Source organism: Virgibacillus subterraneus (assembly GCF_900110695.1).
GTDB classification, from domain to species: Bacteria; Bacillota; Bacilli; order Bacillales; family Amphibacillaceae; genus Lentibacillus; species Lentibacillus subterraneus.
This window is the reverse complement of the sequence record NZ_FOEH01000001.1, coordinates 113675-171345: the sequence shown is the minus strand read 5'-3', so window position 1 is coordinate 171345 and position 57671 is coordinate 113675. Positions and strand designations below refer to the sequence as shown.

Here is a 57671-nt window from a genome sequence, read left to right as displayed (position 1 = left end):
AATAATTTCTTTCTGGCTTTTCACATGTGCTGATAGCTCTTCGAAAGAACTAGTTTTTGTTAGAGAATAAATTTTGTTTTCAATACTTTCCATGTGTTTATCCGAATAATTCTCACATTCACTTTTAATTCTCTTTATTAACTCTAAGTTGATATTTAAATCATTGAGCTCTTGTAATGCAACATCAGGTTCAAACTCACCTTTTTTAGTTAGTTGTTTAAACATAACCGCTTCACGTGACAATTTATCTGTTTTTTGAGTGATTTTAGGTAATTCCCTAAACCATTTTAATAACATTCTGCTTATGCGAACTGTAGGATGATAGGATTCATCACTCTCCTCACTAAATTCTGCAAAACAATTGTCTATTATATCTATGATCACTTTGTAATTTTCATCTACAACTTGATAAGAGAATGTATAATTTTCCGGCCTGTCCAGCATCCTATCATATAAAATATCACCATTTATATCATAAATATATGAGCCGTCTTTATGATAGAACATTATATATTTCCAATCATTTTTTAAAATAGAAGTTAGTAAAATGGGTATATTTGGCTCTCTTATCCCGAAAGGCTCTTGCTTAAATACATTAATAAGATTTACAAAGTCACCTTGTCCCATTTTTATAACTTGATTAAGTTTCTTTCTTAACTCCTTTATTTCTTTACTTTCCTTACGTTCATTTATCCTATTATTTTTTACAACAGAAGCAAATATTAGTTTAGCAGGTCCTTTAAATTTGGCATTATAATCACTTTTATTAATTATAGAATCCACTACTTCTTTAGCTGCATTTAATTGTTGTTTAGAAATATTTCTGCGGTTAAATGCTTCGTTATTAATCAATGGGGTCTTACTATAGATTTTTTTTATAATATCTGATAACTTTTTACTTAAAGAAATTTTGCTTTTAACCTTTAAATCAATTCCAGTGTGAATCCAGTATGAATTTTTGAACTCAATTATTGGTTCCATCAGTTCTCTAATGACAAATGTAAAGTTCTCTTTGATCTTTAGTAATTCTTCTTCAATTATATTGTCTTCATTTAAGAAATACTTATCTTCTAACAACTGGTCTATAGCAGCAACTTTCGATAAATAACCATCTATATCTCCTAGACTTTTCTTAGGCAGGGCAAAAATAAGTCTATTATTTTCTATACTAATTTTGTTAACCTTCTCATTAATTCCTTCCACTTCTAAATCTGGAATAATATATAAAATTGCCATATCTCCATCTAAATAATCCGAGGCTTTTTCTAACGTTAAATCGCTTGCGTAGACAGGATGAATAGTCGCGAATCTAATCATATTTTTCTCGTCATTATATCGCTTAGGATATGCAAATTTACTCTCTAAGACCTCACTTAATATCTCTACTCTTCTTTGCTGGCTAATGCCTAATTTTAATATTTCTTCAATTTTCTTATTTATATCTATACTACTACCTTCAAATATTTCCCAATTGTTATCGAATAATCTATACCTTATAATTTTTTTACTCTCTAAGATACTTACTATTTCCTTAACTCGCTGTATATCCCATCCTAAAGAAAAGGAAATAAAGTCTTTCGAAAGTTTTTGTTTATTACTAAGGTTTGCAATGTCCCATATTGTAAACAACCTTAGTAGTTGTAACTCCAACTCGGAAGTTTTTGATTTATTAATTTTCTTTTGCACTCTTAAATATTTTAAGTATGATTTACCTATTAATGAATCATTCGTGAATTCTTGTAAAGCTGGTTCAAAATATTTAAATAGAATGTCAACATAGTACCATGTATTTTTATTTTCAAAGTACCTTTTTAATCCACCTTCTTCATTGCTTTCCAAGAAAGTGAACAATGTTCTTTCGTTTTGGGCAACAGCATTTGCTAAATGAGGTAATGTAAACATTGTTACAGGATGTATAGGGAAAGAGTTATCAACTATAATAGATTTCTTCTCCCGACCATTTAACTCAGGGAACAAATCATACTTTATTATTTCATTTTCAAAATTATATTTCTCAGAATGATTAACTCTATATTCTGACGTAACTTCACTCGCAAGTCGAATGAATGTCGCTGGATCACTGTAGGTATTGTACATCCTAAAACGACCTTGTATTCTATTAAACTCATTTTGCAATTCCTCACCATAACTAAGAAAATATTGCTTTAAATTTCTATGTGTAATTAGCAGTACATTAAAGTTTTCGCACTCATGATGATCAGCTAATTCAGCAATATCTTGTATATCCTGCATGGCCTCTACTGTTTCATATTTATCTATGCTTTGTAAAAACCTTCCAAATTCATCATACACTAAAAAGATTCCTAGGCCATTTTTGTCAAGTTCATTTAATATATAAGACAAATCATCAGTAATATCATGGTCATATGATAATGATAATTCTGCACCAGCAGTTAGCACGGGGTAAATATTTTGGAACCATTTAATAGCACTGACATCGTAAGCTTCTATGTCTTTAATAAAACTTTTAACATTCCAATTTTCTTTTTCTAAAATGCGATTAAATTGATTATATGTTTCTAAATATTGAGTATTCCACAAGTTAATTATTGATTTTATTTCCTCGACAAAAGAAGGGATAGTAAAATCAAGATTAAACCTTTTTAATGAATTGTGTATTGAAGAAATCACTACTTCACGCAGTTTATCCTGTTTGCCATTAATTACTACCGGGATATAAACCTTATTTGTTTGTTTCATTGTATTAATTAATTCAATTATTGTCTTTTCATCAGTGTTAACCTTATCAAACTTATCTATTAATTGGTCTAAAACACCTGAATCCACATTTTTAGAAGCGATGTTAGCAATTAAAGCTCCTATCATTGACTTACCAGAACCGTAAGACCCTACTAATATGTGTGATTTATTTCCACCAGGAAGAAACCCCTGCAACACACCTGTTAAACTTTCTAAGTGTGTTGGAGTGGGTATATACCTTTCTTGTATCCAATCACTTCCTAAATCAAGTTTGATGTTTACACTTGCTTTGAATTTACTCTTTGAAGTAATCATCTTAGTACCCTTTCTTTTCTAATGTATTCTTCTTCTAAAAACTCAATAGGTTCGACCAAGGTTATTCTTACTAAATCCAATCTGTTAGTTCTGTCAAATTCAAGAGGGTATCTAAATACCGAAACAAGTTCTTCAATTGCTTTCACAATTTCACTTCTATGTAAATTAAACACTTTTCCCCATAAACCCTTGTTATTTTCTATTTCATCTATAGAGACTTCAGACTGTCCGTATTTCATTAAAACATACATAAGTGCAGTTAACCCTATTTCTTCATATTTAGGAGAAGTTTTAAAAACCCTTCCTTCCTTTTCTTTAAGCAATTTTAAAAAAGCAAGTGGACTCTGAATAACCTCTTCAGGATCTTCTGATTTATTCTTTGACACATATTGCTTTGTTAGACATTCGATATCCCGTCCCAATGTATTGGTAGAGTTTTTAGTTTCATAGTTTTTATTAATCCAAGTTATAAGATCATTTAAAGCCTCTCCTTTTTCAAAGGATTTTTTACTATATTCATTAAAAAGCCAATACCAAGTTGTACAGGGTTCCTGTTTGCTCACTAAGTTATAATGAATAATGCTAGCAGTATCATCTAACTCAATATAAGGATCATATTTATCAAATATCTCCCCAAACTTTGATCTCGTGTGAATTACCTTATTATCGTCAGATCGTTTATCCGTTTCACAAATACCTGTCGCAACTACCCAATGTTTAAGGGAACTTACCATATTATTTCCTAAACCTATTAACTCAGAAGCATTCTTTTTATAAAAAAATCTATTATCTCTTTCTAATTGCTGCAAAGCCTTTCTTAACCAATATATTCTTAAATAAAAACTTTGATGTTGTCCAAAACCCACTAAAAATCTCTCCTTATTTTTCTGGAGATGGATCTCCAGAAAAAGTATCTTCTGTTAGTTTACCATACAATTGTCATTATATCAGGGTGAACATTCTAATTTTATCCATTTTCGTGTTTGTAAATAGAGCACTACATATTCTTTCTTACAATAAACGGAAAAAAAACCAATAGAGTGTACTCTATCGGGAACTAAGGCTTAATAAAATACCCTTCTTTCGTAACTTGGTATATAGAAATCTGATTTTTTTATACTTATTAACCAATTATAGTAGTATACTTAGTAATTAAAGGTTATATTCGAGATAATAAGTGGCTACCCCGTTTACAACAGGATAGCCACTTGCGTCAGATTACGAAACACTGCATATCATGATAAGCAGCCTGATGTTAATCGTATCTGAAGTCGCTGTAGTTATTAGTATTATTATCCAACAAGTTTTTTTATATTCTAATTTCTGCTTTAAAATTGTACCTTACAAGTATTTATCAGCATTCCAGCAAGCACCTAGTAAAAGAATTAATTACTCCTTTTCAGCTAAACGATTAAGGTCTTCTAAATCAAAAAGATATATTACATCCTTAATGCGGCGATCCTTTGTTTTTTTTCCTTTAGTTACATGAACTTTTTTAATTACAGAATGAAAAAACAATTTCTTTTCATCATCGGAGAGTGTATGATAGAAATCTTCAAAGTTCTTAATTGAAAATTTGATAATGTCTATTAGAGATTTGTTTTTCTTCAAGTCTATTTGCATCGTAATATTTTCAAGAACAGATTTATTTTTGTAAATTTCCTCTTGTTTTACGGATATTCGAGATTTCATCATCTCTTCGTCTAAGTTGAGAGTTTCATCCTCTGTCAAATCCATTAAATTAAAGATTTGATCTTCCAGTTTTTTAATCTGTTTTTTGAGTTTTCCAGCTTCATTCTCCAATGGGTTTAGGTCATAATTTAATATCGACTTTGTAGTTGAATAAATTACCTCAGGAGAAACTTTTTCCTTAAGACAATTTAAAAAATCCTTTAGTACATATTCTTCAGCGTGCTCTTTTTTAACGAGATTAGATGAACAAACACTACTACCGCTGTTCTTATTATTATTACATTGATAGTACTTGTATTTGGGATCACTATTACCTTGCACCATTGGCCCACCGCATTGTGAACACTTAAGTAAGCCGCTAAGTGGATACGATCCGGGATGTATTTTTTCTGGAATGTAACTTCTAAAATTCATTACCTTTTCTTTTCCTTTCCACAATAATTCATCTATGATTCGGTCGTGTTTTCCTTTGTTTATCTTACCCCGCCATGTAGTATTTCCTATATACATCTCATTCTCTAAAATTGTTTTAACAGCATTAGATGTCCAATATTTTCCTCGTTTTGTCTTAATTCCTTGGATGTTTAGGCTAGAAGCAATCCTTTTATAACCCCACTTTTCTAGAGCATACTTTTCAAAAATATATTTTACTATTTTTACCTCTTCAGGAATCAATACTAGTTCTTTATCTATACTTTTATAACCAGTTACTTTCCCGCCCAAATAATGACCATCTTTTGCCTTTCTTTCCATTCCCTCGTTTGTTCTAAATGAAATAAACTCTCTTTCAATTTCAGCAAATAATGCCATAACATGAACAAAAATGTCAGACTTTGGATCCTCTGTGTTTATATGATCTGCAACTGCAATCATATGTTTACCATGGGATTCAAGCCTTTCCTTTATATACAGAGTATCTAAAGTATTACGGGAAAGGCGGTCTTGTTTATGGACAATTATATAATCTATTTCCTCTTCTTTTTTTAGTACTCTACTAAACATTGCTTTGAACCCATCTCTACCTTTGAACGATCTACCTGATTTCCTGTCATCAGTATAGGTATCCACTAGTTCAATATTATTTCGTTCGCAATACTCAGTAATTTCTTCAATCTGTCTTTCAATCGAAGTACTGTTTGAATCTTTTTCCGGACGATCGCTCAACCTACCATAAACTAGTGCTCTTTTAGTCCCTTTTTTAGGTCCTTTAATAGAACTTCTTTTGGCCCCCATGACATGACTCCTCACGTTTGCTTTTCATTTTATTTTCCATTTGGTTTGAATATTTAATTATTAATTCTCCAAAATAGTTTAAGAAATCGATTGCTTTAATCTCCTTCAACTCATCCTCTGTTGCTAAAGCTTTTGCGTAGTGTTGCTTGTAATCAAGTTGTATGTTTTTCTTCATTTCTAACACCTCTATATGAATTTGTTTTATTTAACTTCTGGGAATGCATGTCCAATAGGAACAAAATAAAGTTACATATCATCATTTGATGAGACAAAAAAAGCACTACTAACAATATCTGAAGAAAACTTCTCCAAATAATTGCTAGCAGTGCTTCTGCTTTAACATTATTTATTCTGTTTTTGATTACATCTGTACTTTAATTATAATTGAACACCAACTGAATGGCGAGTATAAGTACAAATAATAATTCTTGTTCTAATCCATCTCTATCCATTTATTTTAGATGCATTATTGTCTCTTTAAGATCCATATGAATATTAAACCGGCTTTTATACTCATATATAGGTTTCATAAGTTCTTTTGGCATTAAATACGACTTATCACCTACCGTAATCGTTGGATTAACTTTTTTCTTTTGGGTAGTTGATTTATTGGATACAAGTTGCTCTTTAGTTGCTACCCTACCGTGTGGTAAAACTCTATGTTTTTTAGATTTTAACACAGTATTATACACTTTAATTCCTCCTCACTTCTTAATGGTAAACTGGTCTAGTTTGAATGGCGAACATAAGCGAAAATTATTCTTATCAATTTACTTACTAATTAATTCACTTTTATCAATAACAATTAGCTTTGCACCGTGCTTTGCAAAGAGTGATTGGATATCGTACAACTCTGTTACACTACGACTAATTCTTGTGAGATTTGAAACAATAACATTTTTAACTAGCCCAACTTCAACCAAATGTATAAGCCAGCTCATGCCAGGTCGATCATTGACCGGTGTAACACCAGATGATTGCGTTTCTTCTATTACACTCAATGATATGGAATTTTCTTGTGCATAAGTTGTTCCGTTTGATCTTTGTAATTCTAATGCATGCTTGGAATTAGTAGCAGAACGAATATATAAAACACTATCAATCTTGTTACTCATTTCAACTTCATCCTTTCGAAAATAATGAAATTATTTTTGTGGCACATCTTAAAAATTTTATTATGTTAAGATTTTTTAGTGTTCTAAACTTAACGATAATTGACTAAAAATAAAATGGCGAGCGTAAGTACAAATAAATATTTTTTGTTTGCGCTATTATCCCCTCCTAACAAAAAAGCACCGTTAACCAATCCTTTGAAGAGAGAGTTTCTCCTTAAAAGATTAGCTAACGGTGCTTCCGTTTTGATATACTGTTTGTATCCCTAAAGTAATGTTAACTCGCTGAATTCTGTCTGGCAACAATAAGTACATTTATAATAAAAAATTTTTTTAATTATTTATGTCTGTGATCAAAATTCGGTTTCTTGCACATGTTATGTTTTCAACTTTCGGTAACTCACACCCCTATGGGATGGTCGTTTAAATAAATTACCTCATCAGGATGAAAATCTTTAGTAAATGGTTTTGCCGCTTCTAGCTGCATTTCTAAATTTTGTTGATCACTACTAACCCTCGTATAGACTACAACCTTTCCTTTTATTATCAAATATCAAAACCTCCTTAAATTGTAGTTATCCTGTAATGCAGAAGATATCTAATTCAAAATAGCTAACTAATTCATCAAATATCCCCTGCATTGTGTGTTTTTAAGATTCTTTTGCTTTCAAAGCATCTTTGATACGATTTGACATGTGATTTCTTTCCTTCTCTAAAAGCAATGCATAATGAAATTCCTTTAACACTCCATCTTCTTGATCATGCTGGAAGGGTATGTCATCACTTGCTGTGAAAATCACTTTGACTTTATGTGTATTCATTAAATCAACTATTTCTAAGTATTTATAACAACTGCGTGTTAAACGATCTCGTTGATATACTACTAGTGTATCAACTTGATTTTTTTTGACTAATTCAAGTACCTCTCGCAGCCCCTTTGGTGAGATGCTTTAGAAGGGGCTCATTCAGTAATGATAACAACATCTTCTTCCCGAACTCCTTTTAAGAAAGGTTTAGCTGCTTCTAGTTGTAAATCGAAACTTTGTTTATCAGAGGCAGTTCTTGCATAAACGACAGTTTTTTTATTATTATCCATATTTCCCTCCTAATGTTTTGTTGAGTGACTTATTAACTTTGCTTCAACCGATGGATCTAAATCGAGCTCTTTTAAGATGATGCGCTCCACCAATCGTTCAAGCCAAAGTTTGGATTCTTCCGGCATTTCTTCACTAAATGACACTTTTCCAATAGAAAACTCTTTTTCCATAGTTTTTAGTTTCCTCCCGTCTAAACTTATTACTTAAAAGATTGACGAGAGGAAGCATATTTATACTTTTTTTCTAGTTTCAACGGTCAAAGGTAAATTAAGTTGAATGTGGGCATTGCCATCCACTCTGTCAGGAATCGGTTTAATAACTTCCCTTACCTGCATACCAGGTATATCCTTTTTATAAAGATTCTTCATTTTTACCCTCCGTCTTTTTTGGTGTAAGATAATACTTTTTGAAATGTAATAATACATCTTCTGAAACTTCCTGGTTTTTTAGTAATCTATTAAACCATGTTGGTGTTTTTTGGTTTACAGTCAGCGAAAAGGCCTCCTTCCTAGTAACGAAAAAAAGCACGCAAGGAACATGACCACCAATTTTAAAAACTGGTAGTGCATGTAACCTGCGTGCTTCGCATTTAGTTACTATTTGAATATTTAATTGTGTCTATAATAAACTAGATTTTTTGTAAATGCAAATAGAAGTTATAAAATTTTTAAAAATAGTGATTTTTAAAATTTTGTGTGCTAATGGTTTCATTAAAATTATGTTAGGTGTAGACTTGTAAAATTATTACTTTCCAGTAACCCTCTCCCCAACAAAACATTTCATAGTAAATCTTTACTATATTTGCGACCTTCCAAAAATTAATCACTTAATTTTCTAATCTGCTATAATATTTCACATTATTTACTCTCTAAATTTGATCTATTGTAATAATCCGTTCTTTCTTATTGACCGTTGACCTACTCAAATGTACCATTCTGTCATCTTCAGTGTTTAACCTAACGATATTGATTTTCTTACAGCGATTTAAGAGTTCTTTAAATTGATTAATTCGTTTATTACGGTTTTTATTGCTCCCCCATCCTATATAAAGCTTTTCACTCTCATTAACTGCATGACGTATCCAATTATCCGTGTTTACATCTCGGCGCTTACTGTAAGCTATGCGTATAAGCTCTTTTTCTGATTGAGTTCTATAAGACCAGAGATTAACGATGAACATACCTCCATACTTAGCCCCAATACAAAAGTTCATAAATAACATTACGGATTTATCCAAATAAAGAGCATCGGTTTCTCCTCTCGGATTAAGCATCACAATTGTTGCCATTGGCTTTTTATTATCCCAAACCTTCTTAAGCAAGTACCGATGAGTTTTAGCTCTATCTTTAGAAAACTCGGCTTCGCTATGTATAATACTTTTTATCTTCATGTAATTACCACCCTTTTTTTGTTATAAAATAAATTCACTCCAATATTTTACCTGGGCTGAAAGTCTATGCTTGGTGTTTAATGAATAACCACACTCACCTACTACTGAAACAAAGAGAAGAATCGCTTTCGACCACGATGAAACGAATTGTAGTCAGCTACGTGAACTATTATCACTGGAAGTATCGAACGAACGGACACCTATTCCAAGACCTGCTCAAAAGAGAAAATGTCGAAACGACTCAATGTCTATTGACCGTGATTCGATACATCCACCAAAATCCCATCAAGGCAAGAATGACCTATAAAATAGATGAATGGAAGTGGAGTAGTTGCCGCATACTATGGTCACACTGTTTATCCGCATGGATTATTAGATGTTGATCATATTATTAACATGTTTTCACCGGATATCAAGGTCGCACGGAAGCGGTTCAAAACATTCAATAAAACCATCAACAATAACCGTTTCTTAAAAGTCGATGATGGTCCATGAACACGAAAAACAGACGAAGATGCGAGAGAGAAAATACATGAAATGAAATTCTAGAAAACATCGAGATTGCCCACGTCAAAAGCATACTTCGAGAAAGAAGAAACGAAATCTTATAAGAAGTCAACAAAAATCGAAGGAGTATCTCAACGTCAAGCCGCTAGCATACTAGGAATCTCCCCTAATATAATATTTAAGGCATGAAAGGCAGGAAGCATGAAAACCGTCCCTGCACTTTCTAGTAGCTTTCTAGGGAAGTTTAGATCCGAACATAGAAATAGAGAGATTATTATTTGTATTATGAGTTAAGGGCTCAGTAGGCTTTTTAAATTTGACAGGATAAATCCATTCTACTCCTTCTAAATCGACGTGATATAGTACATTATTGTTTTTTTTAGATTTTTTTTCAGACTCATTGATTAAAGTGTGAGTCTCTGTCATTTCCTCTACATTATATGTATATTTTATGGTTTCTCCTTTAATAGTTTGATAAGTTAAAATTATTTTTTTAGGGTAAGTAAACTTATTGGCTATAGGTATAAATATTTCTGTGTTTTTTTCAAAAACACTTAGGTGTGACTCAACAAAATATGGATCATTATCTATTTGACCATTTGCCTCACCTATAAAAATCATTTTTATATGGCAATCTAGTATAATATCTGGTTGTCCACTGTGGTGGATTTTGTAAAATGGAATGCTAGCTCCTTTACTTAAAGGGTCCTTTTTAACTTCTTCGTAAAAGGGATTACTTAAAATTTTGCTATTTGGATGTGTCTTAATGTTTTCTAGATTAACTGGAGCTATAAACTCCTCAAGGATAATATAGGAACGGTTACTTTCTATTTCACTTTGTTTATTCTCATCAATTTGGGCTTTAATTTGTCCAGAAGCTATAAGGTATAACCACCAATTATCCCACCTGAGTAATTACCAAAGAATCCTAACCATCGAGCGTTATCAAGTACTGCTAATCCAAAGGAAGGTATAGCCATTAAGATGTTAATAACTACTGGGGTCAAAAAGGAAAAAAACTACTATCAACCACTTTGTTTTTTTATTTAATCTCATTTAAATTCACCTTTCTTAGTAATTGTTCGACATATTTTGCTAATGCCCTCTACACCAATCCTAAATTTACAGACTATGGGTAACTTTACAGCTTCAATTTCATAGAAAAATACTAATACTATAATTTGTGATTAATTTAAATATTCATATAATTAATGGCGAACATATATCTGCAAAAGATGGGATAAATGAACAGGAAATCATATCTGTTTATAGCTGTCCCTGCCACTTTACTTTTTGAAAGCGTAGGGACGGTTCTTACGTTTATTCCAATATAGTTAATCTAAAGCCCTTGATTATCTATATTGTAGAATGATGAAATTTGGAAGTAGCATATCAATCCGTCCCACCGCTTCTTTCAAAGAAATTTATTTGACTTCAATAAAAAAAGTAGAAGCCGGCTTCTGCTCACTGTTTTAGAAACCTTGCTCTTTTAAGGCTGGCTTAATAATATCTACATATATATTGTAACCATATCGACCATTAAGCTTTAAATTAACAGCTTGCTCAAATGGGGCATCCGGTGCTGAAACTGAAGTGGGAATATAATGTAATGAGCTATAACTATATACAGTACTAACAGCAGGAAAAATGCTATTAAACGCTTTAAATTGTGGAAGTGTATGATTAATAACGTCTTTTATACCCTCTCGTTGTAAGTCATATATAATTTTAGGGTTTATCAAGTCTTTAGCAACAGGAGTATAGGGCTTAACATCTTCGCTTAATAATATATCTGGTAAATACTGATTTTGTCCCTCCGAATATGGTTGTAATTTTATTGTTAAATCAACGATCTGATACGGAGGTACAACTAGCCAAGCGTGTGCGGCTGTGGCTCCCTTTGTATAATCAACACACCAAAAGTGTCCTCCCTTTAATTGACTTTCTGGAGGATAATCAATACTCAAACTTCCGAAGACCATATGATTCCAAATGCCCTCTTCTTCTAAAATACGAGAAAGTATAGCTGACATATCTACACATGCACCTAAACGACCATCTTTTTTTAATTCTTTAAATAACAGATTCGCGATAAAAGGCACTTTTTCTCTTACCATAGATAAATAGGTTGAATCATATTTTTTTAAGTGGATATATTTTGCATAGTTGTTTAGATACGATGGATTACTATGTTCCTCACGCATAAAAGCTACAGAATCATAAAAACCAACTTTTGAAATATCAATATGTTTCTTTGAGAAGTCTCTTTCAATCTCTTTTAACTTTCTTAAACTTGCCATTCAATATCCTCCTATCCAGCTATTATTTCCCTTTATGTATGGTAGTTAAATTATAATTATCCATATGAGTAATTCCTTAGATAATTGAACATTCTATACTTTAATTATCTACAGTTATGGAAAAAGCCGAAACAAATAGCTCGTACCGGCTTGTGAAAAAGCAGCTTTTTTATATTTATCTGGTTATCGTCTTATTCTTTATATATAATAAAATTAGAAATTTGTCTTTTGGATTCGATATTTTATCGAATCCATTTTTTATATTATAGACCAACCTTTTTGATACAAATGATTTAATGAAAGAGCTGGTTCTTCCCGGTCATCGATAACTGTTATAGAATTTCTTCCTTCATCTTTGGATTGGCTGTAGTGAACATAGAAATTGATCATTCCAGAAGGAACAGCCACTTTTTGAGACAACCACTTATTAAATTGCTCTTGGTTAACGAACATCCCCTCAATATTATCTTCAAATTCTGTAATATACTTTGTATTTTTATCAACTTTCACCAACAATGCATAATAATCACATGAAGAAAACATTTCCTGCGATCCTTTGTTCCACGCAGATACGCGATATGGTTCATAGTCGAGACCTTTTCTAAAAGATTCATAATCCCTTGAAGAGCTAATATACACCTTGAAGGTACGGCCTTCATACTCACAAGTTAATACATTATGCTTCAAGCTAACAAAACTAATACCTCTATTCGCTTCAAGTAATTTCTTTTTAGCATAATCCACCATTTCTTCTCGTGTAAAAGTACGTTCCTTCTTCTTTTTTCCCTTTGCTACAACTGCCATATGTTCGATTCCACCCTTATCTCCATCTTCTTTTTCAATCGAAATAAGCCCGTCAATTAGTTTTTTTTCACTTAGCCATTCATAGACTCTAAAAATATCCTGCTTGGACGCACCTGTGACGAATTCCACTTCCTCCAGATTTCCCTTTGTTAAGATGAAGCTTCTTGCGATAATTCCATTCATTGAATCATTAAGAGCCGGTATTTCTTTTAACCACTTCTGCCATCTTTGATATCGCTGAAAACTAATCATTAAATTCCTTCCTCCTTCCATAAGTTTTAACTACAATTTTATTTTATAATATGCTATAAAAATACACAAGGGTTTTTTCTTAGCAATTTTTGAGCAACTTTTGAGCAACTTTTTAATTTTTAATATCAGAGATAACATTAACCTTGATTTATTGTACTGAATATATACCAAGTATTTGTATTTATTCCTGTCAAACCCATTCTTTTATTTCGCAGTATAGGTCAAATACGACAAAACGATCACCCTAAAAAGTGATCGTCTTTAATGAATTGTATTTAGTTACTAGTATCGTTGTACTACTCAGCTAATGATTTTGTTTTGTTGGTTGTTCTTCTTCAAAATAGTCCTCAGATAGTTGCCACCTCATGTTCGTTTACTTTCACCCGGCTCATCCCCTATCGTTTATTCTTGTTTCTTTATTAATGAATTTCCAATAGTAAACTTCAATTGGATTATCTACCATTTTCTTAGCAAAATAATTGTCTATAGAAGAGTCACCACTCTTTTCACTTTCATTTACTTCATATCTAATTTTAAAATAGTCTCGATCCGCATCTAACATATTGTCGTATTCTTCCTTAAAAGGATGAGAATCGCTTACAGTCGGACGATGCTTCCACTCTGTCAACGCTTTCACCTACTTATATCTATTTGTAAATAAACTCGTGTCGGTTCACTCTTTCATGTGCAGATTAGTACGACTCTTTATATTAACATAAAATACGTTAGGTAATAGTTAACCCTATTGAACCTTTAAGTATTCATTGCTTTGATAATTAATTCTTTTCTTCATCCAACACCGACCGTTTACAGGTCTTAGTTTTACATCCCGACACCTTTAGATAAGCTGGTGCGTATTCATGTCGTTCAACTGATAAATAACTTCCTAAACAAAGCAATGTATTTTTTACCTCCTTTAATACCAATACTGTTATAAAAGTTAAAGGAGGATCAAAATGAATGAAATAAAAAGCGTTGCATTGTACTGTCGTGTCAGCACAGAAGAACAAGCAAGTGAAGGCTACAGTATTTCTGCACAATTACAAACTTTACGTCAATATACGTCCCTTTATGGTTGGCACATTGCTGAAGAATATGTTGATGAAGGCATTAGTGGTAAAGATATAAAAGGCCGGCCTGCAATGCAAAGGCTGATAGCTGATATTGATAAGGAGAAATTTCAAGCTGTACTTGTATGGAAGATATCACGCCTTTCACGTAATATGTTGGATACTCTAGTTCTTCTAGATAATTTCGAAGAGTATGATGTAAAGTTTATTTCCTACTCAGAGAATTTTGACACATCTAGTCCTATTGGCAAACTTGTCGTTCAACTGATGGCATCCATTGCAGAAATGGAGAGAAATACTCTATCTGAAAATGTGAAGCTTGGTATGACACAGAGGGCTAAAGAAGGTAGCTGGAATGGTGGCGTGGTTTTCGGATATGATTCTATAGAAAAAGAGCTAATCTTTAATTCACAAGAAGCAGATATTGTTCAACTTATCTTTAACTTATATGCAGAAGGTAAGGGGCTTAAGGCTATAGCTAATTATTTAAACAAAGCAGGATATCGGACTAAACGTAGAAAGCACTTCTCAATCAATGGCATTGCTACAATATTAGATAATCCTATTTATAATGGTAAAATTCGATGGTTACAAGTTGAGAACTGGGATAAAAAGAGAAGGCGTGGCAAAAATGCTAATCCCATTGTAGTCGATGGAAAACATGATGCTATTATCTCCGATGAGCTTTGGAATATTGTCCAAGCCAGAAGACAAAGTAAGTCTTTTAAGCAGCGTCAATCCCAAGAGCCTTTCCTATTAAGCAGCATCCTTCGATGTCCTACCTGTGGACAAGGAATGGTTCCATCTATCACTACCCATATTTTAAAAGATGGAAGCAAACGAAAACATCGCTATTATATATGTAGTGTGTTCCACAACAAAGGATCATCTGCCTGTAAAGCCAATTCAATTAAAGCTTACGATGCAGAAGATGCTGTCATTAATCGTATAACAGAATTCTTGAACGATTCAGCTGGCTTTAGTCAAACCATACAAAGCATTAATAAAGACACGGTTCAATTAAATGTGAATCTAAAAGAGCAATTAAAGAAGATTAAAACAGAGCTTAAAGAAGCTAATACCATGCAAGAAAAATATATGGAAGCATTTGAGCAAAATCTCTTCCCTGTATCCATATTACAGGAACGGTTACAGAAGTTAGCTAAGTCGAAGAATGACTTAGAACAGAAGAAAAATGAACTTAGCATTCAACTAAGTTCATCAGACACTAAAATTATACCACCAGACGTGGTTAGGCATTTATTAGAAAAATATGTTGATGAATTTCAACAATCTTCTAGAGAAAAGAAAAAGCAGCTTCTTCAGCTTTTGCTAAATAAGATATCCATCAAACATTTGGACGGTCGTTTTCGAACTATGGATAAAATAGAACTCGATTTTGATTTTTCCGAAGTAAATCTGTCCAAGACATTTACACTTATTCACATCCTGTATCTTGAATCAGATTATTCAAAGGAAAATTCTGATTCAAAAGACAAAATGCCGCCTTATCTTCAAATTTTTTTGCCTCTATTTATGGTACGGTTCCTCCCGATTAATCCTAAACCCCCTATAAATCTGCTCCAACAATATAAGTCTCATCACCTGGTGCGGAAATGTCATTTTGGAAAATGATAATGCGAGGTTACTTCGCTTTTGGACTTCATCACTGATACCTAATGACCCGCCAATTACAAATGCAAGCTTACTTTTCCCGTAGGTGGCAAGCTCGTCCATTTTGACTGCGAGCTGTTCGGAGCTTAGCATTTTGCCATTGATTTCGAGTGTTATCACATGGGTATCCTGCTTGATGTTAGCGAGAATGCGTTCGCCTTCCTTTTTTTTTACTTCGATCATTTCGGCGTCGCTCATATTTTCTGGGGCTTTTTCATCGGCGACTTCGATGATTTGAACTTTTGCATATGTACTTAATCTTTTTAAGTATTCTTCAATGCCCTGCTTGAGGTATTTTTCCTTTAATTTTCCTACTGCGATAATTTTAATGTTCATTGAAATTCATTCCTTTATGGACTTCTTTTGTTTACATTGTATCAAAGAATGACGATACCGTATTACAGTATCGCCATTTCATTCAGTTAATCAGACTTCCACTTTTCTTCTCGTTGCTTTTTCATAAATAGGGAAAGTGGTTGTTCTGATCCAGTCATCAGTTTATAGACATATGTGGAGGTAAGATTATAACTGTTTTCAATACTTTCTGCTATATAGTTGGTTCGTTCAAAAAGGATGGATCGAAACTGATCAATTTGCCTTAATGTTTTCTCCATTAGGGCTTCTTGGTTTTCCAGTCGGTTTATTACTTGATCCTGGTTATCATCTTGTGTGGAAATCCGCTCTGACATCTGCTTGTTGAGATCATATAATTCACTCATATGTGATGCGAGTGACTGGCTTGAGCTTTCATATTTTCCTAACTGATCTACAATAGCTTGGTTCGATTCGCCTAAGCGATTGACTTGCTCTGCAATCTCCTTATTTAAAAGACCACCGTTCTCCAAAATAGCTTGTAACTTTGCATTGTTTCTATCTAATGTTGTCAGCCATTGCACGGCCTGCTTTTCGAAATTTTGATGCTGAAGGTTACTTTCTTTTAATACTTCCAGCTGTTTGCCAACCTCCTGCCACCTGCCTGCTTGCGTATTAGTTTGTTGGTGGTATAACGATTTTAAGTCACGGAACGAATTCGATAATGATTTATTTAGCTCTTTCTGTTCTTTTATCATCTCGGAGAAATAATCTACGCGAAAGTATCCCTGGTTCGGCTCCAGAATATCGCTGCCATTCATAAAGACATCTGGATGATCATCATTATTAATATATAATCCCATCGCTTGCTCACTTCCTTATTCATATTATTGTATTATCCTATGCGTTTTATTAAAAGACGGGACAATAATCCAGGTGAAGCAAGTTTAAATTCAATATCTATTCATGATTTTTGCGTTAATTCAGTATATATAGTATATTGTGAATAATATCTTTTATAGAATAAACTGTGTTAGTACCATCACATCATGTACGAAAATGGCAAAATCATTGAAAAATGATGACGCAAAGCTACAGGGACTAAGTTGGATTTTCCAATAAGTCAGCCAGCTTTCGAATACACTCCTTATTCCTGGAAGGGGGATGTGATTTGGATATAGAAGATGTTCTTAAGATTATTAACGATGATATTAAAATGCTCAAATCTTTGATGTATCAAGTTAAAGCGAATGGAAGTGAGTTTACAGATCCTTCATTAATACAAGTTAGTCAATTATTAGATGTGAAACTCAACCAACGAAATGATCTAATGTCTTTTTGTGCAAATGAACTAGATTAATTCTAAATTCATGTTTTTGTGGTACTAACACTGCCTCTCTATACTCCGTAAACTCATGGGGTATAGCTTTTTTTGTATTTAAGTATGGTAAAATAATAGCGTAATTATTTCATAAATTTTATCGTTGGATGTGAAACTATGAGTATCGAAAATAAACCGAATATGTGGATAATAAATATGCTGTTAATTCCTATCCGTTTCTTTACCAGAAGACGTTCAAATATAGTGATTGAACGTAATGACACACTTCACATGAGACCACCTTATATTATTTTATCTAACCATGTAAACAACTGGGATCCGCTGATTCTGAATAGTTATGTAAAAGAACCGATTTCTTTCATTGCTGCTGACCCTCTTTTTCGAAATCCTTTCTTAAAAAGAATATTAAATTATGTTGGCGCCATTCCTAAAATGAAATTTAAAAATGATACTAGCACGATAAGAGGTGTGCTGAAAGCTAAAAAACATAATCGGGTTATTGGTATTTTTCCAGAGGGGAACCGTAATTGGGATGGTGACACCGAGCCGCTTATTTATTCAACAGCTAAACTAGTCAAGCTGTTAGACATTCCTGTTGTAGTTGCAACTATTCGTGGTGGCCATCTTACTCATCCAAGGTGGGCAGATAAACATCGCAAAGGCTTAATCTCTATTTCCTATAAAAAAGAATGGGATCAGGGAGCTTTTTCAAACGATTCACCTGACGTCATAAACCAAAAGCTAACCGAAGCGCTTTACCATAATGAAATGGAATGGCAGTCCGAGATTGCGAGTGAATATCAGGGGAAAAATCTAGCAAACTACTTGGAACGCCTGTTGTTTGTTTGTCCACATTGTAGAATACCTGGACAGCTGCATTCGCACGATGACCTGTTTGAATGTCAGAGCTGTGATTATACCGTTCGTTACACACTTTTAGGAAATTTTGAAGAAGTAACACACCCCATCTATTATTCTACTCCTCGTGATTGGAATAAATGGCAGCTTGAATTTCTGAAAGCCACCTTACTTGACCCGGATTGGCAGCAGAACTGGAATAATGCAATGCAGGACCATGTAAAGCTGTTTATATCTTGGGACAATAAACCATTCCGGCTTATTTCTAAAGGGGATTTGAAGTGGAACAATAAAACAATCACTTTCGATGGAGATGATAGAGAGCAATATGCGTTTGCATTTGAGGATCTGGAAGGGATTAATATTCAGTTTCATCATAAGCTGGACTTTTTTTATGAAGATCAATTTTACCGAATTGTATTTTATCAGCCCCAAACCTCGGCATACAAATGGTTAATGGCAATCAAAACCGCACAGGCATTGGAATCTAAACAGACCAAGGAGGTTATCTCATGAGTAACTCCTGGTCATTAGTGCTCGATTTTGCTCTTTTATCTTTTTTAATTGTTATTGCCGCTGTATTAAAAGCTAGAATTCCAGCCTTGCGAAAATTAATTGTACCAACGTCCATGATTGCTGGTTTCCTTGGGCTAATCGTCGGACCTGAACTGCTAGGATGGATCAACTTTGATAAGGATTTACTTGGGAATCTGGTTTACCATTTAATGGCTATTGGCTTTATTGCTTTATCGTTAAAAGAACGGGAAGTTGAAAACAGCCCGGCAATCCTTAACTCAGGCCTCATGATCGTTTCAACATACCTCATCCAAGGATTGGTCGGTTTTGGTTTATTCATGATCCTTGTCGAAACATTTTATCCCGACTTTTTCCCAGGTGTTGGACTATTGCTGCCACTCGGATTCGGTCAGGGTCCCGGGCAAGCATATTCAATAGGTACACAGTGGGAAGAACTGGGACTAGTTGGGGGCGGGAACCTTGGTTTAACGATTGCCGGGATAGGCTTTATCTGGGCGACGGTCGTCGGGATTATCCTGATGAACCTGTTAGCCCGCAGCAAAAAGTTCCAGAAAACCGAATCTGGCCCAGTCAAAACACATAAACAAGTGATAGAAAGGTCAGAGCCAGATGAAATTCCGTTAAGTGATGCAATCGATAAGCTAACCTATCAAATAGCATTAATCGGCTTCATTTATCTGGTTACATATTTGACCATATACGGGTTAGACAAAGTATTGACGCCACTTGGAACATTTGGAGCAACTTTTGCCCAGCTAATCATTGGATTCCACTTTTTAATCGGAAGCTTGTACGCGATGTTTTTCCGAACTGTTTTAAATCGATTAAAAAATGCTGGACTTCAGCTTGAACATTCACCGAACAACTTTTTACTGCAGCGAATTTCCGGCTTTTCGTTCGATTACATGATAACTGCATCTATAGCTGCTATTTCGATTTATGCATTACAGGAGTATGCTTTCCCAATTCTGATATTAACTACCTTAGGCGGCTTTGTGACCATCGCATTTTTACTTTGGATTGGACCGCGCGTGTTCCCTGAAAATAAACTGCCAAACGTATTAGGATTTTACGGAATGCAAACCGGTACAATATCAACTGGAATGGCACTATTAAAGGCAGTTGATCCAAAATTCCAATCCAATACAGCAGATAATATGGTGATGGGAAGTGCGACAGCAATAATGTTTGGATTTCCTTTATTACTGCTCTTAAATGTGCCAATCGTTGGGTATGTTCAAAATCAGCCAATCATGTATGTCTATACATTTATTGGATTGCTTGTTTATTTCCTGGCGCTGGTTGGAGCCTTGCTTTACAGGACACGAAAAACAGTATAGTTAGTTGGATGGAACGGGTTCCGTTACCTATCACAGAGAATAAAAATGTAAGATAATCTATGAGGAGGTAAAAAATGAACTTGGATTACGTTGAAGGTTTCAATATAAAAATTGCTACGAATGAGGATAGTAGTGAAATTATTAAAATGTTAAAACAGATAGCTCTATGGATGAAAGATAATGAAATAAATCAATGGGGGTTTCTATTAGATGGTGGTGATGATGAAGAAATTGAACAAGCCATATCTAATCAAGAAACGTATATTGTTTTGAAAGATAACGATATTGTGGCTACATTTACACTTTTATCTGAACAAAGTGAATGGGACAGGCATATTTGGGGAGACGATATTTCCTCAGAATCGCTTTACTTACATAGACTTGCAATTATTCCTACATATATGAAGAACGGAATGGGTAGAAGTGTTCTAGATTGGATACAGAACAATGAAAGTGATAAAGAATATCTTAAATTAGATTGTGTTGCGGATAATATAAAATTAAATAACTTTTATAAGAATAATAAATTTGAACTTGTCGGTTTAACAGATGGACACAGTAAATATCAAAGGCGTATATAAAAAAGGATTAATAATTCTTAAACTATCGGGTGCTTTCCTTGAATAGGAAATTGAATCTGCTTGTTCCTCTAAAGCAGCAGAAGAGTTGAAGAGAACAGATTTTTAACTTAAATAAATTATAGAAGTTATGAGAGGAGAACGTATAATGAATGAGAAACAGTTGGAAGAGCTTATTAAGATTGAAAATACTAAACGAAAATTAATAGCTTCATTGGTAGTTGGAGTTTATTTAATAGTAATTTTTTTACTGTTTTTTGGTGTTATTATGTTAGCTGAGATCTAAACTCTTCAACAAACGGGTAGCTTTCCTTGAATAAGTAATTGCACTTCTTGTTCAACTATAGTAGCAGGATTATTTAATAAGGTTTATAAAATTGGAGGGAGAATAATGTTTGTAAAAGTTTATCAATATCATATTGAAAATGATAAAGTGGACGAGTATTTAAGTATTCAAGAAAAAGCGTCAGAAATTTATAACAAATATTTGGATTTTACTACTATTTATCTCCAATGCAATGAGGATAGTACGAAATGGATGGAGATTTCAAAATATAAGAATGAGGAAGAGTATCAAAAAAGTATTAACTTAATTAACAAAGAGAAAGATATACAAGAACTGTTTGCAGCGTTCCAATCACTCTTAGTTAGTGAGAAAGAGATAAGTGAAGAAAACTATATAGAAAAGAAAGTAATAAATAATTATTAGCAACTTCATCGCCTTCAAGTAAAGTGCGCGTTAGTTGAATGAGCATTTGAAAATAAATTCAAGGAAAAATCTCAGTTCACTGAACTGAGATTTGTTATTTTTAATTACAAGTATCACTACAAATACGATGCAATTTGTTATACACATTCAGTTACATTTTAAAGTGTAATTCTGAATTATGTGATAGGAAACGGAAACAGTTATTATTTATCCCGCTCCTCTAGTTTGCCAACACACTATACACATTCGCCCGTTTGTTACGTATTATATAAGCAGATTTCATAACTTTAGGAGGTGATATGTTTGAGTATTGCAACAGGCACATACTTTATTTATCAAGTACAGCCAGGCGACACATTGTATGCCATTGCTGACCGGTTCGGCAGTACGCCACAGGCAATTGCAGATGCTAATTATCTGTATCCTCCCGTAACCACACCTGATCTGATTTTTCCCGGACAGTTCTTAGTCGTCCCATCAAATTCAACAAACGACATCTCCACATTTTACGTAGTAGCGCCTGGTGACACACTTAATCGAATTGCTCTACGGTTCTCAACAGCTATCGAACTGATTGCTGGAATCAACACAGATATTCAGGATCCTGGCTTGATTTACCCCGGGCAGCCATTAATTGTTCCTGCATTTATTTACTCAGTAGAACAAGGTGACACTATCTATCAAATGGAACAACGATTTGGGGTTCCAAGAGCCAACATTATTCGCGCTAATTTGGATCGACCAGGTTTTTCACCAACAACCATCTGGCCAGGATATGCGTTGATTATTCCGCTTGAAACTTCAGAAAATATTGCTGTGATGGACCCTTTACCCGGAACCGTCATTCAAAGCGGACAAATGGTTACAGGATGGGCGCGAGCTTTTGAAGCGAATGTCCTGCATCAGGTACGCGATAGTAACGGGGTAATCGTCTCTGAAGAGCGATCTGTAATGGCGGATCAAGGAGCACCGGCATATGGAAGGTTTGAAAGCACTTTACCTTTTGACAGGCAGCCAATCGCAAGCACCGGGGAGGTTTGGGTATATACACGCAGCCCAAGAAATAATGAAATACAGGATTTGGTACAGGTGAAGGTGAATTTCAATTCTGTATAAGGTAGCAGACGCATGGGGTGATCATGCGTCTTTTCTAATTCAAAACGCGACTATACGGGAACTTTTTAATTGTTAATTCGTATAGAATAAAGGAATTCGAATAGACGTTATCGAAATTTATCGTTGGCAGTTTTAAAAAGGAGAATCGTTATGTACCCGGGGCAAGAACCTATATTTGGGAAGTTAATCGTGCTAATAGTCGTACTATCTCTAATAATATTTATCTTTAATACGATAATGCGAAAAATACTTAAGGTTAAACGTACCAAATTCTTTTCGCAAACTCATGTGAATGATTTACATAAAAAAGGTGATCGGATTATTGTAACACTAACTGTTATTGCGACTATTGTTGCAGCTATTATATTTTATGACCTTCCAAGTTTACCTATTAATAATTCATTGGCAGTCTTTATGGTATCAATGGTATTTTTATTTTTGCAAGAGGTATTTCGAGCAATCATCGAATGGAAGTATAAAAAGGGACAAAATGATTATCTGTATACTATCTTCCAATTAATATTTGTGCTTCTTATTGGTTACTTCGCATTTCAGTCAGGAGGATTTGGGTTGTTTCCTGATTTGTTATGACAGTAAAGCCCTAGCTATTTGGATTTACTGCTTTCACACATGCAAGCCATCTTCATCTTCGCCAACTTTTCCCCGCCTAATCGATTGTTCACACGCATGTCTACGCCTCCATTTGTTTTCTGGCTGGGCCAACGGAAAGTATATTATTGCGTTTAAATGTACGCACTTGTTTTCGATAGTAACAGTAGGCAAGAATTTTATCATCATTATAATTGATTACACGGATATAGCGCTCCGTTACGTTGTTCTTATGATCCATATAAAAGATAACGATCTTTTCTTTAGTATCAACTGAATGCTGAATTAATCCATTCATGCTCAAACCACCTTTTAAGAACGTTTGTTCGTATTATAACACAATTTGTGAAATGAATTCGATGATTTAACAAGTTTTTCTGATTATTTTTGCTGAAATAAGTACGAGATTGTGAAGGAAAGGAGAAATTATAATGAAGAAGCTTGAAAAATTAATTGATTGGGTTGAGGATATAAAAGAAAAAAACAAGAGTAGTGCTTCTTCATTATATATACTGAAAGATAACAAAGTAATATTGGAACATTATAGTGGTTATCATTCTAATTCTACTGAAGCAGATCCAATCAATTCATCCTCGCTATTTAACGTAGCATCTGCAAGAAAAAGCTATCTTGGATTAGCAGTGGCCTATGCTCTTTATGAAGGGAAAATCAAAAGCCTTGATGATTATGCAATTGAATATTTTGAAGAAATAGATGAACAACTACTTGGAAAAACCACATTACGGCATTTAGTAACTCATTCACACGGTTTACACGAAAAAGAAGATGGCACTATTTTTAGAGAGTTTGAACCAGGCAATGGATGGGCTTATAGAGGAATAAATGTGTTAATAATTACTTGGTTGGTAAATAGACTTTTTAATAAGAGTTTTCCAGAACTTTTAAATGAGCGAGTCTTTTTACCTTTGGGTTTAAAGAAAACAGTCTGGCAAACTACGGAGAACGAAGCGTTAGTAAAAGAAATTGTTAATCCAGATGAAAATGGTTCATATAAGTTGAGCAGTTACAATAATGGTACTCAATCAAACCTACATACGACTGCATCAGAGTTTGCACAATGGGGAAATCTTCATTTAAACAAAGGCATTGCGAATGGGAAACAAATTATTCCAAAAGAAGTGATAGAAACCGCAACTCAAATTCAAAGCCCTATCTTTAAAAATATTAACCTCCCACAAAATGGACTGTTTTGGTATGTACAAGGTAATCCTGCCGATAACAGTGAGATTGGGGAAAGAGTCCCTAAGGGTTCTTATCAAATATTAGGAATAACAGGACCAACTCTTTTAGTGATTCCAGAATACAATGTTGTTGTAGCTAAAATGTATAACAAGCGATACAACTATGGTGATGACAATTACCTTTACTACCTAAGAGAATTTAGTAATTTAGTAGCTGATACCTTTCGACAATAAATTGAAGTAAATGTACTTAACTAGCACTGGCAGTTGAACAAGAATGAGGTGGATTATTATGTCTGAAAAGAGATATCATAGGTCTTTTGGTGTATATGGAATATATGTAAAGGATGGCAAACTACTAGTAATAAATAAGAATGGCGGTCCGTACATAAACCGATATGACCTTCCTGGAGGGAGCTTGTTTCTTTAGATTTTAACAAAAAGAATAATTCATTCGCTACACCAGTAGAGGCTTTAAATAATACAGAAGAACCAAACTTTGAGATTTTGGAAATTATTGATACTAAATTCTCTGAAGACAAGAATGTATCATATGTCTTTTTCTATTCTGAAGTCGATAAACCAGAGAACTATTTAGCGGCAGCAATAATAACTAAAAATAAATATGGTTGGAAGTTTGATGAAATGGTCGGTGTTGGAGATATTGCTGAAGGAAATGCTGGAAATTCAACAGGTCATGATGGTTACCGAATTGAATTTGCTGCGTCCGAAGTTGCTAAAGTACAACTGGGTATTCATAATGCTGATATTATCCCTTTGGAAGGTAAAGAATTGAAAGCATGGTTGTTCCATGGATTAAGTTCGGATGAATTTGAAAAGAGTGAATTACAATTTCTTAATGAAGAAGGAAAGATATTGGAAAGTTATTTTTAAAAAACATCGACGGTAATGTCATAAATAATTCATTAAAAGGACCAATAGGAAGTCAGGAAAAATAATTATTGTTAAGCTAACTGGTGCCGCTCGACAAGTTAATACTATATTGAAATCAGCAAATCACCATTGTTTATTATTTTTTCAGAAGCAGGGTTAACTGACATTTTTCCATCACAAATTACCCCAATGAGCAGATCATCCTTATCTAAAAATTTATTCTGACATTCTCTAAACTGTTTTCCGATCAAGTTATTAGGAACAGGCAAAGTTTTATACTGTTGGGAGATTATTTGTTCAATAGATGACCTATTTAAACAATCAGTATACGTTTCATGGAAAAATATTCCTCCCATAAACTCATTAGCTCGAATGATAGTTGTAGCCCCTGCTCTTTTAGCATTTTCAACATGTTTTTTTGTATGAAGTTCTGTTATGATTTTCACATTCGGATTAGCTACCCTTATGGAGATTGTAACTAGAATACTATACTGATCTGCCTCCTCTTCACCCCCAGTGAAATCCGAAGTCACAACAACTGTTTTAGCATGTTCGATATTTGCTTGTTCCAACGTATCCCTTTTAGAGGCATCTCCTTTTATAAACGTAAAATTAAGTTCAGGCGGATTATCTAGAGTAGCATCAATTAATACGACTTTTTCATCCTCTTTTTTTTCATTAATTTCCTTAATTAATTGCTTGGATCGTTCATTCCAACCAATAATTATTTGGTGATTTTCCATTTTTACACCACATTTCTGATTATTATATTACTTGTAATGTAAGAAGTAATAACTACTATAAATAATTACTCCATCAGCCAGTTAATATTTCTTCTCTTGCATATCGAACATTAACTTTTTTATGATTTGCTATAGAAAAGGCTAGTGTCAATGGTCCAACTTTACCGATGACCATAATAGTAATAATAATCACTTTACCAACCGAAGTTAAATCCCCTGTTAATCCCATGGACAAACCAACAGTACCAAATGCGGATACAGCTTCAAAAACAATCATAATAAACGAGGCATCTTCAGTTATATCCAGAATGAAAATGCCTATAAAAACAAAAGTGACACCAATGACAGTAATGGCTAATGAACGGACGACTGTTGAATCAGTAATTGCTCGTTGAAAAATACTTATTTCACTCTCCTTTTTAATAAATGAACTAACAGAGAGCATAAGTGCGAGAAATGTGGTCAATTTTATCCCGCCACCTGTTGAGGCACTACCCGCACCAATGAACATTAATAAAATTATAAAGAACAGGGTTGGGTCATTTAAACTAGCTATCTCAAGCGTGTTAAATCCTGCAGTCCTAGGTGTTAATGCTTGAAAATAGGATGCTTGTATTTTATCACCTAATGAGAGGTTACCAATTGTTTTTGGGTTATCAAATTCTAGTGATAACACAAATATTATTGAAATGATATTTATTATAATCGTACCAATGACCATTAGTTTTGTATGTAAGCTGAACTTTCCAAACGTTTTCTTCTTCCAAATATCGAAGATCACTGTAAAGCCTATACCACCTAGTATGAATGAGAATGTAATAATTATATTAATAATTGGATCTCCAATAAAACGTGATAAGCTATCTGACCAAGTGGAAAAACCCGCATTATTAAAAGCAGAGATAGAATGAAATAAGCTAGCAAACAAACCACCCTTCCAGCCTAGAATGGGTACCCAACGGATTGACAGCAAGGTAAATACAATAGTTTCAACTATTAAAGAAAATGCTAAGAGTTTTTTTGCAAGAATAATAACGCCACCAATTGAATTTTGGTTTAATGATTGGGTAATTAATACATGTTCCTTAAAACCAATCTTTCTACCTGCCATTAAAAAAATAAAAACTGCAAAAGTCATAATTCCTAATCCTCCAAGTTGAATCAAAAGAAGAATTATAATCTGCCCAAATAAAGTAAACGCTGTTCCTGTATCTACTACTATAAGACCAGTAACTGTCATTGCCGATGTTGCTGTGAAAAAAGCATTAAGAACAGTAATATGGTCAGTAGTAGCAAGGGGTAACTTTAATAATAAAGTTCCTATAAATATAAATGTCAAAAAAATCAATAATAAGAATTGGGGAGGATCTAATCTTTTTATTATGTTTTTCTCATTCAACTAGCTACACTCCCTCATTCTCAAAATGTTCAAGATTGTTATTACTCCCTATTGCAATTAATACATCGGTCACAATAATTTTTGTATCAGCCGGAGGAGAGATTAAAATATTGTTGGAGCTTCTTTTAATTGCAATCACACTACAATTGTACTTAGCTCGTATATCAAGTTCCGATAATGTCTTTCCAGCAATTTTTTTACTAGCTATAATTTCCACAATGCTATACTTATCAGATAACTCTATGTAATCAGTTACTTTATCTGATACTATATGGTTCGCAATACGAATCGCCATGTCACGTTCAGGGTGAATTATCTTATCAGCACCAATCTTTCTTAACACTTTCTCGTGATATTCATCCTGTGCTTTTACCCACACTTGTTCTATTCCCATTTCTTTCAGGATAAGCGTTGCTAAAATACTTGACTGTATACCCTCGCCAAGGCTGATAATTACACAATTAAAATTACTAATTCCCACTGTTTTTAATGATTCTTCGTCTATAGCATCTAGTTCCGCAGCATGGCTAACTAAAGATGAAAATTCTTGAACACGTTCTAGACTTTTATCTAAAGCCAGGACATCAACACCTTGGCTTACCAATTCCTTACACAAGTTTCCACCGAAACGCCCTAACCCAATTACTGCAAATTCTTTACGCACTGGTTTTTGCTTCAAGTTGGTACTTCCTTTCCTTGTTAGGGTGTTATTTACAGTATCTACATAATTTTAAATTAATATAAGTTAAGTGTTCTCCATACAAATATATTTTGCATTGGATTGGATTCTTTCAATCAAGTCGGTAGAACAAAGTTGAAGTGATTATTAGAATCAATTATGGAAACAATAATCATTTAACTCTATCTAACTTTATATTGTGCTTTCTCATGTTAAGTCTTATGATATAGTTATGATTTTTGATAAGGGATAGCTTAAATGCGTGTTAAGGGGTTTTTCAGTGATGTCAGCATTCAAATTATTTATAAATCGTTTATCTACTATTCATCTCATTGTTCTTTTTTACTTATTTGCAGTTTTGTTTTCAACAATTTTAATAAGCATACCTTATTTTCATCAAACAGGTGTAGGCTTGTCCTTTATAGATACATTATTTACTGCTGTAAGCGCAATAAGTGTTACCGGATTAACTGTTGTTTCAACTGCGGAAACATTTAATGCAGTTGGTAAAGTAGTTCTTGCTATAATTCTGCAGTTTGGTGGAATTGGAATTATGACTTTAGGAACGTTTATTTGGATAATACTTGGAAAGAAAGTTGGACTTCGGGGAAGACAGTTAATTAAGATTGATCAAAATAGAACCACGTTTTCTGGATTAGTAAAATTAATGATAAGTATTTTTAAAATAATACTTATCATTGAATTGTTTGGAACAATCGTTTTGAGCACATATTTTTTGAGTTATTTTGACACATGGCAGGAAGCTTTGTTACAGGGATTTTTTGGAGCTGTGAGCGCAACAACTAATGCAGGATTTGATATAACCGGATCTTCACTAATCCCTTTTGCGCATGATTACTTTGTGCAATTTATAAACATGGTTCTGTTAATTTTAGGAGCAATTGGATTTCCTGTACTAATAGAGGTGCAGGATTTACTTAGTGGAAATTACCGGGATATTAATAATAAATATCATTTCTCCCTTTTTACAAAAATAACTAGTTTCACTTTCTTTAGTCTCCTACTTGCTGGCTGGCTAGCAATTTATGTATTAGAACGTAACGCTTTTTTAGCAGACAAGCTATGGCATGAGAAAATATTTTATAGCCTGTTTCAATCCGTTACCACAAGAAATGGTGGACTAGCTACCATGGATGTTAGTGACTTTACAATTCCTACATTGTTAGTTATTTGTATTTTAATGTTTATCGGTGCCTCTCCAAGTAGTGTTGGTGGGGGAATTAGAACCACAACGTTCGCTATTATGTTATTAGCGATTCTTAATCATGCTAAAGGTAAATCCAGTATTAAGGTGTATGGAAGAGAAATTGATCCAGATGATATTAATCGATCTTTTATTGTAATTACAACGGCAATTATGCTTTGTGCAACCGCAATTATTTTCTTAGCTAGCATTGAGCCTTTTCCAATCATAGAAATAATTTTTGAGGTTTGTTCAGCTTTTGGGACAACTGGACTTTCCATGGGAATTACTTCAGAGTTAAGCACAATCGGTAAATGTGTCATTATTTTTATGATGTTTGTAGGCAGAATTGGGATATTCTCATTTTTGTTTCTCATGAGAGGTAAAGAAACAAGGGATTTATATCATTATCCAAAGGAGAAGGTGATTATTGGCTAATGGATATAAATAATACGCTGGTTGGAGGTCTAATAGGTTTATTTTTTGGTACTGTTTTATCAAGGATTTCGCTATTGATAATTATTAGTAATTTTCACGTTCTTTATATAGAGACACATCCTAATATTTATAGCATTATTGTCAAAATAGTATTTATTATTTTAGGAATTATTATGAGTAAAAAAATTGTTTAGTATTTAAATTTATTTATCTAAATGTGTTATTATCTGATTCTAGAAAACATTGTTGTGCTAGCGGCACTTTAATTTAACAACAGATATTAGTAATGAAAATAGCATGGAGGAATATCCAAGCCATTTTTTACTGTGAATTTTAATGGTGAAAATATTTGAGTATTGGTGAGATTTAACCTGCGAATCACTGTTTTCACCTTACAAGCGAGAAATCTAAGAAAGCATCGAAAAAAGGTTTTATACAGTCCTATGGAATAGCAAGAATAGGGACAAATTGACATACATAAATATGGGAAGGAAGAGTAAAATCAGGAGGGGATATATTGTCAAACCCAATTGTAACGAAATCCTTGGACGAAATTCAATTTTGGTCGAGGATCATGAAGGAGCATGCTTTATTTTTAAGCTTGGGATTTACCTACGAACAAAAGCGATTAATTGAAGAAGCCCAACAGTTCATCACACTTTTTGAACGAATAGAAGAAAAGTTGGCAAGGTTTTCTGTAAATTCAGATCTCCGCCAAGTTCAAGCTTTTAACAAAGAGGTTTATCAGGCAGCTGTTGCCATTTGGAGTTACAAAAGAAAAGTTTTAGGGTTAACTTTACGTTGTGAAATTCGATCAAATAACTTTCCATTATTAGTCGACCATATTAGCAGAGAAGCCGCTTATTTTGCCAACAGATTAAAAGACCTCAACGAAGGAAAACTTGCCCCCGAACCTGATACGATTATCAAAGAAAATCTATTCTTCTTAAAAATTATGGCAGACCATTCCAAATTTATCGGACATCTTTTAGATCCTTCTGAAAGACAGCTAGTGGAACAGGCAAGAGAATTCAGCCATGATTTTGATCAACTGGTTTTCCAGGCAGTTGATTTAGATTCTATGCGTCCGCAATCTGAAACTGTTCCAATACTGGATCAATTCCTGGATCAAAACAGAGTTTCAGTAGTTTCATTACGGGATTTTAAGAAAACAGCAAGAGAGTTAATAGAGGCTTGTCGCATTAAAAGTAATATTCATCCACTCCTCGCTGACCATACATTTAGAGAAGCTGAAAGATTTCTGGAAATTATAGATTTATTTGAGAACCATCTTTCAACATCAAGTCAGTAACAGTAGTCAAATGAGAGTTTGTGAATAAATGTTAAAGACATTTTAAGTTGTAAAATCAAAGTTAGTAAATTGAAGAAGCCGGAGATATCCAATCATATCTCCGGCTTTTTTTATACAAATCGCCTGTGCATCTTATTCCCATCATACGAAAATACAACCTGTTTTTCCTCCACATAGGTTTCCATATGCACATCACGACCCCATAGCTGGTAGATGTATGGAATTACATTTTCCAAATACTTTAGATCAAGCTCTATTCCCTCGTAGCCATGGACTAGATATAGCTCACCATTTCGCAGGTAATCTCCGTTTTCAACCTGTATATACGGGAAGCCGCCGTTGATCCTCATCGAGATAAGCTGATCTCTGACTTTCTCATAATCCTTTTCGGTAATCCGGTAGTCTCTTCCTTGCTTTTCAAACAAATACATATCTTCTTCTTGCACTATTTCTTTTGTTAAATAGTTTCGAATGAAAGAAATGTCGGATTCAATTTCGCGAACTTCAAACATCTTTTCCCTGCCTGAATTTGGTTCAATCCCTAAATTCCTCATTTCTTCTGTCGGGTTGTTGTAGCGTTCCTCGATATTTTCAAACATTTTTAGACCTAGATAGTACGGGTTGATCTGTTGCCTGGAAGGCTGCACAACCCCTGCGTTCAATTTAGCAAACTCCACTACTTCATCAGTAGTTAGATCCATTTCTCGTAAGATTCGTTGATGCCAATACGAAGCCCAGCCTTCATTCATGATTTTTGTCTCGAGCTGTGGCCAAAAGTATTGCATTTCCTCCCGCATCATAGTTAATATGTCGCGTTGCCAGTCTTCAAGCTCACGACTGTACTCCTCGATAAATAGCAATATATCTTTTTCCGGATTTGGCGGGAACTTCTTTCGTTTATTTCTTGGACTTGGCTGTTTATCTGCTTCACTTTGATCCAAATTCCATAAATCATCATAGGCTGTTTTAACTTTTGGCGTTGTCTCTTCTTCCTCTTCACTCTGTGCTGGGAGCTTATGTCTTATTATAGATGGGTCAATATGCTCCTGAATCGATAAGACAGCATCCAGAAATTGCTCGACTTCATCTTTTCCATATATCATTTCGTAGTTAGCAATTCGCTCGGCGGTCGCAGTCATGCTCTCGACCATATCCCGTCTTGTATTTGCAAATCGGGCATTATTTTTGAAGAAATCGCAATGAGCGAGTACATGGGCAATTATGAGCTTATTTTGAATTATACTGTTTGTATCGAGTAAAAATGCATAGCAGGGATTAGAATTAATAACAAGTTCATAAATCTGGCTCAGACCAAGGTCATAATGCAGCTTCATTTTGTGAAACTGTTTTCCGAAACTCCAATGGCTATACCGTGTTGGCATGCCATATGCTCCAAATGTATAAATGATATCAGCAGGACAAATTTCATAACGCATCGGATAAAAATCAAGACCAAACTCAGTCGCAATTTCCGTGATTTCATCGATCGCGCGATTAAGTGCCTTTGTTTCTGTCAAAATAATCCCTCCAGGTGTGCTTTCTATAGTTTATGACGCCAGGAAGGAATAATGAACTATCGAATAAAAGAAAGTGTTGCACTAATTTCATTTATATGGTTTTCATCCGCCCATAAAATAAAGAAATTGTACGTGTCTTCGCCTATTTGAACAGGGTTCGGATATCGGACAATTAAGGCTACCTGATTCTCCATTTCGGGTGGCTGGTCGGCAGATGGAAAAATAAAGCACGCCTCTTGAGACTGGATATGTGTGTTAACAATCCGTGGGGCAGATCCATATGGCATTAGCGGATGGAATGCTTCGTTTTGGCAAACCTGATTGAGCGGACTATCTGAGGATATTGCCGAAATCTGAAAAAATCCATCTGGCCCCTCATATCTTTCTGCTGTTACGCTTTGCCAATTTGCTGGGTATTGAAACTGAACGTTAAATTCAGCGTTAGTATACGTTTTTTTCAATGAGGATCTAGGTGTTGGTGACCACTGTAAAGCTATAATCGAAACACCCGATATCAACCGTATCGGTACTGGATGTGTTAAATCCATCATCCACATTTCGTTGGCAAATTCCTGCTCGTTACAGCCTGATAAATAGGCGATTCTGCTACCATCGCTTGACCATGTAACTGGTGTAGCAAAACAATTTGAAATTGCTCTTGTACGATCATTCTGCCCTTGATTTCCAGCAGTTCGAATTAATGAGAAATACCCCCTGTCTTCAAACGCAGTAGCACTATAGAGAATCGTTCTTGAATCAGGTGACCATTCAGGGAAATAATTTTTGGCAAGTGGCCCACCCACTACCTCAAAGACGCTACCTGTTGATATTTGTACGATAAAGATTAGCGAAATGCTAGCGCCAGGAGTTGTATAAAGCACATACAAACCATCTGGAGAAAGACGTACATTATTATGCCTTCCACCTGTGTTTTGCGTGATTTGTCGCTTATCGGATCCATCCTGCCTAATACGGTAAAGCTGGCTTACCCCTGATTCATCAGGTGCCTGAAAAAGAAGTTCCATACCATTTGGAAACCACTGTACATCTGTCGCACCAGGCTGACTTATTCGCTGTGCTTCGTGTGTATTAACATTGTACAAAATAATTTCATCTTGTTTTGTATAAGTTAGCTTCAGACTATCTGGGGACCAACTTACATAATTGCCAAACCCTTCATCAAATTGATCAATACGTGCAACAGTGCCCTCTTCTACATCAACGACATAGAGGATTGCGTTTTTTCCAACAAAAGCTATCTTGTTACTATTTGGGGACCAAAAAGGTGTAGAAAAGGATTCACCTAAACCTGTTGTAAGCTGCGTACTAAAACCGCTCATAAGGTCATATAACCAAATATCGAATCCATCCCCAGTGTTTGCTGTGTAAGCAATTGACCCGCTCAACCCAGGCGGTGCATAAGGAATGATTAACCTCATCCCAGGAAAAATAGCATTAGTTGGTAAACGGTTCACATTTCTAATCAGCTCTGTATTAACGAGTCCACCAGTAGTAACGTTAAATCTTCTGCCAATCTGAAACAGTGAATCCCCAGGTTGGACAATATAGTAAGGAACGCCAGGCGGTACTTTCAATAACTGTCCTTCTTGAATAATATAAGGAGGCTCAAGTCCATTCGCTTCGATAATGACAGATTGTGGAACTTTGAAAATCTGCGAGAGATTATAAACGGTATCTCCTGCCCTTACACGAATAACATCAACACCTGGTGGTACAGAAAGCTGTTGCCCAATAAATATCGTGTAAGGGGGCTGTATATTGTTTGCAGCGATTAGAGAATCAACTGGTATCCCCCAGCGAATTGCAATCTGATACAATGTGTCGCCAGGACGGACCGTGTAAAAAAGTTGCATAATATTCACTCCTGAATTATTTAGTTACGAATCTTCATCCTTCTGCCTATAGATTATTCATTTAGACAGCTGGAGGTTCGGAACAGCATCTGCCTATGAAAAGTTATTCCATTTTTCCTTTCCTGAATGATTAATTCAATCATGGAAAATATAAAGTCTAGGAGGGATTACCATGGATCAGCATTTTTTATCGATTGAGGAATTTAACGAGTTATTAAATAATTGGAATGGGCAAACAATTAAAATTTCAAAGATTGAACTTGATGATGTAGATGAAACATTAATACAATTGAAAAATATTTCTTACTCTACTAACACGAGAAGAATTGATGACTATGAACCCATGCATGCATTGCAATTTAATGGCATAGGTAATGTTAATACCGATTTCAAGGAACACCAGCCATTGCCTTCAGAAATATATGAAATACCACTGGAAGACTCCTCATTATATGAATTTAACGGATCGAGTTTCTTACTGAGCACATCTAGAGGAGTTTATAAAATTGAACTAGCATAAGAAATATTATTCGACAAATATCGGGGAGTGACAGGCACCAAGATAACCCGGGAAGTGCGTACTCCCCGGGTATTTCCTAAGCGTTTACTTCTTGTTTTTGGAAGAATTCTTTTAGTGCGTGGTAGACGTCCTGTTTTCCTTTGAGGATGTAATGGCGGAATTTTGGATTATCAAATCCGCTGTAGGCTCTCATTAGTGTTGACTGGCGGTTATACATGTTTACTTCCGCATAACCAAACATATTCGAAACATCCATGATCTCATTCACTAATTTAATACATCTCGGATTATCTGACGTTATATTTTCACCATCCGAGAAGTGAAATGGATAGATATTATAACGATTCGGATTATATTTATCATCAATTAAATTCAATGCTTGGTTATAGGCAGAAGAACATATTGTGCCGCCACTTTCACCTTTTGAAAAAAATGCCTCCTCTGTTACAACTTTCGCTTCTGTGTGGTGGGCAATAAATGCAATATCTACTGTTTCATATTTGGAGCGAAGAAATTTTGTCATCCAGAAAAAGAAGCTCCTGGCCAGATACTTTTCTAATTTCCCCATCGATGCACTCGTATCCATCATCGCAAGAACAACTGCTTTTGATTCTGGCTTAACAACATCATTCCACGTCTTGAATCGTAAGTCATCATTGCTGATAGGTTCAATTCCGGGTCTTCCTTCAGTTGCATTCCTTTTGATTGCCGTTAATATTGTCCGTTTCTTATCAATGTTACCCATAAGTCCTTTCTTACGGACATCATTAAATTCGACTTTCTCTGTCTTAATTTCAGCTTGTTCTTTTTGCTGCAGATTGGGTAATTCCAATTCTCTAAATAAAACTTCCTCTAATTCTGCTAGTGAAACTTCTTTCTCATAATAATCTTTTCCAGCCTGGTCGCCCGCCTTTTTCCCGTTCCCATCACCACTCTCCCCACCCGGGTCACGAGCAATGATATCGCCCACTTCGCTATCTCCATCCCCTTGACCCACATGTTTGGTTTTATCATGATTGTAACGGATTTTATATTCATCTAAAGAACGAATCGGGATCTTAATAATATCGCGACCATTAGACATCACAATATTTTCTTCACTTACTAAATCTGGTAAGTTATTCCTGATGGCATCCTTTACTTTATCATTATGACGCTGTTGATCTTGATAACCTTTACGATGGAGGGACCAATCTTCCTTGGAGACCGCAAAACTTTCCTTATCTTCCTTCATATCAATCCCCTCCTGCTATTAGTTTTCTTTATTCTATGCAATTACAGACAAATATTGACACATATTAAGGTGTTAGACTTGGCATTCGTTTATTTGCATGCAGTTCAATACTTCTTAAATGGTTAGAAAACTTGGCTTATCCAAGCCTTAAAATGGATAAGCCTTAGTTGCACTTATGCAGATAAGAAAGTATTTATACATTCTTATCTGCTAAAAAAATAACAAGACCTCGTGAACAATTAGTCTTGTTATTTCCAACAATTCGATTTAACGGTTGAGTAAGCTTCCTACATAACGCAATAACTCATTTGCCGAAATGGAGTTATAGCCATACTCATCGATTAGCCTTGCAACCACTTCATTTATCTTCTTAAGTTGTGATTCATCCGGTGTTTGTGAAGAAGTAGTTATTTTAACAACATCCTTTAAGTCGGCAAACAATTTCTTTTGAATTGCTTCCCGCAGACGGTCATGCGAATTATAGTCAAACCTTTTGCCTTTTCTTGCGTAAGCAGAAATGCGTATGAGAATTTCTTCTCTGAAAGCTTTTTTAGCATTTTCTGAGATACCAATTTGTTCTTCGATCGAACGCATTAGTTTTTCATCTGGCTGCATTTCTTCACCTGTTAATGGATCCTGTAATTTATTTTTATTACAGAATGCTTCAACATTATCAAGATAATTATTCATTAATGTTTTAGCTGATTCTTCATAGGAATAAACAAATGCTTTTTGAACTTCTTTTTTGGCAATTTCATCGTATTCTTTTCGTGCAACAGATATATAATTCATATAATTCTCTCGATCTTCCTCTGATATGGATGGGTGCTGATCCAATCCTTCTTTCAACGATCGTAAAACATCAAGGGCATTAATTGCAGGAACATCTTTACGTATAATAGTCGATGAAATTCTGTTAATCACATAACGCGGATCAATCCCATTCATCCCTTCGTTCGGAAATTCCTTCATTAATTCATCGACGTCAATTTGGTTAAACCCTTCCACACTATCTCCATCATACAAGCGCATCTTTTTGACAAGGTCTATCCCTTGCTTGTTGGAATCGCTCAGTCTCGTCAAAATAGAAAAAATAGCGGCAACCCTTAATGCATGTGGAGCTATATGAACATGTGCCATATCACTTTCATTTATCATTTTTTTATAGATACGCTCTTCCTGACTCACTCTTAAGTTATACGGAACAGGCATTACGATGATTCTGGAATGAAGGGCCTCATTCTTTTTATTAGAAATAAAGGAGCGATATTCTGCCTCATTCGTGTGCGCTACAATAAGTTCATCAGCCGAAATCAAGGCAAACCTGCCTGCCTTGAAATTACCCTCCTGTGTCAGTGATAGTAAATGCCAGAGAAATTTCTCATCGCATTTCAGCATTTCCTGGAATTCCATCATGCCGCGATTTGCCTTATTCAACTCACCATCAAAGCGATATGCCCTGGGATCTGATTCTGATCCGAATTCAGCAATCGTTGAAAAGTCAATACTTCCAGTTAAGTCAGCAATGTCCTGTGATTTTGGGTCTGACGGACTGAACGTTCCAATCCCTACACGTTTATCCTCCGAAAGAATAATCCGTTCAACCTTTACATCCTCTATACGTCCATCGTATTCCTTTTCAAGTCGCATCGAATTCAATGGTGACAGGCTTCCTTCAATGCGAATACCATATTCGTTTGAAAAATCCTCACGTAAATGTTTTGGAATAAGGTGGAGTGGATCCTCATGCATAGGACACCCCTTAATAGCATAAACAGCACCAGCATCTGTTCTGGAATACCTTTCGAGACCACGCTTTAACATTGTTACGATTGTTGACTTCCCACCACTAACAGGCCCCATTAGCAATAATATTCGCTTTCTTACATCAAGTCGCTTTGCTGCAGGGTGAAAGTACTCTTCTACTAGCCTTTCAATCGAATCTTCAAGTCCAAATATCTCTTCACCAAAAAAGTCATACATCCTCTTTCCATCTCTTTCAGATAGACCGGAACTTATAATCATATTATAAACGCGTGAATGAGCCGTTTGGGCAACTTCTGGCCTTTGTTTTACAATTTCCAGGTACTCAGCAAATGTTCCTTCCCAATTTAGCCTTTTCTCTTCTTCACGGTGGCTTTTCACCTTGTTTAGTATATCCATTCTGTTCCCTCCATCTAGGGCGTGGTTAATATAATCTTATGCGGATAGCTTATTCATCATGCTGACTAGTTTATTGGAATCATAGCCTAACTTTTTAATTTGTACTTATAATTAATCATCTTTTAACAAAAACTATTAGCAAACTTGGCTTTCGCGAAAGCTTTTAATAGCGAAAGCCTTAGTTGCACTTATGCAGTAAGAAAGTAGTTATACTTTCTTAACTGCGAAGCAAAATTGGCTTTCGGTAAAGCTTTTAGTTGCACTTTAATACTGCCCAAAAATAAATAAAGGATGGATGCTGATGAACGTTGCGGAATTACTCGTTAAATGTATGGAGCACGAGGGAGTTGAATATATTTTCGGAGTTCCAGGTGAAGAGAATATCGATGTCATTAATGCGCTTTACGATTCTACTATTGACTTTATCGTAACTAGACACGAAACAAGCGCTGCTTTTATGGCTGGTACATACGGCAGATTAACTGGGAAACCGGGTGTTTGTTTAGCTACATTAGGTCCAGGTGCAACAAATCTTATGACAGGCGTTGCCAATGCTAATATGGATCATGATCCGTTAGTTGCAATTACCGGCCAAGCTGGACTTAGTCGGCATCATAAAATTTCTCACCAGTACTATGATCTAATAAATATGTATGAGCCTGTTACAAAATGGAATGCCCAAATCAAAACAGGAGAAATCACACCTGAAGTCGTTCGCAAAGCTTTCCAAGTAGCGGGGCAAGAGAAATGGGGAGCAACACACATTGATCTCCCTGAAGATATTGCTGACATGGAGGTTGATGCATCTCCAATAAAACCAACTGACAGACCACATACTGAAGCAAGCCCTAAAATAATCAAACGTGCTGCAAAATTGATTGAGGAGGCAGAGCACCCAATTATTCTTGCAGGAAATGGTATTACCAGGCAAAAGGCCGTAGATGAAATGCGGAGTCTGATTGATAAAAGCCACCTGCCTATTGTCAATTCTTTTATGGGAAAAGGAACTGTACCCTGGGAAAATGAGCACAGCTTGCTGACAGCTGGGATTGGCGGACAGGATTACATTACGTGTGGCTTTGACAGTTCCGATTTAATTATTACCATTGGATTTGATATGGCTGAATATTCGCCTAAGGATTGGAATCCGGATGGCAAAAAGTCTGTTATTCATATCGACACTGAGGAAGCTGAGACCGATGAAAATTACCCGGTTATTCTAAGTGTTTTAGGAGATTTAAAAGCAAACCTTCAACAGTTAGCGGGACTACTTGAATCCAAAGACAGAAATATGGATTGGGTTGCAGGTGTAAGAAAGAAGGCATTGGATGAATTTGAATCATATAAGGATGATTCCAGTTTCCCAGTAAAGCCACAAAAAATCATTGCCGATTTACGGTCTGTTTTAAAGGAAGAGGATATTGCTATATCTGATGTTGGTGCCCACAAAATGTGGATGGCTCGGATGTACCACTGTTATGAACCAAATACATGCCTGATATCGAACGGTCTTGCTTCTATGGGTGTGGCTGTTCCAAGTGCAATTGCAGCAAAAATGGTTCACCCGGAACGTAATGTTGTAGCGGTATGTGGAGATGGTTCTTTTCAAATGACAGGTGCTGAATTGGAAACAGCCAAACGACTGAATCTGCCAATTATTGTCTTAATGTGGAGAGATGATGGATACGGGCTAATTGAATGGCACCAATTAAAGAAATTCGATCGTGCATCCTATATTAAATTTGGCAATCCCGACTATATTCAACTTGCTGAATCATATGGGTTTGAAGCAATGAAAATAGATAAAGCAGAAGATTTGAAGCCAGCACTGGAAGAAGCGATAGCAATGAATAAACCTGTATTTATCGATTGTCCAGTTGATTACAGTGAGAACATGAAATTAACCGAGAAATTAGGAGATATAATCTGTTAGTTCTCAGGAAGGAGGATATAAATGATAGGTTCGATTATTAATGGTCAAGAACGCAACACCAGTGAGAACACCACGGATGTTATAAACCCATATAACAATGAGAAAGTGCAAGAGATTGCACTAGCTTCCCGGGATGATCTTGAGGATGCCATAACTAATTCGTTTGATACGTTCCATAACACAATGAAAAACATGACGGCACATGAGCGGGCTGATATTTTACGAAAAACGGCTGATTTACTGGAAAAGAACACCGAAGAGTTTGCACAAACGATTGTTAAAGAAGCAGGAAAACCAATCACTTTCAGCCGTGATGAAGTTGGGCGAGCTGTCCAAGTTATCCGTTTTGCATCAGAAGAGGCAAAACACATATCTGGCGAGGTAGTTCCAATGGATGCAGCAATAGGTGGTGAAGGGCGGCTGGGATTAGTAAAGAGAGTACCGTTGGGCGTTGTGGGCGCTATTACTCCCTTTAACTTTCCATTAAATCTATCGCTGCACAAAATTGCTCCAGCAATTGCTGCAGGAAATACTGTCATTTTTAAACCAGCCGAAAAAACACCTATATCCGCTCATATGCTTACAAAATTATTTACAGAAGCAGGTCTCCCGGATGGTGTATTGAACCTTGTAACGGGTACGGGAAAAGAGGTTGGAGAACCACTTGTCCAACACGATAAAGTCCATAAAGTATCATTCACTGGAAGCTTACCCGTTGGCAGGTCGATTAGAAAAACTGCCGGTCTAAAAAAGGTTACCCTTGAGCTTGGTTCGAACTCACCGAATATACTATTCGATGATACTGATGTAGAACAAGCAGTTAAGCTTTTAGTCAAAGGGGCCTTTGCTTTTTCAGGACAAGTATGTATCTCAGCACAACGGGTTTACGTCCAGAAAAATATCTATGATCAGTTTCTGGAGCAATATGTTAAGCAAACAAATGACTTAAAAATTGGAAACCCAGTGGATGAAGACACTGATATTGGACCGATGATAAGTGAAGAAGAAGCAACACGGGCCAAACAGTGGGTTGACGATGCCGTGGAGAATGGAGCGAAAATAGCAGCAGGCGGCGATCAAAAAGGGACGATATTAACGCCCACTATCATGACAAATGTTGATAAAAACATGAAAATCATCGCCGAAGAAGTATTCGCGCCAATTGTATCGGTCATTCCATTTGATACGGAAGATCAAGTTGTCGGCTTTTCCAATGATTCCATTTACGGGTTACAGGCAGGTGTCTTTACAAAGGACCTGGACCGGGCGCTGCGTGTTGCTGACAAGCTTGAGATGGGTGGCGTATGGATCAATGAGATATCAACATACCGCCAGGACAACCACCCGTATGGCGGTGTGAAACAAAGTGGTATTGGTAAAGAAGGCGTAAAATATGCCGTCGAAGATATGACCCAGTTGAAGTTTATCGGTATGAAACTGAAACAATAAACGTAGAGTAGAATGGAGCATTGGATTGCACAGGCGCAATTTAATGCTCTTACTTTTGATGCAATAGGATTTTGTTAAGTGGGATTGTGATATATCGACCGGGGATGTGGGATATCGACCAGGAATGTGGTTTATCGACTTGGAATGCGGTTTATCGACTCAAAATGTGATATATCAACCGGGAATTCGGTATATCAACTGAGAATGCGGGATATCAACCGAGAATGTGGTTTATCGACCGGAAATGCCGTTTATCGACCAACCGAGATACAAGAATTAAAAAAGCAGTATCAGTAAGATAATTACAGTATAAATAGCAAACAAAAAAGCACAGAATTTAACTTCTGTGCTTATTCAATGTTAGAATTACTACCTTCTTCCACAATCTGACCCGTATATAAAAACTAGGATAGGTTGCTTTTTTCCGCAATTGCCCATATTCTGTCCATTCTTCTTTCGTCCACTTTTCGTACCTCTTTAACGTTATATTTTTTGTCGAATATAATGGCGATTAGTATGATAAGGGCTATTGGTGATACTAAAAAGTATATCCAAATCAAGCTTTCCACCTCCCTCTAACTTACTTTATGCATCATGTATTTTCTCCTTGAAAACTGAATCCGTTACCTTTTTTACAGGAGCCTTTAATTATTCTTCCACAGGAATCTCAATTTCCAACTCTTCTATAAACTGTGGTTTCTCATAAATTTTCGTAAAGATATCTAAATTCTCATCTTGGGGAACATCTTTAAAAACTAACTGAATCTCATATTTATTATCTATTATCTTTTCATAGATGGGTTCACTCCAGTAGTCTTTGCCTTTATCATCTTCAAATTTCACCGTAAGATTACGGTAAGGAACATCCCCCAGTGCTTTTAACGTCAATTGTAAATCATTATTATTTCTTTGAACATTACTGACTTCCAATTTCCAATCATCAGCTGTCGCAATCGTAGCAGGGGCACCCTTCCAATTTGATTGATACTCCTTAGCTTCAAAACCAGTATCGTTTATTCTCGTTAAATACGGTTTTATCGTAATAGAACGAGGGGGGTTATCCAATGGCTCCAAAATTCCTTTATAGTCAAAATTCATTTCAGAGTTATTAGGACCATGGCTGCTGATATTTAATAGATCTAAAATCTTACCTTCATCATCTAAGACAAAAAAGTTAATATTTTTATTCTGATCAAACAACTTGTTGTACATCTTTGACTCGTTTTTAAAGTCCAGCATCAGTGCAGTAGACAAAGGAGTAAAAGATAACGCTTGGTAAGTAATTTCAATGTCCCCATATTTTTTAAATTTATCAAGAACGATATTCGTATTTTTGGTGTTATGCTTAATATTTATTTGCCCAAACCAATCATCACTCTTTGGAAAATCCTTCATACCGAAAGTAAACTCCTCAGGTAAATCAATACTAGGCGAAAACGTCATTACTCCAGTATAGCTCCCATCCGCCATCTTAACTGAACGAATATTTATACTTGGTACATTTAGAAAGGTATCATTAATATAAAAGGCATGAGGAAAGGCGTTATATGGTCGTTTTTCTTCAGGTAAAATAGTGTCGTAAGGATCCAATTTAAATTCAAGTGCAAAGCGATTGCCATCATAGATGTAATTGGTAAAGGTAACCCTTTTATCGTCATATTCAAATACCTCATAAATTTCCGTACCCAATCCTTCTTTATCAGCATGTTGAACACCTTCGTCCCCAAACAGTTCAAACAATGAATCCATAAACGGCATCGACTTTAATGTGCTGGCAAGTGCAGGCGACATAAAAGTTGCTCCTGATATGATTGAGAGGCCTAACACTGCGGCAATCAATCCATTGATCATTTTGGGACGCTTTCGCTTCTTTGGTAATTTCTCAAAAGTCGTCATCAATCTATCTTCTACTGATTGTGGAGTCTCAGGGTTACTGAATTCCTTCATAGATTTTTCCCATTTTTCCATTTGGTAGCCTCCTCCTCCTCATAAAGGTTTCTGATTTTTTCCTTCGAGCGCTTAATCCTTGTCTTCACAGTATTTTCGGGAATTTGAAGAATCTGTGCCAAATCATTACTTGTCATTCCCTCAATATAAAACATCGTTAACAGCTGTGCTTGATCTTCTGGTAATAGACGAAGCATTTGGTCGACTTCCACTTGTTGATATCCTTGTTCGGTAATAAGCGGTTGGTTCCAATCCTCCAGTGTTGTAACTTTTTTATTTTTACGTATGATTTGATAGGACTCATTCATCACAATTCGTAACAGCCACGTTTTAAATAAATCTGGTTCTCGTAAGGAATGAAGTGAACGATACGCCTTTAAAATTGCTTCCTGAATCGCATCAGCACTATCTTCTTCATTATGTAAAACCGACATTGCTGCGCGAAACATCAGCGTCTTATGTTCAACGATCAATCGTTCAAATGCTCGGGAATTTCCTTTTTTAGCCTTTTTAAATTCGCTGACGACGTTCATTGTAGCCTCCTTTCCTAGATCTAATCATTAGATACAAAAAGTGGTGAAATAGTTTCAGGTAAGATTACTGAAATAATAAATTCTATTTCCATGTTACTACCAATTGCATACAAAAGGTAAATTTGATAAATAAAAAAGAGCAGATTCCTATTTGGAAAATGCTCTTTCTGTTTATCGACTGAAATTGAGGGATATCAACTCGAAAATATGGGATATCAACCGCATTTGTGAGATTTCAACTTGAAATACAGGATATCAACCCGCAAACACGATATATCAACTTGAAATACTAGATATCAACCGCAAACACGATATATCAACTCGAGATACAAGATATCAACCGCAAACACGGTATATCAACTCGAAATACAAGATATCAACCGCAAACACGATATATCAACTCAAGATACAAAATATCGACCAACCGAGAAACAAGAATTAAAAAAGCAGCCCAGCCAATGATTTGCACTCCCCCGACTGAACCACTTATTTATCAAAAGTTCATCTGCTATACCCGTTGTCCTCATATATCTTCGCTGCAATACTCCTGTTTCGATTGATTGAGCCTGAGAAAGAATGACTCATGAGCATGGAATAAACCTGCTTTCTGATTACATCGTTATTTTCGAAGAGCTCCTGATCAAGCTGTCTTACGATGAACAGCACCTGATTAAATGCTTCTTCAAGTGACGTTTCCATCAACATTTCCTTTAGCGGTGCTGCTCCCTTGGAATCTATTTCTTTTTTGGTACGCAGCACTGCCGACTCGGATGCATACAAGTGGATAGCCACGTCTGATAGTTTCATGAGGACTTCTTGCTGTGTTTCCAATTGCTCGTCAAATTTCCTGCGGGCAAGCTCTACTTGTACAAGATAAATCGCCCTTAAATCCTCGATAAGCTTTACGTATTTATCCGGGTCATTGTGCCCCTCTTGCAACCGTTGAAAAGCATTCGTTACGGCTTGCTCGTAAGGAAGTTCTCCTTTCAGTGATTTTTTCAGGAACTGCCCTGTTAAGAGTAAGCGATTCACTTCATTCGTTCCTTCAAATATACGATTAATTCTGGAATCCCTGTATATCTGTTCAATCCGGTATTCATTGATAAATCCTGCTCCGCCGTGTAGCTGAAGGCCTTCATCTGCCAAGTAATCCAATGTCTCCGAGCCATATACCTTGCATGCTGCACATTCCAGGGCATATTCAGATAAACCTGCTGCGACAACACGTTTATCCGCTTCCTGGTCAAGCCCTTTCATTGCCTGCTCCAATAATGCGGACGTTCTGTATTGCATTGATTCAGACGCATAAATTCGTGCTGCCATTTTCGCTATTTTTTCCTTGGAAGCTCCAAAGTCAGCAAGTGCTTGCTTGAATTGCTTCCGTTCCTTAATATGGGATACTGTTTCTTTTAATGCATACTTGGATGCGCCTACACAGGCTGATCCAAGATTAAACCGCCCAAGATTTAAGACAGTAAACGCGATGATGTGACCCCTGCCAATTTCTCCAAGCAGGTTTGCAACAGGGACTTCACAATCTTCTAAAATTACGGACCTTGTTGACGAGCCTTTAATTCCCATCTTTTTCTCCTCGGGTCCAAGCTTTAATCCTGGGAAATCTTTCTCCACGATAAAAGTAGTGAACTTTTCCCCATCCACTTTTGCATAGACAATAAATGTATCCGAAAAAGAGGAGTTAGTAATATATATTTTCGTACCATTTAGCAGGTAATGTGTTTTAGCTTCGTTCAGGACTGCAGTTGTCTTCCCTGACATCGCATCAGACCCTGCTTCAGGCTCTGTTAAACAGTAAGCACCAATATATTCCCCGCTCGCCAGTTTAGGAAGATACTTTTCTTTCTGCTCGGTTGTCCCGTAATAGGTAATTGGCAGTGTTGCAATACATGTATGATTGGAGTGTGCTACACCATAGCTTCCTGTCTGTCCAATCTGCTCCCCGACTATACCTTTGCTAATCTTATCTAGTCCCAGGCCTCCAAATTCTTCAGGGATGCTGTGGGCAAGCAATCCAAGATCCCCCGCCTTCTTCATCAAGTCAACGACAACATTAAACTGTTGTGCTTCAATCTCTTCATGACGCGGTTCAACTTCTTTAATAGCAAATTGCTGTGCTGTCTTTTCAATCATTTTATGTTCGTCTGTTAAATCTTCCGGGAAAAACGCATCATTCGCTTTTATCTGATTAACTAAGTAAGAACCACCATAATTTCCGGTTTTAATAGTTGCCAATTTATTCACTCTCCCTATTGATGCTTAAAGTTCGCTTTTCTTTTCTCAATAAATGCCTGTACACCTTCTTTAACATCATCGGTTTGAAAGACATCTGTAAAGAGAGTTGCCTCTCGTTCAATGCCATCCCTTAGATTCATTTCTATTCCTTCGTCGACAGCTTGTTTAATCCTTGATAGTGACTGGAGTGATTTGTCAGCAATTTGATTTGCTAGATTCATAGCCTTATTCAGCCCATCACCAGTTGGAACAACATGATTCACTAATCCTATTTTCTCTGCTGCGTCTGCTGTAATCGGTTCGCCGGTAAACATAAGCTCTTTGGCTTTTGCTTCTCCAACAAGTCGGGGCAGTCTTTGGGTTCCGCCGCCACCCGGGAACAAGCCAAGCTTTACTTCCGGAAGACCTATTGTCGTATGTTCCTCGGCAATACGAATATCAAAAGTTAATGCAAGTTCACAGCCACCGCCAAAGGTAAGTCCGTCAAGTACCGCAATTGTTGGCTTCGGCAAGTTGTCCAGGTCATTTAACATGTTATGCATTTCCATCACACCTGAACGCATATCAGGATTTCCAATCATGTTTGGAAATTCCTTTATATCCGCTCCAGCCATGAATGCTTTCGTTCCAGCAGTAGTAAGTACAACACATACCACTTCTGGATCTGATTCCACCTTTTCCGTAATTTCTTTTATCTCTTGTTGTACCTGTTGTCCCATTACGTTTAATGGCGGATTATCAATCGTTATTACCGCAATGCCATTTTCTTTTTTAAAGGAAACAAGTTGTCCCATTTATTTCTCCCCTTTCGTATAGTCATACCAGCCTCTACCTGTTTTCCTGCCAAGGTTTCCTGCTTTCACTTTTTCCTCGACCGATGTTGCCGGTTTGTCTTTTGGATCTCCTGTTTCCTGATAAAGCTGGAGGTTTCCGTAATATCCAACATCAATTCCAGACAGATCCATCAACTCGAATGGTCCAATCGGATGTTTTAAGGCCTTTTTGGTTATTAAGTCAATTGCTTCAAAATCCGCATAGCCTTCCTCGTACAAGTAAAGCGCTTCTTTTGATATGGCAAATAGTAGACGATTTGCTATAAAACCATAGATTTCTTTTTCCAATAGCACTCCGGTCCGGCCAATCTGCTCGCAAAAATTCATTGCTGTTTGTGCAGTTTCATCTGACGTTTGATCACTTTTAACCACTTCCACACAATCCATTACAAGCGGCGGAAAGAAGAAATGCATATTTAATACTTTATCAGGCCTTGTTGTAACCTCAGCTAGCTTGGAATTGACTATTGTTGCGCTATTTGTTGCCAGTATAGCTTTTTGCGGTGCAAGCTTTTCCAGTTCGGAAAACACTTCTCGTTTTATGTCCAGTTTTTCAACTACTGCTTCAATTACTAAGTCAGCATCCTTTACAGCCGCTTCCAGACTTGTTGTCGTTTGAAGACTGGCAAAAGCAGCAGCTTTCTTTTCTTCGGTAATTTTATCTTTACTGACCCATTTCTCCATGTGTCCTTCCAACTGCTCCCTCGCTTTGTCCAAGGCGCTTTCCTGTATATCCTGCAGATTTGTTTCGAAACCTCCAAGTGCACTAAGCATAGCAATTTGATGGCCCATGGAACCTGATCCGATAACTGCAACCTTATGTATCGTTTTGTTCGTCATATCCTATCTCCTCCTTACTAACCAACCAGTTAGTATGTTTGATTTAAGAGAGAGCTAATAGGGCACTTCAATATACCCTATTAACTCCATTACCTTATTTCTGTAAACTTTCATCTCTAATTGCCCGTCTTAAAATCTTTCCTACGTTTGTCTTTGGAAGTTCATCCCGGAATTCGACTACCCGCGGCACTTTATAGGACGCCATATTTTCTTTGCAATATGCGATAAGCTCCTCTTCATCACATTGCTTGCCGTCTTTTAATACAACAACTGCTTTGACGGTTTCTCCTCGATATGCATCAGGGATGCCAACAACAACCGCTTCCTGGACGGCTGGATGCTCATAAATAACCTCTTCCACATCCCGAGGATAAATATTAAACCCACTTGCAATAATCAGGTCCTTTTTACGATCAACAATATAGGCATAGCCATCTTCGTCCATACGGGCAATATCTCCTGTGTATAACCAGCCATCACGAAGCGTGTTGGCCGTTTCTTCAGGCATATTCCAGTATCCCTTCATTACCTGTGGACCTCGAATGACTATCTCGCCAGTTTCACCAACAGGTACTTCCTCGGTTCCCTCTGCTAAATCAACAATTTTATAGTCAGTAGATGGGATTCCTATGCCAATACTGCCTGGTTTTCTTTCGGCAAAAAACGGATTACAGTGTGTAACTGGTGCACTTTCGGAAAGACCATAGCCTTCCAGGATTTTAGCCCCGGTTTTTTCTTCAAAAGAACGTAGTAATTCACCTGGCATCGGAGCACTGCCACTGTTACAAATACGGATGCTGTCAATTCCATACTCTTCTGCTATTGGATGACTTGTTAATGCTACATACATCGTCGGAACACCTGGGAACGAGGTTGGCTTCAAGTCCTTGATCGTTTGCAGCACTTCCTCCAATTCGAATTTAGGCAGCATGATACTTAATGATCCGGTGTAAATGGAAAGATTCATGCAGGCTGTCATCCCAAACACATGAAAAAGAGGTATTACCGTGAGATAGCGGTCTTTCCCGGTCTGAATTTCATCTTTAAAATATTCATAGACTTGCAACGTATTAGTTAAGATATTTCGGTGTGTAAGCATAACTCCCTTCGAACGCCCTGTCGTCCCACCAGTATATTGCAGTACAGCCACATCTTCTTTCGGATCAATTTCTACTGGCTCAGGTGGTCGTTTCGCTTGTTTCAGAAAAGCTGTGAATCCTACTGCCATGCTGTCTTCAGTGTCTCGCCCTTCCAGGTTTACTTTAATCACGTGCTTAACAGATGTGTTATCGATAATTTGGTTCAAGACGGGAAGTAATGGTTCATAGATAACGATTGTTTCTGCCCCTGAATCGGTTAATATATGCTCAAGTTCTTTTCCAACTAGCATCGGATTCACTTGCGTAACTGTTCCACCGGCTTGTAATGTTCCATAGTAACTAATTACATAGTGCGGACAGTTTGGAAGCATAACAGCCACGCGATCTCCTTTACTGAGACCATCTTGCTGAAGAGACGAGGCAAATGCTCCTGTTTGTGTACCAAGCTCCTTATACGTGATTTCTTTTCCATAAAAATAAAGTGCCTGATGATCCCCATAATTGGCAATTGCATTCTTTAGCATATCTGGGACCGAGTCGTTGGGTATTTCTAGCTCCTTCTTAATATGCTCCGGGTAGTGCTTTAACCAAGTTCTATTCATTAGTCTTCCTCCCCTTATTTTGATAACGCTTACATTAAACTTATTCATTGCTTGAACATTTTACGATAGGTTGTTATCTAAAAGTTTCTTGCTATTTATATGAACTGCAGCACAGTGATAATTTTCTTTTATGCTGCTTTCTCTTGTTCTAATGATTGTTGAGCGCTTAAATTCGTTCCGGCAGAATACTTCGCTTTCCATGGGCACGACCTCAGCCTCCTCAGAAGCAAAAAACGCTTCTTGCGGGGTCTTCGGAGCGTGCTGTTCCCATAGGAGTCTGCGTATTCTGCCTCCACTGATAGAGATTTCCTGATTAATGAGTAGTTATATTCCATAAGATTAACGTCGTAGAGTTATTCCATCTGCTGGTTTAAATGGTTTATAATCCTGTTTTTTATCCATCACTTTTCAGGGTAAAGTGAGCAATATCCAGCGCAGGAAATACACGGAGACTCCTGCGGGAATAGCAACAGCTGAAGATCCCGCAGGAAGCGGTTTTTGCTTCCGAGGAAGCTGAAGCGTTGCCCGCGGAAAGCGTAGTGTATTTCTGGAGCGGTGTCATAGCACTCATGTATTTTCCACATTACATCGCAGTTTAGATCAACTACGAAGATTAATATGCAACAAATCCTCCAAGAAAAGTGCCCTACGATGATATTATGGAATTAAAACAAGTTTTCCTTTTGTTTTTCTTCCCTGCATTAAAGCATGAACATTTGCAGCATCTGCTAATGGGTATGTTCCGCCTACCGTTAATTCAAGCTCTCCTTTTTGTACATACGTTAAAAGTTCACTTAGACTATTTTGAAAAAGTTTCGGCTTTCGCATGATTTGTGGCAGGAAGAACCCTACAACGGATTGATTGCGCTTCATTAGAGCACCTGGGTAAAATTTTGCCTGTTCACCACTTGCTGCTCCATATATAACCAGGCGGCCAAATGGCGCTAAACATTCAATCGTTTTATGAAAAATTTCTCCTCCGACCATTTCCAGTGCAACATCAACACCTTCTCCATCCGTTAATTCACGAACTTCTTCTTCCCAATCTTCTTTGGTATAATCTACAGCATGATCTGCACCCATCTGCTTCGCAAACGCCAGTTTCTCCTGATTGCTGGCAGTGGCGATCACCTTTCCTGCTCCAAATAACTTTGCAAGCTGGACAGCCAATGAACCAACTCCACCAGCAGCTGCATGGACAAGAACCGTCTCACCTTCTTCTAATCGGCCCATCGTTTTTAAAATGTGATAGGCACTCAACCCTTGTAATGGAAGTGCCACTGCACGTTCAAATTCCACACCATCCGGAACAGGAATTACTGATGTTGCAGGTACAACTGCATATTCAGCATAGCCTCCAGATTCGATTAGTGCGACAACCCTTGCACCTTTTTGTATACCTTTTACATTGGAACCAACTTCGCTGACCACCCCAGCAACCTCTGCACCTGGGATAAACGGAAGATTAGTTGGTACTACATATTTACCCTCACGCCTGGCAGTGTCTGCATAATTAACACCAACTGCTTGCACTTCAATTAATACATCATCTTCGCTGTAGGCTGGAGTATTTTTATCAATAACCTCCAGCACATCTGGTCCACCATATTCGTTTAATTGTACTGCTTTCATAACTATAGCAATCCTCCATATAAAATTAGTCTTCTGCAACAATTGTTTTGCCGTCAAATAACCTAGGCACAACGGACAATAAGCCCTTTCTGCTAACAAATTCCACTTCATTTTCAACACCATATTCAGCCATCATTTTGCCTACACGTGAATTCTGAAGCACATTTTCCGCTTGATCACTTAAATTCTCATAAAATAACTTTGCTGCCATGGCACTGTCCGTTAAATCTATCTGTTCATGGCTATAGGCACTTACAAGCTGATCAATAAAATATCCCGCTCCATAAAAATCCTCGATGCAAAATGAATTGTTTGATCCGGAACAAACAATAACAATCGATTCATTGTCATATCTTTCAATCAATCGACGGGCGACTGCCTCGCCATTTAACAAGGATGCCATATACACTTTTTTGGCTGATGCTGCTTTGCGAATCGCTACTGTTCCATTCGTTGTTGACAACACCACCTTTTTACCGGCTATGTGGTTCTTAAGAAATAATGGGACAGGGTCCAAAAAACCCTTAATCGTTATGCCGTCACGCTCTCCAACAAGACAAACATCATCTTTTTTTATTGCTTCCGCTTCTTTTAACGCTTCCTTTTCATTCAGTACTGGAGTTACCTGTTTTGCTCCATAGGCCAGACACGTTGCAATCGTCGATGTGGCAAGCAGCACATCAAATACGACCGCAATTTTATCTCCTTTCAGTTGTAGATCATCGATTTCTTCTTTTTTCCAGAGAAGATGGACCTTCACAAGACGTCACACACCCTTGGCAGTATGCAACGCATATTGAATTAAGTTGGATACAAATTTATCAAATTGAGAAAATCTCGAATCACTTGTCTGCCCTTGTTTGTATCGGAAATAAATCTGCTGACAAATTACTGCAAGCTTAAAGTACGCGAATGTCTGGTAAAAGTGAATACTTGAGACATCACGACCGCTTTTCTTTGCGTAATCCTCGATAAACTCCGTACGGGTAAAAAATCCATCCATTACGGTCACAGGAGGCTTTCCAAGTCCTTTTTTCAGTAACTCTGGATCACCCGCCTCTATCCAATAACTCATGGCAGCCCCAAGATCTGCCAATGGATCACCTACAGTTGTCATTTCCCAGTCAAACAATCCTGTCATTTCATTAAAATCTTCGGAAAACATAGCATTGTTCAGCTTATAATCATAATGGATAATCGTTGGATCAGGTGATACAGGAATATTATTCGTAAGCCAGTATGTTAACTCGGCTACCCCTAGTACATCATCAGTCTTTGAACGATCGTACCGCTTAATCCATCCCTTCACCTGACGCTCCATAAATCCATCCGGCTTAGCAATGTTGACGAGGCTGGTTCTCGTGTAATCAATTTGATGAAGTTCTACTAATTTGTCCACCATCAGCTCCGAAATCCTGCGCCCCAGCGGTTTATCATACACTACCTCCTCAGGAAATTCGGTATCCAGTACAATCCCCTTTCTTCGTTCCATGATAAAAAAAGGGCTGCCAACAATGTCAGTATTATCCGAAAATACATGAGGCTTTGGCGCTGTTGGGTATGATGGGTGTAATCCCGACAACACCGTATACTCCCGTTCCATATCATGTGCCTTTGGGGCAACTGGACCTAGTGGCGGCCTGCGCAATACTGCTTCCCAGTCATCTATTCGCAATAAATATGTCAAATTTGAGTGCCCAGCACCGAATTGTTCAACCTCAAGCGGTCCATCCGGGACTCCTGCGATATTTTCTCTGATAAATTTTAATAGTGGATCTTTATCGAGTTCTTCACCATTCCGGACGCGGATTGTATCTTTAAAACCAGATTTCATCTCAGTCTTCTCCCTTCATATGCGCCTGCAGCTTATCCTTGAATGACTCCGGAATCTCTATTGTTTGCTCTGCATGTACGTCAAAATAAACAAGTACTACCTCACCTCTAGCAATCAAATCTTCTGATTCACTCTCCGTCATCGTACTTGTCAGCGTTATACTCTTGGTTCCAATTTTTAATACCTCTGTGGCGACTTTGAGTGTCTTTCCAAAATATCCTTGCCTGATAAAGTCACACTTTGCTGAAACCAACATAAAAGCAAAATCACCATTCTCAATATCAATGTCAAGCTTTTTCAAAAAATCAATTCTTGCCTCTTCCATATAAATAAAATAACTCGCATTGTTAATGTGGCCCAACAGGTCTGTTTCACTGACACGAACTTTTATATCAAGAATATCCAGCCTACCTCACCCCCTATTGCTCAATCCCTTTCAAAATCATATCCACATAAATTTCAACCAGTTCATTAATCGATATTTCTCCATCTGGCTTATACCACTGGTAACTCCAATTTGTAATACCTAAAATCCCAAACGTAATCATATCCGTCCGTAGTCCTTTGCGGAATTCACCTTGCTGAACACCTTCATTAACCGTCTTTTCGATATTCAGACGAAACTGATCACGCTTCTTTTTAATATTTTCAATGTTTTCATTAGCCAAATGCCTCACCTCACGGAAAAACACCCGTGCACTTGGCCCTTTATCAGCTATATCTGTTACCAGTAATCGGATTGTCCTGCTTAATTTCTCTTTTTGTGAAAGATTTTGATTGTCCAAAATAAGCTGCTGCCGTTCTAATAGATTCGTAATGTAATCAGAGTGAATATCCATTAACAGCTGCTCTTTACTTGAAAAATAATAATAAAATGTCCCTTTGGTCACCTCCAGCACATCGACAATATCCTGAATTGACGTTTGACTGAATCCTTTTTTCTCAAAAAGTATAATACTCTGAGTTGTTATCTTTTCTTTCATATTATATTCCTCGCTAGTTTGATATATTTATAAAGCATGTGCACCGCCATCGACTGATAGAATATCACCGCTGACATAATCAGATGCCTTTGATGCCAGGAATAATGCCGCCCCTTTTAAATCAGCGTCACTTCCCAAGCGATTTAACGGCGTTCCTTCTAAAATTTTATCTTTTCCTGTGTGAATTAACCCTTTTGACATCTTTGTTGGGAAAAACCCTGGTGCGATGGCATTTACGTTAATATTATGCTGTCCCCATTTAGTCGCCAAATCCTTCGTGAACGTCATAATTGCCCCTTTACTCGTATTGTAGCCGATTGTGTCCATGTATCTTGGATCTGTTCCGCCAAAGCCAGCAATCGAAGCGATGTTAATGATTTTACCGCCTTCCTGTTCAATCATTACTTTGCCAACCTCCTGACTCATTAAAAACGTCCCCGTTACATTTACGTTCATTACCTTTTGCCAAGCTTCAATCGGCATATCGACAACAGGTGCGCCCCATGTAGCACCACTATTATTCACAAGAATATCAATGGATCCAAAGTGAGCTTTCGTTTCATCGACTACTTTTTTAACATCATCCTGGTTTGTAACATCACAGCTGAATGCCAGTGAATCAACACCTAGTTTCTTTAATTCCTCACTCTTTTCCAGACATGCTTCAAGTTTACGGGAGCAAACTACAACATTAGCGCCTGCTTCTGCTAACCCCTGGGCAATTTGCGCTCCAAGGCCTCGTCCTCCTCCTGTAACAATTGCCGTCTTGCCTTCTAATTTAAATAGTTCTAGTACGTTCATGTTACATTCCCTCCAATTTTATGAATGTTTTCGAAGCTCTAATTTTGCTATCTGCCTGCGGTGGACTTCATCAGGTCCGTCGGCTAATCGGAGTGTTCGCGCATTCGCCCAATGCGCAGCAAGCGTGACGTCATCGCTCACACCTGCACCACCAAACGCCTGAATTGCTCTGTCTATCACCCGTAATGCCATATTTGGTGCAACAACTTTGATCATTGCTATTTCTGTTTTAGCTTCCTTGTTGCCAACCGTGTCCATCATGTAGGCTGCCTTTAACGTTAATAACCGGGCTTGTTCAATATCTATTCGTGATTCAGCAATCCATTCCTGAACAACACCCTGATCTGCTAATTTTTTGCCAAAAGCAACTCGGTTTTGTACGCGCTTACATAAATCTTCAAGTGCTCGTTCTGCAGCACCAATTAATCGCATACAGTGATGAATGCGTCCTGGACCAAGTCTCCCTTGTGCAATCGCGAAACCTTTACCCTCACCCCAAATCATATTTTCAGCAGGGACTCTTACATTGTCATATGTAATTTCTGCATGCCCATGTGGTGCATGATCATAACCGAACACAGGAAGCATTCGCTCCACTTTTACCCCTGGTGAATCAAGTGGTACTAAAATCATCGACTGTTGCTCATGCCGAGCAGCTTCTGGGTCGCTTTTGCCCATGACAATCGCAATCTCACATCGTGGATCACCAGCTCCAGACGACCACCATTTCCGGCCATTAATTACATACTCATCACCGTCTCTGACAACGCTCGATTCAATATTTGTCGCGTCACTTGAAGCAACATCAGGCTCTGTCATCGAAAAACAAGACCGAATCTCTCCATTAAGAAGCGGGAGCAGCCACTTTTGCTTTTGGTCCTTAGTCCCGTAACGATGCAACACTTCCATATTGCCTGTATCTGGAGCGTTACAATTAAACACCTCAGGACCAATCATCGAGCGTCCCATAATTTCACAAAGTGGTGCATATTCCTGATTTGTTAATCCGCCTCCATACTCACTTTCTGGCAAAAATAAATTCCAAAGCCCTTGTGTCTTGGCCTTTTGCTTTAACGTTTCCATAATTGGCGGAACAGCTGTCCAACGACTTTCCTGCTGATTCAATTGCTCATCGTAGACTTTTTCGTTTGGATAAACATGCTCCTCCATGAAATCTGTCAGTTTCTTCTGCATATTGATAACTTTTTCAGAGTACGAAAAATCCATCTCTTCATCTCCTGCTTATCTTCTAATTAACTTACTAACTGGATAGTATGTTCAGAATATTGTAATTAATTATAAATGATTAAGGAAAGAAATGCAATATAAAAACGCCAGATACAATTGGAATTAGGAATTGTCCTGACGTTGTTACTTAGTACTATTTCACATGCTCTTTAAAAGCATTAATAAATTGTTGCGGAGATGATTTTACTGTATATGAATAGACACCCTTATTTGTATGTAAATACAATAGACCGCCTTCCTTGCCAATAACCCGATAAGACATATCAAGTACATTTTCAATCGAAAACTCACGATGCTGTGTTACAATTTTTTCATTATACATATAGATGGTACGTTCATACTCAACATCTCTTTGTTCGATACTGCTTACTTCCCGTTGAACCTTAAAATACGGCTGCTCGGCAATTAAATACATGTACACCCTCCAGCTTTCTTACTACGCTACAAGTTTTCTATGAATAAACGGATCACATCGGCTCCACCAATAAATGTTCCCAAAGAACTTCCCAGATTTGCCAACACAACGACAAGCAAAATACGACTTACTTTATTATGCCAAAAACCCTTCACACTAAACACATCCTCTGAAATAGCTTCAAAATCAGCTACATTTGGTTTGCGAATATAAGCTTGAACAATTCCCGCAAACCAGCCAGCGGCGATTAATGGATTTAGTGAGGTTAATGGGGCCACTACAAAAGCAGTAAGAATTGCAAGCGGATGTGCTAAGGCAACTGCGGCTCCAATCGCTGAAACAGATCCGTTCCATAATACCCAGCTTATCGTTTGCTGGATACCTGCAGAAGGATTTGCATAAAATGTATATGCAATAACTGTCAGAATGAGGATTGGGATTGACCAGCCGATAATTTTAGGAATCTTAGATTTAGGAGGTACCTCATCCAACCGTTCCAAATCGTGTTCATTATTTATTTCTTG

At 36.6% G+C, this 57671-nt stretch carries 60 protein-coding genes, 1 pseudogene and 1 riboswitch (2 of these 62 running past the window's edge); of the genes and pseudogenes, 19 read left to right on the top strand and 42 right to left on the bottom strand.

What is annotated here, in order from left to right; genetic code table 11:
- From BMY13_RS00900 to BMY13_RS00865, 12 genes are all read right to left on the bottom strand, one after another.
- Window positions 1-3036, bottom strand: partial view of a hypothetical protein gene (locus BMY13_RS00900; RefSeq protein ID WP_092501800.1) — the 5' portion only. The gene continues 369 nt to the left of window position 1, outside the view; 3036 of the gene's 3405 nt are visible here — the first part of the coding sequence; it begins with the start codon at window positions 3034-3036; the stop codon falls past the left edge of the window.
- The gene (locus tag BMY13_RS00895; protein ID WP_175476679.1) at window positions 3033-3902 is read right to left on the bottom strand and encodes a DUF4007 family protein; all 870 of its coding nucleotides are present in this window, start codon (window positions 3900-3902) and stop codon (window positions 3033-3035) included. The genes BMY13_RS00900 and BMY13_RS00895 overlap by 4 nt, the downstream gene beginning before the upstream one ends.
- A gap of 523 nt (window positions 3903-4425) precedes the next feature.
- On the bottom strand, window positions 4426-5961 hold the full coding sequence (locus BMY13_RS00890; protein ID WP_092501796.1) for a recombinase family protein: 1536 nt from the start codon (window positions 5959-5961) through the stop codon (window positions 4426-4428).
- Window positions 5936-6136 carry a hypothetical protein gene (locus tag BMY13_RS00885; RefSeq protein WP_092501794.1) on the bottom strand — a complete coding sequence of 67 codons (201 nt, stop codon included), beginning with the start codon at window positions 6134-6136 and terminating at the stop codon, window positions 5936-5938. The genes BMY13_RS00890 and BMY13_RS00885 overlap by 26 nt, the downstream gene beginning before the upstream one ends.
- Window positions 6137-6413: 277 nt before the next feature.
- Entirely contained in the window at window positions 6414-6653 is a 240-nt protein-coding gene (locus BMY13_RS00880) for a hypothetical protein (RefSeq protein ID WP_092501792.1), read from the bottom strand.
- Window positions 6654-6731: 78 nt separating this feature from the next.
- On the bottom strand, window positions 6732-7076 hold the full coding sequence (locus BMY13_RS00875; RefSeq protein ID WP_092501790.1) for a recombinase family protein: 345 nt from the start codon (window positions 7074-7076) through the stop codon (window positions 6732-6734).
- 397 nt (window positions 7077-7473) lie between these two features.
- A complete protein-coding gene (locus BMY13_RS19370; protein WP_175476678.1) occupies window positions 7474-7623 on the bottom strand; it encodes a recombinase family protein in 150 nt (49 codons plus the stop codon).
- A gap of 100 nt (window positions 7624-7723) precedes the next feature.
- On the bottom strand, window positions 7724-8005 hold the full coding sequence (locus BMY13_RS00870) for a recombinase family protein (protein ID WP_245736040.1): 282 nt from the start codon (window positions 8003-8005) through the stop codon (window positions 7724-7726).
- 29 nt (window positions 8006-8034) lie between these two features.
- Entirely contained in the window at window positions 8035-8169 is a 135-nt protein-coding gene (locus BMY13_RS19845) for a hypothetical protein (RefSeq protein WP_281243629.1), read from the bottom strand.
- A 9-nt stretch (window positions 8170-8178) separates the two neighbouring features.
- Window positions 8179-8340 (bottom strand): hypothetical protein, encoded by a 162-nt coding sequence (locus tag BMY13_RS19365; RefSeq protein ID WP_175476677.1) that lies wholly within the window; start codon window positions 8338-8340, stop codon window positions 8179-8181.
- 60 nt (window positions 8341-8400) lie between these two features.
- Entirely contained in the window at window positions 8401-8538 is a 138-nt protein-coding gene (locus BMY13_RS19360) for a hypothetical protein (protein ID WP_175476676.1), read from the bottom strand.
- A gap of 500 nt (window positions 8539-9038) precedes the next feature.
- Window positions 9039-9560 carry a DUF1643 domain-containing protein gene (locus BMY13_RS00865; RefSeq protein ID WP_092501786.1) on the bottom strand — a complete coding sequence of 174 codons (522 nt, stop codon included), beginning with the start codon at window positions 9558-9560 and terminating at the stop codon, window positions 9039-9041.
- Window positions 9561-9640: 80 nt separating this feature from the next.
- On the opposite strand from BMY13_RS00865, the gene BMY13_RS20020 reads away from it, so the two are divergent.
- Both BMY13_RS20020 and BMY13_RS19355 read left to right on the top strand, forming a co-directional pair.
- Window positions 9641-9943, top strand: coding sequence for a hypothetical protein (locus BMY13_RS20020; RefSeq protein ID WP_092501783.1), 303 nt, complete (start codon window positions 9641-9643; stop codon window positions 9941-9943).
- Window positions 9873-10055 (top strand): hypothetical protein, encoded by a 183-nt coding sequence (locus tag BMY13_RS19355; protein ID WP_175476665.1) that lies wholly within the window; start codon window positions 9873-9875, stop codon window positions 10053-10055. The genes BMY13_RS20020 and BMY13_RS19355 overlap by 71 nt, the downstream gene beginning before the upstream one ends.
- 246 nt (window positions 10056-10301) lie before the next feature.
- On the opposite strand, the gene BMY13_RS00855 is transcribed toward BMY13_RS19355, so the two are convergent.
- The 4 genes from BMY13_RS00855 to BMY13_RS00840 all read right to left on the bottom strand — a co-directional run bounded on the left by BMY13_RS00855 (window position 10302) and on the right by BMY13_RS00840 (window position 14051).
- Window positions 10302-10688 carry a hypothetical protein gene (locus tag BMY13_RS00855; protein ID WP_092501781.1) on the bottom strand — a complete coding sequence of 129 codons (387 nt, stop codon included), beginning with the start codon at window positions 10686-10688 and terminating at the stop codon, window positions 10302-10304.
- Between the two features lie 851 nt (window positions 10689-11539).
- Window positions 11540-12367 (bottom strand): hypothetical protein, encoded by an 828-nt coding sequence (locus tag BMY13_RS00850; RefSeq protein ID WP_092501779.1) that lies wholly within the window; start codon window positions 12365-12367, stop codon window positions 11540-11542.
- A gap of 258 nt (window positions 12368-12625) precedes the next feature.
- Complete coding sequence (locus tag BMY13_RS00845; protein ID WP_092501777.1) at window positions 12626-13423, bottom strand: hypothetical protein; 798 nt, start codon at window positions 13421-13423, stop codon at window positions 12626-12628.
- Window positions 13424-13811: 388 nt separating this feature from the next.
- On the bottom strand, window positions 13812-14051 hold the full coding sequence (locus BMY13_RS00840; RefSeq protein WP_092501775.1) for a hypothetical protein: 240 nt from the start codon (window positions 14049-14051) through the stop codon (window positions 13812-13814).
- A gap of 328 nt (window positions 14052-14379) precedes the next feature.
- Between BMY13_RS00840 and BMY13_RS00835 the strand changes: the two genes are divergently transcribed.
- A complete protein-coding gene (locus BMY13_RS00835) occupies window positions 14380-16128 on the top strand; it encodes a recombinase family protein (RefSeq protein WP_175476675.1) in 1749 nt (582 codons plus the stop codon).
- Here the strand turns inward: BMY13_RS00835 and rlmH are convergent.
- Together rlmH and BMY13_RS00825 are read right to left on the bottom strand one after the other, a co-directional pair.
- Window positions 16024-16503, bottom strand: coding sequence for a 23S rRNA (pseudouridine(1915)-N(3))-methyltransferase RlmH (gene rlmH / locus BMY13_RS00830; RefSeq protein WP_092501773.1), 480 nt, complete (start codon window positions 16501-16503; stop codon window positions 16024-16026). The two genes, BMY13_RS00835 and rlmH, sit on opposite strands and share 105 nt — an antisense overlap.
- A gap of 86 nt (window positions 16504-16589) precedes the next feature.
- Window positions 16590-17342 carry a hypothetical protein gene (locus BMY13_RS00825; protein ID WP_092501771.1) on the bottom strand — a complete coding sequence of 251 codons (753 nt, stop codon included), beginning with the start codon at window positions 17340-17342 and terminating at the stop codon, window positions 16590-16592.
- Window positions 17343-17530: 188 nt separating this feature from the next.
- A riboswitch (cyclic di-GMP riboswitch) is annotated at window positions 17531-17618 on the top strand.
- Between the two features lie 32 nt (window positions 17619-17650).
- Between BMY13_RS00825 and BMY13_RS00820 the strand changes: the two genes are divergently transcribed.
- The 8 genes from BMY13_RS00820 (at window position 17651) to BMY13_RS00790 (ending at window position 23550) form a co-directional block, all read left to right on the top strand.
- Window positions 17651-17839, top strand: coding sequence for a Spo0E family sporulation regulatory protein-aspartic acid phosphatase (locus BMY13_RS00820; protein ID WP_092491119.1), 189 nt, complete (start codon window positions 17651-17653; stop codon window positions 17837-17839).
- A gap of 138 nt (window positions 17840-17977) precedes the next feature.
- Window positions 17978-19195 (top strand): lysophospholipid acyltransferase family protein, encoded by a 1218-nt coding sequence (locus BMY13_RS00815; RefSeq protein WP_092501768.1) that lies wholly within the window; start codon window positions 17978-17980, stop codon window positions 19193-19195.
- Entirely contained in the window at window positions 19192-20556 is a 1365-nt protein-coding gene (locus BMY13_RS00810; protein WP_092501766.1) for a sodium/glutamate symporter family protein, read from the top strand. Before BMY13_RS00815 ends, BMY13_RS00810 begins: the two co-directional genes overlap by 4 nt.
- A 74-nt stretch (window positions 20557-20630) precedes the next feature.
- Window positions 20631-21137 carry a GNAT family N-acetyltransferase gene (locus BMY13_RS00805; RefSeq protein ID WP_245735951.1) on the top strand — a complete coding sequence of 169 codons (507 nt, stop codon included), beginning with the start codon at window positions 20631-20633 and terminating at the stop codon, window positions 21135-21137.
- A 145-nt stretch (window positions 21138-21282) separates the two neighbouring features.
- Window positions 21283-21420 (top strand): hypothetical protein, encoded by a 138-nt coding sequence (locus BMY13_RS19350; protein ID WP_175476674.1) that lies wholly within the window; start codon window positions 21283-21285, stop codon window positions 21418-21420.
- A gap of 105 nt (window positions 21421-21525) precedes the next feature.
- Window positions 21526-21843, top strand: a complete 318-nt coding sequence (locus BMY13_RS00800; RefSeq protein ID WP_092501764.1) for a hypothetical protein — start codon at window positions 21526-21528, stop codon at window positions 21841-21843.
- Between the two features lie 303 nt (window positions 21844-22146).
- Entirely contained in the window at window positions 22147-22959 is an 813-nt protein-coding gene (locus tag BMY13_RS00795; protein WP_092501762.1) for a LysM peptidoglycan-binding domain-containing protein, read from the top strand.
- A 150-nt stretch (window positions 22960-23109) separates the two neighbouring features.
- Entirely contained in the window at window positions 23110-23550 is a 441-nt protein-coding gene (locus tag BMY13_RS00790) for a DUF4181 domain-containing protein (protein ID WP_092501760.1), read from the top strand.
- A 100-nt stretch (window positions 23551-23650) separates the two neighbouring features.
- Here the strand turns inward: BMY13_RS00790 and BMY13_RS00785 are convergent, their stop codons facing one another.
- A complete protein-coding gene (locus BMY13_RS00785) occupies window positions 23651-23866 on the bottom strand; it encodes a hypothetical protein (protein ID WP_092501758.1) in 216 nt (71 codons plus the stop codon).
- Window positions 23867-23999: 133 nt separating this feature from the next.
- Here BMY13_RS00785 and BMY13_RS00780 point away from each other — a divergent pair, with 133 nt between their 5' ends.
- From BMY13_RS00780 to BMY13_RS00770, 3 genes and pseudogenes are all read left to right on the top strand, one after another.
- Window positions 24000-25004: a serine hydrolase domain-containing protein gene (locus tag BMY13_RS00780; protein WP_092501756.1), complete on the top strand. Its 1005-nt coding sequence runs from the start codon at window positions 24000-24002 to the stop codon at window positions 25002-25004.
- A 58-nt stretch (window positions 25005-25062) separates the two neighbouring features.
- Window positions 25063-25191: pseudogene (locus tag BMY13_RS00775) on the top strand (DNA mismatch repair protein MutT); the annotation flags it as partial.
- An 86-nt stretch (window positions 25192-25277) separates the two neighbouring features.
- Window positions 25278-25664, top strand: coding sequence for a hypothetical protein (locus BMY13_RS00770; RefSeq protein ID WP_092501754.1), 387 nt, complete (start codon window positions 25278-25280; stop codon window positions 25662-25664).
- A 104-nt stretch (window positions 25665-25768) separates the two neighbouring features.
- Here BMY13_RS00770 and BMY13_RS00765 read toward each other — a convergent pair whose 3' ends face one another.
- From BMY13_RS00765 to BMY13_RS00755, 3 genes are all read right to left on the bottom strand, one after another.
- Window positions 25769-26407 (bottom strand): potassium channel family protein, encoded by a 639-nt coding sequence (locus BMY13_RS00765; protein WP_092501752.1) that lies wholly within the window; start codon window positions 26405-26407, stop codon window positions 25769-25771.
- 73 nt (window positions 26408-26480) lie between these two features.
- Window positions 26481-27806, bottom strand: a complete 1326-nt coding sequence (locus tag BMY13_RS00760; protein ID WP_092501750.1) for a TrkH family potassium uptake protein — start codon at window positions 27804-27806, stop codon at window positions 26481-26483.
- 4 nt (window positions 27807-27810) lie between these two features.
- Complete coding sequence (locus tag BMY13_RS00755) at window positions 27811-28470, bottom strand: potassium channel family protein (RefSeq protein ID WP_092492190.1); 660 nt, start codon at window positions 28468-28470, stop codon at window positions 27811-27813.
- A 298-nt stretch (window positions 28471-28768) separates the two neighbouring features.
- On the opposite strand from BMY13_RS00755, the gene BMY13_RS00750 reads away from it, so the two are divergent.
- Together BMY13_RS00750 and BMY13_RS00740 are read left to right on the top strand one after the other, a co-directional pair.
- Window positions 28769-30127: a TrkH family potassium uptake protein gene (locus tag BMY13_RS00750; protein WP_092501747.1), complete on the top strand. Its 1359-nt coding sequence runs from the start codon at window positions 28769-28771 to the stop codon at window positions 30125-30127.
- Window positions 30128-30644: 517 nt separating this feature from the next.
- Complete coding sequence (locus BMY13_RS00740; RefSeq protein WP_092501742.1) at window positions 30645-31439, top strand: DUF2935 domain-containing protein; 795 nt, start codon at window positions 30645-30647, stop codon at window positions 31437-31439.
- A 110-nt stretch (window positions 31440-31549) separates the two neighbouring features.
- Here BMY13_RS00740 and BMY13_RS00735 read toward each other — a convergent pair whose 3' ends face one another.
- Window positions 31550-32956: a SpoVR family protein gene (locus BMY13_RS00735; RefSeq protein WP_092501740.1), complete on the bottom strand. Its 1407-nt coding sequence runs from the start codon at window positions 32954-32956 to the stop codon at window positions 31550-31552.
- A gap of 56 nt (window positions 32957-33012) precedes the next feature.
- Window positions 33013-34830 carry a LysM peptidoglycan-binding domain-containing protein gene (locus tag BMY13_RS00730; protein WP_092501738.1) on the bottom strand — a complete coding sequence of 606 codons (1818 nt, stop codon included), beginning with the start codon at window positions 34828-34830 and terminating at the stop codon, window positions 33013-33015.
- Between the two features lie 172 nt (window positions 34831-35002).
- On the opposite strand from BMY13_RS00730, the gene ymzB reads away from it, so the two are divergent.
- Complete coding sequence (gene ymzB, locus BMY13_RS00725; protein ID WP_092501736.1) at window positions 35003-35350, top strand: protein YmzB; 348 nt, start codon at window positions 35003-35005, stop codon at window positions 35348-35350.
- Between the two features lie 76 nt (window positions 35351-35426).
- Here ymzB and yhbH read toward each other — a convergent pair whose 3' ends face one another.
- A complete protein-coding gene (yhbH, locus tag BMY13_RS00720) occupies window positions 35427-36584 on the bottom strand; it encodes a sporulation protein YhbH (RefSeq protein WP_092501733.1) in 1158 nt (385 codons plus the stop codon).
- 267 nt (window positions 36585-36851) lie between these two features.
- Window positions 36852-38747 carry a PrkA family serine protein kinase gene (locus BMY13_RS00715; RefSeq protein WP_092501731.1) on the bottom strand — a complete coding sequence of 632 codons (1896 nt, stop codon included), beginning with the start codon at window positions 38745-38747 and terminating at the stop codon, window positions 36852-36854.
- A gap of 301 nt (window positions 38748-39048) precedes the next feature.
- Here BMY13_RS00715 and BMY13_RS00710 point away from each other — a divergent pair, with 301 nt between their 5' ends.
- Window positions 39049-40680, top strand: coding sequence for an acetolactate synthase large subunit (locus tag BMY13_RS00710; protein WP_092501729.1), 1632 nt, complete (start codon window positions 39049-39051; stop codon window positions 40678-40680).
- A gap of 21 nt (window positions 40681-40701) precedes the next feature.
- Window positions 40702-42129, top strand: coding sequence for an aldehyde dehydrogenase family protein (locus tag BMY13_RS00705; RefSeq protein ID WP_092501727.1), 1428 nt, complete (start codon window positions 40702-40704; stop codon window positions 42127-42129).
- Between the two features lie 404 nt (window positions 42130-42533).
- Here the strand turns inward: BMY13_RS00705 and BMY13_RS19345 are convergent, their stop codons facing one another.
- The 16 genes from BMY13_RS19345 to BMY13_RS00630 all read right to left on the bottom strand — a co-directional run.
- Window positions 42534-42689, bottom strand: coding sequence for a hypothetical protein (locus BMY13_RS19345; RefSeq protein ID WP_175476673.1), 156 nt, complete (start codon window positions 42687-42689; stop codon window positions 42534-42536).
- Between the two features lie 88 nt (window positions 42690-42777).
- Window positions 42778-44097, bottom strand: coding sequence for a DUF4179 domain-containing protein (locus BMY13_RS00700; protein ID WP_092501726.1), 1320 nt, complete (start codon window positions 44095-44097; stop codon window positions 42778-42780).
- Window positions 44073-44609: an RNA polymerase sigma factor gene (locus BMY13_RS00695; protein ID WP_092501724.1), complete on the bottom strand. Its 537-nt coding sequence runs from the start codon at window positions 44607-44609 to the stop codon at window positions 44073-44075. Before BMY13_RS00695 ends, BMY13_RS00700 begins: the two co-directional genes overlap by 25 nt.
- Window positions 44610-45110: 501 nt before the next feature.
- Window positions 45111-46859 (bottom strand): acyl-CoA dehydrogenase family protein, encoded by a 1749-nt coding sequence (locus BMY13_RS00690; RefSeq protein WP_092501722.1) that lies wholly within the window; start codon window positions 46857-46859, stop codon window positions 45111-45113.
- A 14-nt stretch (window positions 46860-46873) separates the two neighbouring features.
- On the bottom strand, window positions 46874-47653 hold the full coding sequence (locus BMY13_RS00685; protein ID WP_092501720.1) for an enoyl-CoA hydratase: 780 nt from the start codon (window positions 47651-47653) through the stop codon (window positions 46874-46876).
- Window positions 47654-48532, bottom strand: coding sequence for a 3-hydroxyacyl-CoA dehydrogenase family protein (locus BMY13_RS00680; protein WP_092501718.1), 879 nt, complete (start codon window positions 48530-48532; stop codon window positions 47654-47656).
- A gap of 94 nt (window positions 48533-48626) precedes the next feature.
- Window positions 48627-50234, bottom strand: coding sequence for a long-chain-fatty-acid--CoA ligase (locus BMY13_RS00675; protein WP_092501716.1), 1608 nt, complete (start codon window positions 50232-50234; stop codon window positions 48627-48629).
- A gap of 657 nt (window positions 50235-50891) precedes the next feature.
- The gene (locus tag BMY13_RS00670) at window positions 50892-51866 is read right to left on the bottom strand and encodes a quinone oxidoreductase family protein (protein ID WP_092501714.1); all 975 of its coding nucleotides are present in this window, start codon (window positions 51864-51866) and stop codon (window positions 50892-50894) included.
- A gap of 25 nt (window positions 51867-51891) precedes the next feature.
- Entirely contained in the window at window positions 51892-52626 is a 735-nt protein-coding gene (locus BMY13_RS00665; RefSeq protein ID WP_092501712.1) for a 2-phosphosulfolactate phosphatase, read from the bottom strand.
- A gap of 6 nt (window positions 52627-52632) precedes the next feature.
- Complete coding sequence (locus BMY13_RS00660; protein ID WP_092501710.1) at window positions 52633-53700, bottom strand: phosphotransferase family protein; 1068 nt, start codon at window positions 53698-53700, stop codon at window positions 52633-52635.
- A 1-nt stretch (window position 53701) separates the two neighbouring features.
- Window positions 53702-54091, bottom strand: coding sequence for an acyl-CoA thioesterase (locus BMY13_RS00655; RefSeq protein ID WP_281243663.1), 390 nt, complete (start codon window positions 54089-54091; stop codon window positions 53702-53704).
- A gap of 28 nt (window positions 54092-54119) precedes the next feature.
- Complete coding sequence (locus BMY13_RS00650) at window positions 54120-54683, bottom strand: TetR/AcrR family transcriptional regulator (protein ID WP_092501706.1); 564 nt, start codon at window positions 54681-54683, stop codon at window positions 54120-54122.
- A 27-nt stretch (window positions 54684-54710) separates the two neighbouring features.
- A complete protein-coding gene (locus BMY13_RS00645) occupies window positions 54711-55484 on the bottom strand; it encodes an SDR family oxidoreductase (protein ID WP_092501704.1) in 774 nt (257 codons plus the stop codon).
- A gap of 18 nt (window positions 55485-55502) precedes the next feature.
- Entirely contained in the window at window positions 55503-56711 is a 1209-nt protein-coding gene (locus BMY13_RS00640; RefSeq protein WP_092491077.1) for an acyl-CoA dehydrogenase, read from the bottom strand.
- Between the two features lie 154 nt (window positions 56712-56865).
- The gene (locus BMY13_RS00635; protein WP_092491076.1) at window positions 56866-57147 is read right to left on the bottom strand and encodes a hypothetical protein; all 282 of its coding nucleotides are present in this window, start codon (window positions 57145-57147) and stop codon (window positions 56866-56868) included.
- 26 nt (window positions 57148-57173) lie between these two features.
- Window positions 57174-57671: the final stretch of a TraB/GumN family protein gene (locus BMY13_RS00630; protein ID WP_092491075.1), read on the bottom strand. 669 nt of this gene lie beyond the right edge of the window; the window shows 498 of its 1167 coding nt (coding positions 670-1167); the start codon falls outside the window, past its right edge; it ends in the stop codon at window positions 57174-57176.

Bases quoted from the DNA above. Each gene is read 5' to 3' on its own strand.
- BMY13_RS00890 (WP_092501796.1), bottom strand. From the start codon at position 5,961: ATGGGGGCCAAAAGAAGTTCTATTAAAGGACCTAAAAAAGGGACTAAA.
- BMY13_RS00885 (WP_092501794.1), bottom strand. From the start codon at position 6,136: ATGAAGAAAAACATACAACTTGATTACAAGCAACACTACGCAAAAGCT.
- BMY13_RS00875 (WP_092501790.1), bottom strand. From the start codon at position 7,076: ATGAGTAACAAGATTGATAGTGTTTTATATATTCGTTCTGCTACTAAT.
- BMY13_RS19845 (WP_281243629.1), bottom strand. From the start codon at position 8,169: ATGGATAATAATAAAAAAACTGTCGTTTATGCAAGAACTGCCTCTGAT.
- BMY13_RS19365 (WP_175476677.1), bottom strand. From the start codon at position 8,340: ATGGAAAAAGAGTTTTCTATTGGAAAAGTGTCATTTAGTGAAGAAATG.
- BMY13_RS19360 (WP_175476676.1), bottom strand. From the start codon at position 8,538: ATGAAGAATCTTTATAAAAAGGATATACCTGGTATGCAGGTAAGGGAA.
- BMY13_RS00865 (WP_092501786.1), bottom strand. From the start codon at position 9,560: ATGAAGATAAAAAGTATTATACATAGCGAAGCCGAGTTTTCTAAAGAT.
- BMY13_RS20020 (WP_092501783.1), top strand. From the start codon at position 9,641: ATGAATAACCACACTCACCTACTACTGAAACAAAGAGAAGAATCGCTT.
- BMY13_RS19355 (WP_175476665.1), top strand. From the start codon at position 9,873: ATGAATGGAAGTGGAGTAGTTGCCGCATACTATGGTCACACTGTTTAT.
- BMY13_RS00855 (WP_092501781.1), bottom strand. From the start codon at position 10,688: ATGATTTTTATAGGTGAGGCAAATGGTCAAATAGATAATGATCCATAT.
- BMY13_RS00850 (WP_092501779.1), bottom strand. From the start codon at position 12,367: ATGGCAAGTTTAAGAAAGTTAAAAGAGATTGAAAGAGACTTCTCAAAG.
- BMY13_RS00845 (WP_092501777.1), bottom strand. From the start codon at position 13,423: ATGATTAGTTTTCAGCGATATCAAAGATGGCAGAAGTGGTTAAAAGAA.
- BMY13_RS00835 (WP_175476675.1), top strand. From the start codon at position 14,380: ATGAATGAAATAAAAAGCGTTGCATTGTACTGTCGTGTCAGCACAGAA.
- rlmH (WP_092501773.1), bottom strand. From the start codon at position 16,503: ATGAACATTAAAATTATCGCAGTAGGAAAATTAAAGGAAAAATACCTC.
- BMY13_RS00825 (WP_092501771.1), bottom strand. From the start codon at position 17,342: ATGGGATTATATATTAATAATGATGATCATCCAGATGTCTTTATGAAT.
- BMY13_RS00815 (WP_092501768.1), top strand. From the start codon at position 17,978: ATGAGTATCGAAAATAAACCGAATATGTGGATAATAAATATGCTGTTA.
- BMY13_RS00810 (WP_092501766.1), top strand. From the start codon at position 19,192: ATGAGTAACTCCTGGTCATTAGTGCTCGATTTTGCTCTTTTATCTTTT.
- BMY13_RS00805 (WP_245735951.1), top strand. From the start codon at position 20,631: ATGAACTTGGATTACGTTGAAGGTTTCAATATAAAAATTGCTACGAAT.
- BMY13_RS19350 (WP_175476674.1), top strand. From the start codon at position 21,283: ATGAATGAGAAACAGTTGGAAGAGCTTATTAAGATTGAAAATACTAAA.
- BMY13_RS00800 (WP_092501764.1), top strand. From the start codon at position 21,526: ATGTTTGTAAAAGTTTATCAATATCATATTGAAAATGATAAAGTGGAC.
- BMY13_RS00790 (WP_092501760.1), top strand. From the start codon at position 23,110: ATGTACCCGGGGCAAGAACCTATATTTGGGAAGTTAATCGTGCTAATA.
- BMY13_RS00785 (WP_092501758.1), bottom strand. From the start codon at position 23,866: ATGAATGGATTAATTCAGCATTCAGTTGATACTAAAGAAAAGATCGTT.
- BMY13_RS00780 (WP_092501756.1), top strand. From the start codon at position 24,000: ATGAAGAAGCTTGAAAAATTAATTGATTGGGTTGAGGATATAAAAGAA.
- BMY13_RS00765 (WP_092501752.1), bottom strand. From the start codon at position 26,407: ATGGAAAATCACCAAATAATTATTGGTTGGAATGAACGATCCAAGCAA.
- BMY13_RS00750 (WP_092501747.1), top strand. From the start codon at position 28,769: ATGTCAGCATTCAAATTATTTATAAATCGTTTATCTACTATTCATCTC.
- BMY13_RS00730 (WP_092501738.1), bottom strand. From the start codon at position 34,830: ATGCAACTTTTTTACACGGTCCGTCCTGGCGACACATTGTATCAGATT.
- ymzB (WP_092501736.1), top strand. From the start codon at position 35,003: ATGGATCAGCATTTTTTATCGATTGAGGAATTTAACGAGTTATTAAAT.
- yhbH (WP_092501733.1), bottom strand. From the start codon at position 36,584: ATGAAGGAAGATAAGGAAAGTTTTGCGGTCTCCAAGGAAGATTGGTCC.
- BMY13_RS00715 (WP_092501731.1), bottom strand. From the start codon at position 38,747: ATGGATATACTAAACAAGGTGAAAAGCCACCGTGAAGAAGAGAAAAGG.
- BMY13_RS00710 (WP_092501729.1), top strand. From the start codon at position 39,049: ATGAACGTTGCGGAATTACTCGTTAAATGTATGGAGCACGAGGGAGTT.
- BMY13_RS00705 (WP_092501727.1), top strand. From the start codon at position 40,702: ATGATAGGTTCGATTATTAATGGTCAAGAACGCAACACCAGTGAGAAC.
- BMY13_RS00700 (WP_092501726.1), bottom strand. From the start codon at position 44,097: ATGGAAAAATGGGAAAAATCTATGAAGGAATTCAGTAACCCTGAGACT.
- BMY13_RS00695 (WP_092501724.1), bottom strand. From the start codon at position 44,609: ATGAACGTCGTCAGCGAATTTAAAAAGGCTAAAAAAGGAAATTCCCGA.
- BMY13_RS00685 (WP_092501720.1), bottom strand. From the start codon at position 47,653: ATGGGACAACTTGTTTCCTTTAAAAAAGAAAATGGCATTGCGGTAATA.
- BMY13_RS00680 (WP_092501718.1), bottom strand. From the start codon at position 48,532: ATGACGAACAAAACGATACATAAGGTTGCAGTTATCGGATCAGGTTCC.
- BMY13_RS00675 (WP_092501716.1), bottom strand. From the start codon at position 50,234: ATGAATAGAACTTGGTTAAAGCACTACCCGGAGCATATTAAGAAGGAG.
- BMY13_RS00670 (WP_092501714.1), bottom strand. From the start codon at position 51,866: ATGAAAGCAGTACAATTAAACGAATATGGTGGACCAGATGTGCTGGAG.
- BMY13_RS00660 (WP_092501710.1), bottom strand. From the start codon at position 53,700: ATGAAATCTGGTTTTAAAGATACAATCCGCGTCCGGAATGGTGAAGAA.
- BMY13_RS00650 (WP_092501706.1), bottom strand. From the start codon at position 54,683: ATGAAAGAAAAGATAACAACTCAGAGTATTATACTTTTTGAGAAAAAA.
- BMY13_RS00645 (WP_092501704.1), bottom strand. From the start codon at position 55,484: ATGAACGTACTAGAACTATTTAAATTAGAAGGCAAGACGGCAATTGTT.
- BMY13_RS00640 (WP_092491077.1), bottom strand. From the start codon at position 56,711: ATGGATTTTTCGTACTCTGAAAAAGTTATCAATATGCAGAAGAAACTG.
- BMY13_RS00635 (WP_092491076.1), bottom strand. From the start codon at position 57,147: ATGTATTTAATTGCCGAGCAGCCGTATTTTAAGGTTCAACGGGAAGTA.